This window comes from Microbacterium aureliae, from assembly GCF_054780155.1.
Genome location: NZ_BAAGWW010000003.1, coordinates 1 through 56309, shown reverse-complemented (window position 1 = coordinate 56309; position 56309 = coordinate 1). Strand labels below are relative to the sequence as shown.

General features: G+C 70.9%; 54 protein-coding genes (1 of these 54 running past the window's edge). 34 read left to right on the top strand and 20 right to left on the bottom strand.

From position 1 onward, the window contains the following. Both nrdR and ACYVF4_RS12485 read left to right on the top strand, forming a co-directional pair. Nucleotides 1-49 carry the 3' end of a transcriptional regulator NrdR gene (nrdR, locus tag ACYVF4_RS12490; protein ID WP_460723265.1) on the top strand. The gene continues 434 nt to the left of window position 1, outside the view, so only the last 49 of its 483 coding nucleotides appear in the window; its start codon lies off the left edge, out of view; it ends in the stop codon at nt 47-49. A gap of 10 nt (nt 50-59) precedes the next feature. Next, nucleotides 60-1109, top strand: coding sequence for a quinone-dependent dihydroorotate dehydrogenase (locus ACYVF4_RS12485; RefSeq protein WP_460723263.1), 1050 nt, complete (start codon nt 60-62; stop codon nt 1107-1109). Here ACYVF4_RS12485 and ACYVF4_RS12480 read toward each other — a convergent pair. After that, nucleotides 1087-1659, bottom strand: coding sequence for a DUF3043 domain-containing protein (locus tag ACYVF4_RS12480; protein WP_460723261.1), 573 nt, complete (start codon nt 1657-1659; stop codon nt 1087-1089). The two genes, ACYVF4_RS12485 and ACYVF4_RS12480, sit on opposite strands and share 23 nt — an antisense overlap. Before the next feature lie 47 nt (nt 1660-1706). Here ACYVF4_RS12480 and ACYVF4_RS12475 point away from each other — a divergent pair, with 47 nt between their 5' ends. From ACYVF4_RS12475 to ACYVF4_RS12455, 5 genes are all read left to right on the top strand, one after another. After that, nucleotides 1707-3101: a M20/M25/M40 family metallo-hydrolase gene (locus ACYVF4_RS12475; RefSeq protein ID WP_460723259.1), complete on the top strand. Its 1395-nt coding sequence runs from the start codon at nt 1707-1709 to the stop codon at nt 3099-3101. Nucleotides 3102-3386: 285 nt separating this feature from the next. Beyond that, nucleotides 3387-3752: an iron-sulfur cluster insertion protein ErpA gene (erpA, locus tag ACYVF4_RS12470; protein WP_460723257.1), complete on the top strand. Its 366-nt coding sequence runs from the start codon at nt 3387-3389 to the stop codon at nt 3750-3752. Between the two features lie 157 nt (nt 3753-3909). Beyond that, entirely contained in the window at nt 3910-4794 is an 885-nt protein-coding gene (gene ctaC / locus ACYVF4_RS12465) for an aa3-type cytochrome oxidase subunit II (RefSeq protein WP_460723255.1), read from the top strand. Nucleotides 4795-4796: 2 nt separating this feature from the next. Then, nucleotides 4797-6560, top strand: a complete 1764-nt coding sequence (gene ctaD / locus ACYVF4_RS12460; protein ID WP_460723254.1) for an aa3-type cytochrome oxidase subunit I — start codon at nt 4797-4799, stop codon at nt 6558-6560. Further along, complete coding sequence (locus ACYVF4_RS12455; RefSeq protein ID WP_460723252.1) at nt 6561-6992, top strand: cytochrome c oxidase subunit 4; 432 nt, start codon at nt 6561-6563, stop codon at nt 6990-6992. Between the two features lie 87 nt (nt 6993-7079). Here the strand turns inward: ACYVF4_RS12455 and ACYVF4_RS12450 are convergent, their stop codons facing one another. The 5 genes from ACYVF4_RS12450 to ctaE form a co-directional block, all read right to left on the bottom strand. Then, nucleotides 7080-7499, bottom strand: coding sequence for a rhodanese-like domain-containing protein (locus ACYVF4_RS12450; protein WP_460723250.1), 420 nt, complete (start codon nt 7497-7499; stop codon nt 7080-7082). An 86-nt stretch (nt 7500-7585) separates the two neighbouring features. Beyond that, nucleotides 7586-9424: a cytochrome bc1 complex cytochrome b subunit gene (gene qcrB / locus ACYVF4_RS12445; RefSeq protein ID WP_460723248.1), complete on the bottom strand. Its 1839-nt coding sequence runs from the start codon at nt 9422-9424 to the stop codon at nt 7586-7588. Further along, a complete protein-coding gene (gene qcrA, locus ACYVF4_RS12440; protein WP_460723246.1) occupies nt 9421-10500 on the bottom strand; it encodes a cytochrome bc1 complex Rieske iron-sulfur subunit in 1080 nt (359 codons plus the stop codon). The genes qcrB and qcrA overlap by 4 nt, the downstream gene beginning before the upstream one ends. A 36-nt stretch (nt 10501-10536) precedes the next feature. After that, entirely contained in the window at nt 10537-11340 is an 804-nt protein-coding gene (gene qcrC, locus ACYVF4_RS12435) for a cytochrome bc1 complex diheme cytochrome c subunit (protein WP_460723244.1), read from the bottom strand. Between the two features lie 20 nt (nt 11341-11360). Further along, complete coding sequence (gene ctaE, locus ACYVF4_RS12430; RefSeq protein ID WP_460723242.1) at nt 11361-12002, bottom strand: aa3-type cytochrome oxidase subunit III; 642 nt, start codon at nt 12000-12002, stop codon at nt 11361-11363. Between the two features lie 123 nt (nt 12003-12125). Here ctaE and trpD point away from each other — a divergent pair, with 123 nt between their 5' ends. The 3 genes from trpD to ACYVF4_RS12415 are packed head-to-tail and all read left to right on the top strand — an operon-like array spanning nt 12126 to nt 15454. Further along, a complete protein-coding gene (gene trpD, locus ACYVF4_RS12425; protein WP_460723240.1) occupies nt 12126-13184 on the top strand; it encodes an anthranilate phosphoribosyltransferase in 1059 nt (352 codons plus the stop codon). A 3-nt stretch (nt 13185-13187) separates the two neighbouring features. Beyond that, nucleotides 13188-14183: a PHP domain-containing protein gene (locus ACYVF4_RS12420; protein ID WP_460723238.1), complete on the top strand. Its 996-nt coding sequence runs from the start codon at nt 13188-13190 to the stop codon at nt 14181-14183. After that, nucleotides 14138-15454, top strand: a complete 1317-nt coding sequence (locus ACYVF4_RS12415; protein ID WP_460723236.1) for an MFS transporter — start codon at nt 14138-14140, stop codon at nt 15452-15454. The genes ACYVF4_RS12420 and ACYVF4_RS12415 overlap by 46 nt, the downstream gene beginning before the upstream one ends. A gap of 7 nt (nt 15455-15461) precedes the next feature. Here ACYVF4_RS12415 and ACYVF4_RS12410 read toward each other — a convergent pair whose 3' ends face one another. Further along, a complete protein-coding gene (locus tag ACYVF4_RS12410; protein ID WP_460723234.1) occupies nt 15462-16385 on the bottom strand; it encodes a 5'-3' exonuclease in 924 nt (307 codons plus the stop codon). 82 nt (nt 16386-16467) lie between these two features. Here ACYVF4_RS12410 and ACYVF4_RS12405 point away from each other — a divergent pair, with 82 nt between their 5' ends. The 5 genes from ACYVF4_RS12405 (at nt 16468) to ACYVF4_RS12385 (ending at nt 21753) form a co-directional block, all read left to right on the top strand. Beyond that, entirely contained in the window at nt 16468-17247 is a 780-nt protein-coding gene (locus ACYVF4_RS12405; protein ID WP_460723232.1) for an isocitrate lyase/PEP mutase family protein, read from the top strand. 141 nt (nt 17248-17388) lie between these two features. Further along, the gene (locus ACYVF4_RS12400; RefSeq protein WP_460723230.1) at nt 17389-18312 is read left to right on the top strand and encodes a hypothetical protein; all 924 of its coding nucleotides are present in this window, start codon (nt 17389-17391) and stop codon (nt 18310-18312) included. Continuing rightward, entirely contained in the window at nt 18309-19505 is a 1197-nt protein-coding gene (locus ACYVF4_RS12395; protein ID WP_460723228.1) for a cytidylyltransferase domain-containing protein, read from the top strand. The genes ACYVF4_RS12400 and ACYVF4_RS12395 overlap by 4 nt, the downstream gene beginning before the upstream one ends. After that, complete coding sequence (locus ACYVF4_RS12390) at nt 19502-20374, top strand: N-acetylneuraminate synthase family protein (RefSeq protein ID WP_460723226.1); 873 nt, start codon at nt 19502-19504, stop codon at nt 20372-20374. Before ACYVF4_RS12395 ends, ACYVF4_RS12390 begins: the two co-directional genes overlap by 4 nt. Next, nucleotides 20371-21753: a DUF6716 putative glycosyltransferase gene (locus tag ACYVF4_RS12385; RefSeq protein WP_460723224.1), complete on the top strand. Its 1383-nt coding sequence runs from the start codon at nt 20371-20373 to the stop codon at nt 21751-21753. The genes ACYVF4_RS12390 and ACYVF4_RS12385 overlap by 4 nt, the downstream gene beginning before the upstream one ends. Here ACYVF4_RS12385 and ACYVF4_RS12380 read toward each other — a convergent pair. Together ACYVF4_RS12380 and ACYVF4_RS12375 are read right to left on the bottom strand one after the other, a co-directional pair. Beyond that, complete coding sequence (locus ACYVF4_RS12380; RefSeq protein ID WP_460723222.1) at nt 21672-22448, bottom strand: hypothetical protein; 777 nt, start codon at nt 22446-22448, stop codon at nt 21672-21674. The genes ACYVF4_RS12385 and ACYVF4_RS12380 overlap by 82 nt on opposite strands. Next, nucleotides 22439-22969, bottom strand: coding sequence for a hypothetical protein (locus ACYVF4_RS12375; RefSeq protein WP_460723220.1), 531 nt, complete (start codon nt 22967-22969; stop codon nt 22439-22441). The genes ACYVF4_RS12380 and ACYVF4_RS12375 overlap by 10 nt, the downstream gene beginning before the upstream one ends. Nucleotides 22970-23469: 500 nt before the next feature. Between ACYVF4_RS12375 and ACYVF4_RS12370 the strand changes: the two genes are divergently transcribed. Further along, entirely contained in the window at nt 23470-23874 is a 405-nt protein-coding gene (locus ACYVF4_RS12370; protein ID WP_460723218.1) for a YchJ family protein, read from the top strand. A gap of 18 nt (nt 23875-23892) precedes the next feature. On the opposite strand, the gene ACYVF4_RS12365 is transcribed toward ACYVF4_RS12370, so the two are convergent. The 3 genes from ACYVF4_RS12365 to ACYVF4_RS12355 are packed head-to-tail and all read right to left on the bottom strand — an operon-like array spanning nt 23893 to nt 26450. Beyond that, nucleotides 23893-24060 (bottom strand): methionine/alanine import family NSS transporter small subunit, encoded by a 168-nt coding sequence (locus ACYVF4_RS12365; protein ID WP_460723216.1) that lies wholly within the window; start codon nt 24058-24060, stop codon nt 23893-23895. Further along, nucleotides 24057-25649: a sodium-dependent transporter gene (locus tag ACYVF4_RS12360; RefSeq protein WP_460723214.1), complete on the bottom strand. Its 1593-nt coding sequence runs from the start codon at nt 25647-25649 to the stop codon at nt 24057-24059. Before ACYVF4_RS12360 ends, ACYVF4_RS12365 begins: the two co-directional genes overlap by 4 nt. 57 nt (nt 25650-25706) lie before the next feature. Further along, on the bottom strand, nt 25707-26450 hold the full coding sequence (locus ACYVF4_RS12355) for an LON peptidase substrate-binding domain-containing protein (RefSeq protein WP_460723212.1): 744 nt from the start codon (nt 26448-26450) through the stop codon (nt 25707-25709). An 86-nt stretch (nt 26451-26536) separates the two neighbouring features. Here ACYVF4_RS12355 and ACYVF4_RS12350 point away from each other — a divergent pair, with 86 nt between their 5' ends. The 4 genes from ACYVF4_RS12350 (at nt 26537) to ACYVF4_RS12335 (ending at nt 30053) form a co-directional block, all read left to right on the top strand. Next, nucleotides 26537-27034 carry a DUF427 domain-containing protein gene (locus ACYVF4_RS12350; RefSeq protein ID WP_460723210.1) on the top strand — a complete coding sequence of 166 codons (498 nt, stop codon included), beginning with the start codon at nt 26537-26539 and terminating at the stop codon, nt 27032-27034. 37 nt (nt 27035-27071) lie between these two features. After that, on the top strand, nt 27072-27722 hold the full coding sequence (locus ACYVF4_RS12345; RefSeq protein ID WP_460723208.1) for an SDR family oxidoreductase: 651 nt from the start codon (nt 27072-27074) through the stop codon (nt 27720-27722). Nucleotides 27723-27961: 239 nt separating this feature from the next. After that, the gene (gene rpsA, locus ACYVF4_RS12340; RefSeq protein WP_460723206.1) at nt 27962-29407 is read left to right on the top strand and encodes a 30S ribosomal protein S1; all 1446 of its coding nucleotides are present in this window, start codon (nt 27962-27964) and stop codon (nt 29405-29407) included. A gap of 85 nt (nt 29408-29492) precedes the next feature. Beyond that, nucleotides 29493-30053, top strand: a complete 561-nt coding sequence (locus ACYVF4_RS12335; protein ID WP_460723204.1) for a GIY-YIG nuclease family protein — start codon at nt 29493-29495, stop codon at nt 30051-30053. On the opposite strand, the gene ACYVF4_RS12330 is transcribed toward ACYVF4_RS12335, so the two are convergent. Continuing rightward, the gene (locus tag ACYVF4_RS12330) at nt 30025-30627 is read right to left on the bottom strand and encodes a DUF4126 domain-containing protein (protein WP_460723202.1); all 603 of its coding nucleotides are present in this window, start codon (nt 30625-30627) and stop codon (nt 30025-30027) included. The genes ACYVF4_RS12335 and ACYVF4_RS12330 overlap by 29 nt on opposite strands. 49 nt (nt 30628-30676) lie before the next feature. Here ACYVF4_RS12330 and ACYVF4_RS12325 point away from each other — a divergent pair, with 49 nt between their 5' ends. Together ACYVF4_RS12325 and ACYVF4_RS12320 are read left to right on the top strand one after the other, a co-directional pair. Beyond that, nucleotides 30677-32395, top strand: a complete 1719-nt coding sequence (locus ACYVF4_RS12325) for a sensor histidine kinase (protein ID WP_460723200.1) — start codon at nt 30677-30679, stop codon at nt 32393-32395. Then, the gene (locus ACYVF4_RS12320) at nt 32392-33588 is read left to right on the top strand and encodes a hypothetical protein (protein ID WP_460723198.1); all 1197 of its coding nucleotides are present in this window, start codon (nt 32392-32394) and stop codon (nt 33586-33588) included. The genes ACYVF4_RS12325 and ACYVF4_RS12320 overlap by 4 nt, the downstream gene beginning before the upstream one ends. On the opposite strand, the gene ACYVF4_RS12315 is transcribed toward ACYVF4_RS12320, so the two are convergent. Then, complete coding sequence (locus ACYVF4_RS12315) at nt 33567-34316, bottom strand: response regulator transcription factor (RefSeq protein WP_460723196.1); 750 nt, start codon at nt 34314-34316, stop codon at nt 33567-33569. The genes ACYVF4_RS12320 and ACYVF4_RS12315 overlap by 22 nt on opposite strands. Before the next feature lie 516 nt (nt 34317-34832). Here ACYVF4_RS12315 and coaE point away from each other — a divergent pair. The 12 genes from coaE (at nt 34833) to ACYVF4_RS12255 (ending at nt 48968) form a co-directional block, all read left to right on the top strand. After that, nucleotides 34833-35432, top strand: a complete 600-nt coding sequence (gene coaE / locus ACYVF4_RS12310) for a dephospho-CoA kinase (RefSeq protein WP_460723194.1) — start codon at nt 34833-34835, stop codon at nt 35430-35432. Nucleotides 35433-35474: 42 nt separating this feature from the next. Continuing rightward, nucleotides 35475-37556: an excinuclease ABC subunit UvrB gene (gene uvrB / locus ACYVF4_RS12305; RefSeq protein ID WP_460723192.1), complete on the top strand. Its 2082-nt coding sequence runs from the start codon at nt 35475-35477 to the stop codon at nt 37554-37556. A 62-nt stretch (nt 37557-37618) separates the two neighbouring features. After that, the gene (uvrA, locus tag ACYVF4_RS12300; RefSeq protein WP_460723190.1) at nt 37619-40519 is read left to right on the top strand and encodes an excinuclease ABC subunit UvrA; all 2901 of its coding nucleotides are present in this window, start codon (nt 37619-37621) and stop codon (nt 40517-40519) included. Nucleotides 40520-40530: 11 nt separating this feature from the next. Next, entirely contained in the window at nt 40531-42450 is a 1920-nt protein-coding gene (uvrC, locus tag ACYVF4_RS12295; RefSeq protein WP_460723188.1) for an excinuclease ABC subunit UvrC, read from the top strand. A 25-nt stretch (nt 42451-42475) separates the two neighbouring features. After that, nucleotides 42476-43357: an RNase adapter RapZ gene (gene rapZ / locus ACYVF4_RS12290; RefSeq protein ID WP_460723186.1), complete on the top strand. Its 882-nt coding sequence runs from the start codon at nt 42476-42478 to the stop codon at nt 43355-43357. 62 nt (nt 43358-43419) lie between these two features. Then, the gene (gene whiA, locus ACYVF4_RS12285; protein WP_460723184.1) at nt 43420-44397 is read left to right on the top strand and encodes a DNA-binding protein WhiA; all 978 of its coding nucleotides are present in this window, start codon (nt 43420-43422) and stop codon (nt 44395-44397) included. A 132-nt stretch (nt 44398-44529) separates the two neighbouring features. After that, nucleotides 44530-45156 (top strand): superoxide dismutase, encoded by a 627-nt coding sequence (locus tag ACYVF4_RS12280; RefSeq protein ID WP_460723182.1) that lies wholly within the window; start codon nt 44530-44532, stop codon nt 45154-45156. Nucleotides 45157-45259: 103 nt separating this feature from the next. Beyond that, nucleotides 45260-46264, top strand: coding sequence for a type I glyceraldehyde-3-phosphate dehydrogenase (gap, locus tag ACYVF4_RS12275; protein ID WP_460723180.1), 1005 nt, complete (start codon nt 45260-45262; stop codon nt 46262-46264). A gap of 7 nt (nt 46265-46271) precedes the next feature. Next, a complete protein-coding gene (locus tag ACYVF4_RS12270; RefSeq protein ID WP_460723178.1) occupies nt 46272-47486 on the top strand; it encodes a phosphoglycerate kinase in 1215 nt (404 codons plus the stop codon). Beyond that, the gene (gene tpiA / locus ACYVF4_RS12265) at nt 47483-48265 is read left to right on the top strand and encodes a triose-phosphate isomerase (protein ID WP_460723176.1); all 783 of its coding nucleotides are present in this window, start codon (nt 47483-47485) and stop codon (nt 48263-48265) included. The genes ACYVF4_RS12270 and tpiA overlap by 4 nt, the downstream gene beginning before the upstream one ends. A gap of 89 nt (nt 48266-48354) precedes the next feature. Beyond that, on the top strand, nt 48355-48603 hold the full coding sequence (gene secG, locus ACYVF4_RS12260) for a preprotein translocase subunit SecG (RefSeq protein ID WP_460723174.1): 249 nt from the start codon (nt 48355-48357) through the stop codon (nt 48601-48603). Beyond that, complete coding sequence (locus ACYVF4_RS12255; protein WP_460723172.1) at nt 48603-48968, top strand: RNA polymerase-binding protein RbpA; 366 nt, start codon at nt 48603-48605, stop codon at nt 48966-48968. The genes secG and ACYVF4_RS12255 overlap by 1 nt, the downstream gene beginning before the upstream one ends. A gap of 65 nt (nt 48969-49033) precedes the next feature. Here the strand turns inward: ACYVF4_RS12255 and pgl are convergent, their stop codons facing one another. The 6 genes from pgl to ACYVF4_RS12225 all read right to left on the bottom strand — a co-directional run. Continuing rightward, nucleotides 49034-49813: a 6-phosphogluconolactonase gene (gene pgl / locus ACYVF4_RS12250; RefSeq protein WP_460723170.1), complete on the bottom strand. Its 780-nt coding sequence runs from the start codon at nt 49811-49813 to the stop codon at nt 49034-49036. 3 nt (nt 49814-49816) lie between these two features. Then, nucleotides 49817-50770 (bottom strand): glucose-6-phosphate dehydrogenase assembly protein OpcA, encoded by a 954-nt coding sequence (locus tag ACYVF4_RS12245; protein ID WP_460723168.1) that lies wholly within the window; start codon nt 50768-50770, stop codon nt 49817-49819. Next, the gene (zwf, locus tag ACYVF4_RS12240) at nt 50767-52359 is read right to left on the bottom strand and encodes a glucose-6-phosphate dehydrogenase (RefSeq protein ID WP_460723166.1); all 1593 of its coding nucleotides are present in this window, start codon (nt 52357-52359) and stop codon (nt 50767-50769) included. The genes ACYVF4_RS12245 and zwf overlap by 4 nt, the downstream gene beginning before the upstream one ends. Before the next feature lie 14 nt (nt 52360-52373). Further along, on the bottom strand, nt 52374-53993 hold the full coding sequence (locus tag ACYVF4_RS12235) for a glucose-6-phosphate isomerase (protein ID WP_460723164.1): 1620 nt from the start codon (nt 53991-53993) through the stop codon (nt 52374-52376). Next, nucleotides 53990-55102, bottom strand: a complete 1113-nt coding sequence (gene tal, locus ACYVF4_RS12230; protein WP_460723162.1) for a transaldolase — start codon at nt 55100-55102, stop codon at nt 53990-53992. The genes ACYVF4_RS12235 and tal overlap by 4 nt, the downstream gene beginning before the upstream one ends. Further along, nucleotides 55099-56309 (bottom strand): transketolase-like TK C-terminal-containing protein (locus ACYVF4_RS12225; RefSeq protein ID WP_460723160.1); only part of this gene is annotated, 1211 nt, incomplete at its 5' end. The genes ACYVF4_RS12225 and tal, both read right to left, overlap by 4 nt.

Genomic DNA, 56309 nt, shown 5'->3' with positions numbered 1-56309 from the left:
CGCCGACCATGCCGGTCGCCCGTCCGCCGGCGAGGACGGCGCCCGGTAATCTGGCAGGGATGTATCCCCTCCTCTTCCGGACCGTGCTCTCGCGCATGGATCCCGAGACCGCGCACCACGCGGGAATGACCGTCATCCGGATGCTGGGAAGGGCGCCGCTGTCGTGGATCGCCCGCGCCGCGACCCGGCCCGACCCGTCCCTGCGCACGACGGCGCTCGGGCTGGCCTTCGACTCCCCGTTCGGCGTGGCCGCGGGGTTCGACAAGGACGTCCACGGGGCGCGAGGCCTCCACGCGCTCGGCTTCGGCCACGTCGAGGTCGGCACCCTCACCGCCGTCCCTCAGCCGGGCAACCCGCGGCCGCGGCTGTTCCGCCTGATCCCCGACCGCGCCGTGGTCAACCGCATGGGGTTCAACAACGGCGGTGCCGAGGCCGCCGCGCCGCGGCTTCGCGCGCTGCGGTCGGCGAAGCGCCGCGCGGTGATCGGCGTGAACATCGGCAAGAGCCGCGTCGTGGACGTCGCCGCCGCCGCCGCCGACTACGTCCGCAGTGCGACGCTGCTCGCGCCGCTCGCCGATTACCTCGTTGTCAACGTGTCATCGCCGAACACGCCGGGGCTCCGCGGACTGCAGGCCGTCGAGACGCTGCGCCCGCTGCTGTCGGCCGTCCACGCCGCCGCCGGCGCGACGCCCCTGCTGGTGAAGATCGCCCCGGACCTGCCGGACGACGAGATCGAGGCGATCGCCGCACTCGCGGTGGACCTGGGCCTTGCGGGACTCATCGCGACGAACACGACGATCTCGCGCGAGGGGCTCACCACCGACCCGGCCGTCGTCGCCGCGGCGGGGGAGGGCGGGCTCTCGGGCGCGCCGCTCAAGGCGCGATCGCTCGAAGTGCTGCGTCTGGTGCGCGCCGTCGTCCCCGCGGACTTCTGCGTCATCTCGGTGGGCGGCGTCGAGACGGCCGCCGACGTGCGCGAACGGCAGCTGGCCGGCGCGGACCTCGTCCAGGGCTACACCGGCTTCCTCTACCGCGGGCCGCTGTGGGCCCGGCAGATCAACCGCGGGCTCGCCGCCCTGCCGCCCCTCAGGGCTTCTGACCGCGCTTGACCTGAGGCTTCGGCAGGCGCAGGAAGCGCATCTGGATCGAGCGCATGGCGGCGTACCACCCGAGGCCGCGCTCCATCCGCTCGGCGCCGAAGCGCTCCTTCACCGCGCGCTTGACGTTGATCGCGGTGAGGATCATGTCGCCGATGACGAAGAAGATGAAGACCCACAGCACCACGAACGAGTAGAACTGCACCTCGGCCACGGGGATGAAGGTGGCGATGATGACGACGATCATCGCGGGCATGACCAGCTCGCCCAGGTGGAAGCCGGAGTCGACGTAGTCGCGCACGAACTTGCGCTGCGGCCCCTGGTCGCGCGCGGGCAGGTAGCGGGGGTCGCCGGCCGCGAGACCCACGCGCGCCTTCTCGCGCTGCGCGGTCAGCTCCGCCCGGGCCCGCGCCTTGGCCTCCTTGGTGTCCGCGACCAGCGGACGCTTGCGGGCGGCCTCGCGCTCGGCGCGCGTCGGGGTGGGGCGCCCCTTGCCTCCGGCGCCGCCGGCGACAGCGCCGGATGCGTCCTCGGGGGTGGGGGAGGCAGGTGTCTTGGCCACGGATGATCCTCGGGGGTGCGGGACGGGGTGTGCTTAAGATTACCCGCATGACATCCGAGCTCTCCCGCCCCGACGCCGTCCGCGAAGCCGCGGCCGGCGGCATCCCCACCGCGCTGGCCGATCTGGGGTCGCTCGTGCGCATCCCCTCGATCGCGTTCCCCGGCTTCGACCCGGCCGCCGTCGCGCAGAGCGCCGAGGCGGTCGCCGAGCTCGTGCGCGGCACCGGGCTGTTCGAGACCGTCGAGCTGCGCCGGGCCGCCGTCGACGACACCGACGAGATCGGCATGCCCGCCGTCATCGCCCGCCGGCCCGCGCGCAACGGCCGGCCGACGATCCTGCTCTACGCCCACCACGACGTCCAGCCCGTCGGCGACGAGTCGCTGTGGGAGTCGCCGCCGTTCGAGCCGACGGTCCGCGACGGCCGGCTGTACGGCCGGGGGGCGGCCGACGACAAGGCCGGGATCATGGTGCACATCGGCGCCCTGCGCGCGCTTCGCGAGGCGCTCGGCGACGACTTCGACCTCGGCGTGGCGCTGTTCTTCGAGGGCGAAGAGGAGGCGGGCTCGCGATCCTTCGCGCGGTTCCTCAGCGACAACGCCGACGTCCTCCGCGCCGACGTCATCGTGGTGGCCGACTCCGGCAACTGGGATGCCCGGACGCCCGCGCTCACGGTGTCGCTCCGCGGCAACACGCGGTTCACGATGCGCGTGCGCACCCTCGAGCACGCGTCACACTCCGGGATGTTCGGCGGTGCAGTGCCCGACGCGATGATGGCCACCGTCACGCTGCTGTCGACCCTGTGGGACGCCGACGGGGCGGTGGCCGTCGAGGGCCTGACCGAGCGGGATGCCGAGACCCCCGACTACTCCGAGGAGACCCTGCGCGACGAGGCGGGCCTGCCGGATGCCGTGCGCCCCATCGGCCGCGGGAGCATCCTCAGCCGCATCTGGAACAAGCCGTCGATCACCGTGACCGGGATCGACGCGCCCAGCGTGCGCGAGGCGTCCAACACGCTGTCGCCCGAGATCACCGTCGTCATCAGCGCGCGCGTGGCGCCCGGCCAGCAGGCGCGCGACGCGTACGCGGCGATCGAGGCGCATCTGCGCGCCCACGCGCCGTTCGGCGCGGAACTGGAGTTCTTCGACCAGGACTTCGGCAACCCCTTCCTCGTCGACACCGGCGGGTGGGCGATCGAAGAGGCACGCGCCGCCCTCGAGCAGGCCTACGGGCCCGCGCCGGTGGACATGGGCGTCGGCGGGTCGATCCCCTTCATCGCGGACCTCGTGCGGGAGTTCCCCGGCGCGCAGATCCTCGTGACGGGGGTGGAGGACCCGCACGCACGGGCCCACAGCCCGAACGAGTCGCTGCACCTCGAGACCTTCCGCAACGCCCTGGTCGCCGAGGCGCTGCTGCTGGAGCGCCTGGACGCGCGCGAGGCCTAGCCGCACGCCGCCCCCCCCTGCCGCCCGGGCAGGCGGTCGGTCCGGCCCGCCCCCGATCCCGTGCAGAACTCCACGGGACCGGGTGCGGGAGTGACGCGGGTGCGGGTGGGCGCGCCCCAGTGCACCGGATCGGTGGAGTTCTGCACGCGGGGCCGTGGCCCCGGCCCATCCGGCCGGCGCTCGGGGCGGAATCGGGCCGGCGGCCGCGGCGCCGCGCCGGATCCCGGCACGGCGCGTAGAATCGTCGCATCGCCGCGTTCCCACGCGGCCCGGAAGAGGAGTGCCATGACCGACACCGCACTGACGACCGACCCGTCCGTCCGCGAGCACGGCGTCGCCCTGACCGATGCCGCCGCCCAGAAGGTCAAGAGCCTGCTCGAGCAGGAGGGGCGCGACGACCTTCGTCTGCGCGTGGCCGTCCAGCCCGGCGGATGCAGCGGACTGATCTACCAGCTCTACTTCGACGAGCGCTTCCTCGACGGCGACAAGGCCGTCGACTTCGGCGGCGTCGAGGTGATCGTGGACGACATGAGCGTGCCGTACCTCGACGGCGCCACGATCGACTTCAAGGACACCATCTCGGAACAGGGTTTCACCATCGACAACCCGAATGCCGCCGGCAGCTGCGCCTGCGGAGACAGCTTCCACTGAGTTGCATCCATGCGGCCCGGATCCCGCTCATTCGCAGGGATCCGGGCCGTCTTTCTGCCCTCTCAACGCGCGGCGAACCTGGGTGGTTGGCCAGAGATGCGTGAGAGGTTGCCCTAGACTGGCGACAGTCACATTTCGAAACTGGAAAGGTGCGCCCGTGCCCTCGAAACGCCGTCTCCGCTGGGCCCTGATTCCCGTCGGGATCGCCACGGCCGTAGCCCTCGCCGGCTGCACGCCGACCGAGCTGAACGGGTACCTGCCCGGATTCGTCGAGGACGGTGAGCCCACGACCAACCGCACCGAGATGGTGTCGGGTCTGTGGACGAACTCCTGGATCGTGCTGCTGGTGGTCGGCCTCATCACCTGGGGTCTAATGGCCTGGGCCGCGATCGCCTACCGTCGCCGCCGCGGCCAGAGCGGCCTGCCGGTGCAGCTGCGGTACAACATGCCGATCGAGATCTTCTACACGGTCGTGCCGCTGATCCTCGTCGTCGGCTTCTTCGCGTTCACCGCCCGCGACCAGACGATTCTCGAGACGCAGTACGAGGACCCGGACGTGTCGATCACCGCGATCGGCAAGCAGTGGGCGTGGGACTTCCAGTACAACGGCGAGTCCGAGTCCGACACCGTGTGGTCGATGGGCGTCCAGGCCCAGACCAACGAGCGCGGCGACGTCGTCTCGGAGCTGCCCACCCTGTACCTGCCGGTCGACAAGACCGTGCAGATCAAGCTGCAGTCGCGTGACGTCATCCACTCCTTCTGGATCATCGACTTCCTGTACAAGAAGGACATGTACATCGGCAAGGACAACTACTGGTCCTTCACGCCGACCCGCGAGGGCTCGTACGCCGGCAAATGCGCCGAGCTCTGCGGCGAGTACCACTCGATGATGCTGTTCAACGTCGAGGTGGTCAGCGAAGCCGAGTACGAGGACTACCTCGCCTCGCTCGAGGCCGCCGGCCAGACCGGCGACATCGACGACGCGTACGACCGTCTGCAGAATCTGCCCGGAACGGGCGCCGCGTCCGAAGGGAACGAGTGATCATGGCGACGACGCTTCCTCTGCAAGAGAAGGCCTCGGGTCGGCCCACGACCCTTCCGCCTCGCCAGGCGGCGCTGCTGAGCGCTTCGCGGGTCGAGAACAAGGGCAACATCATCGTCAAGTGGATCACCTCCACCGACCACAAGACGATCGGCTACCTGTACCTGATCTCGTCCGTCGTGTTCTTCATGCTCGGCGGCGTGATGGCCCTCATCATCCGCGCTGAGCTGTTCGAGCCGGGGATGCAGATCATCCCGACCAAGGATCAGTACAACCAGCTGTTCACGATGCACGGCACGATCATGCTGCTGATGTTCGCGACGCCGCTGTTCGCCGGGTTCGCCAACGCGATCCTGCCGCTGCAGATCGGCGCCCCCGACGTCGCGTTCCCGCGTCTGAACGCGTTCGCCTTCTGGCTGTTCCTGTTCGGCTCGACCATCGCCGTCGCCGGCTTCCTCACCCCGCAGGGCGCCGCGGCGTTCGGCTGGTTCGCGTACCAGCCGCTGGCCAACGCCTCGTTCTCGCCCGGAGCGGGCGGGAACCTCTGGATGCTTGGCCTCGGCATGAGCGGTTTCGGCACGATCCTCGGCGCCGTGAACTTCATCACGACGATCATCACGATGCGCGCTCCCGGCATGACCATGTGGCGGATGCCGATCTTCTCGTGGAACACGCTGGTCACCAGCATCCTGATCCTGATGGCGTTCCCCGTGCTGGCGGCCGCGATCCTCGCCGCCGCGTCGGACCGCGTCCTCGGCTCGCACATCTACGACCCCGCGAACGGCGGCGTGCTGCTGTGGCAGCACCTGTTCTGGTTCTTCGGCCACCCCGAGGTATACATCATCGCGTTGCCGTTCTTCGGCATCGTCTCGGAGATCTTCCCGGTCTTCAGCCGCAAGCCGATCTTCGGCTACAAGACGCTGGTGTACGCCACGATCGCCATCGCGGCGCTGTCGGTGGCGGTGTGGGCCCACCACATGTACGTCACGGGCGCGGTGCTGCTGCCCTTCTTCGCCCTGATGACGATGCTCATCGCGGTGCCGACGGGCGTGAAGATCTTCAACTGGATCGGCACGATGTGGCGAGGGTCGGTCACCTTCGAGACCCCCATGGTCTTCGCCCTCGGGTTCCTGGTGTCCTTCGTCTTCGGCGGACTCACCGGCGTCATCCTGGCCTCGCCGCCGCTGACCTTCCACACCTCGGACTCGTACTTCGTCGTGGCGCACTTCCACTACGTGGTGTTCGGCACCGTCGTGTTCGCGATGTTCGCCGGCTTCTACTTCTGGTGGCCCAAGTGGACCGGTCGCATGCTCAACGAGCGCATCGGCATGGTGCACTTCTGGCTGCTGTTCATCGGCTTCCACATGACCTTCCTCATCCAGCACTGGCTGGGCGTGGACGGCATGGTCCGCCGCTACGCCGACTACTCCGAGGCGGACGGCTGGACGTGGCAGAACCAGGTCTCGACCGTGGGCGCCATCATCCTCGGCGCCTCGATGATCCCGTTCCTGTTCAACGTCTGGATCACCTCGCGCAAGGCGCCCAAGGTGACCGTGAACGACCCGTGGGGCTACGGCGCGTCGCTCGAGTGGGCGACCTCGTGCCCGCCGCCGCGCCACAACTTCACGTCGATCCCGCGGATCCGCAGCGAGCGCCCGGCGTTCGATCTCAACCACCCCGAGGCCGGCATCCCGGTGGGCGTCGGCCCGGCGAAGGACGCCCCCGAGGCTCCGGTCGTCGACGCCGCTGATGGAAAGGTGAAGTAAGTGCGCACCAACACCGGTCTGTGGTGGCTGCTGGCGGGATTCTTCGGACTCGTCTTCGCCATCTACACAGTGTGGAACCTGATCTCGCACAGCGGTGACTTCGTCACCCGGATCGAGTGGGTCGGCACGGTCGCGCTGCTGTTCACCGCGTTCATGTCGGCGCTGATCGCCTTCTATGTGGGCAAGGTGCACAAGGCGCAGGGCGGCGAGCTGCCCGAGGACACCCTGACGGCGGACATCGACGACGGCGACCCCGAGCTCGGCGAGTTCAGCCCGTGGTCGTGGTGGCCGATCGTGCTGGCCTTCTCGGCCGCGCTCGGCATGATCGGCCTCGCGGTCGGCGCCTGGATGATGCCGATCGGCATCGCGGTCTTCGTGGTCGCGATCGTCGGCTGGGTCTACGAGTACTACCGCGGGTACTTCGCGCGCTGAGCGCCCTCAGAACGCCCGAACCGCCTCTGTCCTTTCCCGGGACAGGGGCGGTTCGTCTTCGGCGCCTCAGGCGCGGCGTGACCGGCCTCAGGAGGTCGCGGGCGCCCTCACGACCATCACCTGCGGGTCGAACGTGCGGGCAAGCGGTCCCTCGTCGTTCTCGACGGGCTGCCCCTCCCGCATCCAGTACTCGTAGCCGCCGATCATCTCGCGGACGGCGTATCCCAGCCGGGCGAACTCCACCGCGCCCTTGGCGCCGGCGTTGCACCCCGGGCTCCAGCAGTAGACGACCACGGGGATGCCGGGATCCAGCTCCTGAGGCGCCCGGCGCGCGATGTCGCGGTAAGGCATGTGCACGGCCCCGGAGATCCGACCCTGGTGCCACGCCTCGTCGCTGCGCACGTCGACGAGCACGAAGGCGTCTCCGGCCTTCTGCGCGGCATAGACGTCCGAGGCGTCGGTCTCGTGGGTGAGCTTGGCGGTGAAGTAGGTGAGCGCGTCGGTCATGCCCCCACGGTACGACGAAGCGCCTGGCGTCCTCGCGGGGGAGGAGCGCCAGGCGCCGTCGTCTTTCTGCCGGATCGCGTCAGCGGTTACTGATCGCGTTCCTTCTCGCGGTTGCGCGGGGCCTTCTTGCCGGCCTCGGGCTCGGGGACGATCACGTTCGAGGGGCGGTTGGCCGTCTCGGAGTTGTGGCCGTCGTCGATCGGCACGTGCGGGGCGTCGGGGACACCGGCGCGCTCGTGGGCACCCTGCAGCTCCACGTCCTCTTCGGCCGCGATGTGCTCCAGCGTGTGGTGCTGGTGGGCACGGGCCTCGACGAGCTCGGCCTGCGTGAGCGGGGTCAGCCGGTCCTCGAAGAACCAGCGCGAGATCGACGCGCGCAGGTTCTGGTGCCAGGCGATGCGTCCGCGGGCGTTCGGGCGGACGACCAGGGGCTCGTACGTCTCGAAGTCGACGAGCTTGTAGAGCTCGTACTCGTCCACCGGCTGGTGGACCTCGATGTACTCGCCGCCGGGCAGCCGGACGATACGGCCCGACTCGTACCCGTGCAGGGCGATCTCGCGGTCCTTCTTCTGCAGCGCGATGCAGATGCGCTTGGTGACGAAGTAGGCGATGATCGGGCCCAGGATGAGGGCCGCCTGCAGCGTGTGGATGACCCCCTCCATCGTCAGCATGAAGTGCGTGGCGATGATGTCGGACGAGGCCGCGGCCCACAGCACCGCGTAGAACGTCACGCCGGCCGCGCCGATGGCGGTGCGGGTGGCGGCGTTGCGGGGACGCTGGGCGATGTGGTGCTCGCGCTTGTCACCGGTGATCCACGCCTCGATGAAGGGGTAGAGCAGGACGATGACGATGAACACGCCGAGGCCGACGAGCGGGATCAGGATGTTCCAGGACCAGGTGCGGTCGAGGAAGACGAACTCCAGGTGCGGCGGCACCAGTCGAAGCGCGCCGTCGGCGAAGCCGATGTACCAGTCCGGCTGGGTGCCGGCCGAGACGGGGGAGGGGTCGTACGGGCCGTAGTTCCAGATCGGGTTGATCGTGAACAGCGACGCGATCAGGACCAGCACGCCGAAGGTGATGAAGAAGAAGCCGCCCATCTTGGCCATGTAGACCGGCATCATCGGGAAGCCCACCACGTTGCTGTTCGTCCGGCCGGGGCCGGCGAACTGCGTGTGCTTGTTGATGATCATCAGCATGAGATGCACGACCAGCAGGCCGACGAGGATCGCGGGCAGGATCAGGATGTGCAGGGCGTACAGGCGTCCGACGATCGCGGTCCCGGGGAACTCGCCGCCGAACAGCAGGAACGAGGTCCACGTGCCGATGAGCGGGATGCCCTTGATCATGCCGTCGATGATGCGCAGGCCGTTGCCCGAGAGGACGTCGTCCGGCAGCGAATAGCCGGTGAAGCCCTCGCCCATCGCGAGGATGAACATCACGAAGCCGATGACCCAGTTGAGCTCGCGCGGCTTGCGGAACGCGCCGGTGAAGAACACGCGCAGCATGTGGACGCCGATGCCGGCGACGAACACGAGCGCGGCCCAGTGGTGGATCTGGCGCACCAGCAGGCCGCCGCGGATGTCGAACGAGATCTCGAGGGTCGAGGCCATGGCCGCCGACATCTCGATGCCACGCATCGGGATGTAGGCGCCGGTGTAGTGCACCTCGGCCATGGAGGCCTGGAAGAAGAACGTCAGGAACGTGCCCGTGAGGAGCACGACCACGAAGCTCCACATCGCGATCTCGCCGAGCATGAACGACCAGTGGTCGGGGAAGACCTTGCGGCCGAGCTCCTTGACGAAGCCGGACAGGCTCGTGCGCTCGTCGATGTAGTTGGCGGTCGCGCCGACGAAGCGGCCGCCCAGCGGCTTCTCACGCGTCGAGGACGCGCTGTTGGTGTCGTCGGTGACGGTCGAGGTGCTCAATGACGCTCCCAGAAGCTCGGGCCGACAGGCTCGGTGAAGTCGCTGCGAGCGACGAGGTAGCCCTCGTCATCGACGGTGATCGGCAGCTGCGGGAGCGGCCGGGCGGCCGGGCCGAAGATGACCTTCGCCTGGTCGGTGACGTCGAACTGCGACTGATGGCAGGGGCACAGCAGGTGGTGGGTCTGCTGCTCGTACAGCGCGACGGGGCAGCCGACGTGCGTGCAGACCTTGGAGTAGGCCACGATGCCGTTGTACGACCAGTCCTTGCGGTCGTCCGGCTCGATCAGCTGCTCGGGGAGCAGACGGACCAGGAGCACGAGGGCCTTGGCCTTCTCTTCGAGGTAGCCGTCCTCGTGCGAGAGCTCCGCGAGCGGCTCGGGGATGACGTGCACGGCCGAGCCGAGGGTGAGGTCCGCGGCGCGGATCGGCTTGCCCGTCGGGTCGTGGGCCAGGCGCATGCCCTCTTCCCACATCGTGTGCCGAAGCAGGGCGACGGGGTCACCGGCCATGGGGCTGGCGGCGGTGCTGTGCGGGGCGAGACCGCGGAAGAGCACGATTCCGGGTGCGACCGAGGCGACCAGCGCCGCGATCAGGGAGTTGCGGATCATCACGCGGCGTCCGAAGCCGGACTCCTCGTTCGCGTCGGAGAACGCCTGGATGGCCGCGGCGCGGACGGTGTCGCGACCGCGCGTGGCGTGACGCGCCTCGACGTGCTCCTTGTCGGACATGATCGCCTTGGTCCAGTGGATCGCGGCGACGCCGATCGCGAGCAGGGCCAGGCCGATGCCCAGGCCGATGAAGAGGTTGTTCGAGCGGATGTCGACGATCAGGCCGCTCTCGATCGGGAACAGCATGTAGGCGGCGATGGCCCAGATGCTGGCGGCGACCGAGATGTAGAACAGCGTGTAGACGGTGCGCACCGCGCGCTTCATCGCGGCCGGGTCCTTGTCGGTCATCCGCTCGCGGTGCGGCGGCATCCCCGGTGCGAGCACCGGGTCGCTGACGGCGACGGCCAGACCCGGAGAGGGCTTCCACGAATTCCGCTCGTGCACGAGTGCGTCTTCCTCGTGTGCCATGGTGCTCCTAGTTCTTCTGCGTGTGTCGGGGGCTCATCAGTTGGATTTCGCCGTGATCCACACGGTGATGGCGATCAGCGAGCCGATGCCGAAGATCCAGATGAACAGGCCCTCGGAAACCGGGCCCAGGGAGCCGAGGCTGAAGCCGCCGGCCGATTCGTTCTCCTGCAGGAACAGCAGGTACGTGACGATGTCGCGCTTCTCTTCGAGCGTCAGCGTCATGTCGTTGAACACAGGCATGTTCTGCGGGCCGGTGACCATCGCCGCGTACATGTTCAGTGGGGTGGTGGTGTGCAGCGCGGGAGCGTACTTGCCCTCGGTGAGCGCACCGCCGGCGCCGGCCACGTTGTGGCACATGGCGCAGTTGATGCGGAACAGCTCGCCGCCGTGAGCGGCATCGCCCTCGCCGTCGAGCACCTCGTCGGCGGGGTAGCTGGGGCCGGGGGCCACGCTCTGGACGTAGGCGCCGATCGCGGCGGTCTGCTCCTCGGTGAACTGCACCGGCTTCTGCGGGGCCTGCGGGCCCTGCATCTGCAGCGGCATGCGGCCGGTGCTCACCTGGAAGTGCACCGAGAGCTCGCCCACGCCGTACAGCGACGGGCCGTCGTTGGTGCCCTGCAGGTCGAGACCGTGACAGGTGGCGCAGTTGGCCTGGAAGAGCTTCTTGCCGTCGTCGACGGTGAGTGCGGAGGTGACCGCCGTGGGCTCCTCGGTGGCTGCCATCGCGGCCGAGGCGCCCGCGTAGGCGCCTCCCGTGATCAGCAGGCCGACGCCGATGAGTGCTGCGGCGGCCCAGGGGCTCCGGCGCCCGTTCGAGCGGCGCGTCGTTGCTCGTGCCATGTCGGGAATCAGCTCCGCTCTTATTTCAGGAAGTAGATGACGAGGAACAGGGCGATCCAGACGACGTCGACGAAGTGCCAGTAGTACGACACGACGATCGATGAGGTCATCTCTTTGCGCCCGAAGTTCTTGACGGCGTACGCGCGCCCGATCACGAGCAGGAAGGCCACGAGGCCACCGGTGACGTGCAGGGCGTGGAAGCCGGTGGTGAGGTAGAACGCCGACGCGTACGAGTCGGCCGAGATCGGCATGCCCTCGTACACGAGCTGGGCGTACTCCCACACCTGACCCGACACGAAGACCGCGCCGAGGGCGAAGGTGAGCCAGAACCACTCGACCATGCCCCAGCCGAGCCAGCCGCGCTTGCCGGTCGAGTACGGCTGGAACCGCTCGGCGGCGAAGACGCCCATCTGGCAGGTCACCGACGACAGCACGAGGATGATCGTGTTGACGGTGGCGTAGGGAACGTTCAGCAGCTCGGTGCGGTCCGCCCACAGTTCAGGGGAGGTGCTGCGGAGGGTGAAGTAGATCGCGAACAGGCCCGCGAAGAACATCACCTCGCTGCCGAGCCAGACGATGGTGCCGACGGCGACCGGATCGGGCCGCTTGACGGACCGCATCGCCTGAGAGTAGGTCGCAGTGGAGGTCGTCACGCTGACCATTATGGCCGATTCCCGAGGGGGAGATTCGCATCGAAGGTCACCGATTCGCCTCGATTCGGTCTTTGACCCGGCCCTGAGGAGCCTGGAAGGGAGCTTCGAACTCGCCGAGTAGGCTCTGCAGTCATGGCGGAGCTCTACACCTGGCCCAATCTGCTCACCTCGCTGCTCGAGCGGCGCGACCTCAGCGTGTCGGAATCGACGTGGGCGATGCGCAAGGTGATGGCCGGCGAAGCCACCCCCTCGCAGCTCGCGGGATTCCTCGTCGCGCTGCGCGCGAAGGGCGAGACGATCGACGAGGTGGTGGGCTTCCGCGACGCGATCCTCGAGGCCGCGCTGCCGCTCCCGGTGGACGCCGCGGTGCTCGACATCGTCGGCACCGGGGGCGATCGCTGGGGCACGGTCAACGTCTCGACCATGGCGGCTGTCGTGGCCGCGGCATCCGGTGTCCCCGTCGTCAAGCACGGCAACCGCGCCGCCAGCAGCAAGTCGGGATCCTCCGACGTCCTGTCGGCCCTCGGCGTCGACCTGAGCCTCACGCCCGAGGCCGTCGCCGCCACCCTCGCCGAGGTCGGCATCACGTTCGCCTTCGCCGCCGCGTTCCACCCGGGCTTCCGGCACGCGGGGCCGACGCGCGGCGAGCTCGGGGTGCCGACGGTGTTCAACTTCCTCGGGCCGCTGTGCAACCCCGCGCGCGCCGAGGCCAACGCGGTCGGGGTCGCCCAGCTCGAGCGGGTGCCGCTCATCACGGGCGTCTTCCGCACGCGCGGCGCGACGGCGCTGGTCTTCCGCGGCGACGACGGCCTGGACGAGCTGACCACCACCGGTCACAGCCGCATCTGGGAGGTCAGCCGCGGCGACGTCCACGAGCACGATCTGGATCCCCGGGATCTCGGCATCCCGCTGGCCGACATCGGCGACCTGCTCGGCGGTCAGCCGGCCGACAACGCCGCCGTGGTGCACCGCGTCTTCGCTGCCGAGGCGGGGCCCGTCCGCGACATCGTCCTGCTCAATGCCGCCGCGGGAATGGTGGCCTATCGCCTGTTCCGGGATGCCGGGCAGGCGCAGCGTCCGATCCTGGAGCGTCTCGCCGAGGCCATGGCCGAGGCGGCGCAGGCCATCGACAGCGGCGCGGCCGCGGCGAAGCTCGAGGCCTGGGCGTCCGCCACGCGCCGGCTGGCGTAGGCCGTGGATCCGCACGACGCGCTCCTCGAGATCGCCACCCTGCTGGAGCGGGAGCGCGCGTCGCGGTACAAGTCGCAGGCGTTCCGCACCGCCGCGGGCGCCATCGCCGGGCTGAGCGACGAACAGCTTCGGGATGCCGCGGCCCTGCGCCGCCGCAAGGGCGTCGGGGAGTCCTCGCTCGCGGTCATCCAGGAAGCGCTGTCGGGGCGCGTGCCCGCCTATCTCGCCGACCTGCGGGAGCGCGCGGGCGTGCCGGAGGCCTCGACCCTGCGGCCCCTGCTGCGCGGCGACCTGCACTCGCACAGCGACTGGTCCGACGGGCTGACGCCGATCGGGTCCATGGTCGACGCGGCGAAGGCCCTCGGCCACGAGTACCTCGCCCTCACCGACCACTCGCCCCGCCTGACCGTCGCGCGCGGGCTGTCGCCGGAGCGCCTGCGCGAGCAGCTCGAGGTGGTCGCCGGATTCCGCGACGACTCCTTCACGCTGCTTTCGGGCATCGAGGTCGACATCCTCGACGAGGGCGGCCTCGACCAGGAGGACGCGCTGCTGGCGGAGCTGGACATCGTCGTCGCCTCGGCGCACTCGAAGCTGCGCATGGAGCGCGCGCCGATGACGCGGCGGCTCGTGGCGGCGGCATCCCACCCGCGCGTCGACGTCCTGGGTCACGTGACGGGGCGCCTGGTCGAGGGCTCGCGTGGCACGCGGCCGCCGTCGACGTTCGACGCCGAGGCGGTCTTCGCCGCGTGCGCCGCGCACGGCGTGGCCGTCGAGATCAACTCCCGCCCGGAGCGGCAGGATCCGCCCGACGACCTGCTGGCGCTCGCCCTCGAGGCCGGCTGCCTGTTCTCGATCGACTCCGACGCGCACGCTCCCGGACAGCTCTCGCTGCTGGACCACGGGGCGGCAAGAGCCGAGCGGGCGGGTGTGCCCGCGGAGCGCATCGTGACGACATGGCCGCTCGAGCGGCTGCGCGAGTGGACGGAGCGGCGACGCTGAGCGGGCCCGGGGGCCTCGCCGGGGCACGCGTCCCGCTGCTGGTGGTCGCTGGTGTGCTGGTCGCCTCGCTCAGCCTGCGAGGACCGATCCTCGCGGTGACCCCGGTGCTGCGCGACATCGAGCGGGACCTCGGCATCGGGTCGGCCACGGCGGGGCTGCTCACCACCGCGCCGGTGCTGATGTTCGCCGTGCTCACGCCGCTCGCCGCTCTCTTCATCCGGCGTGCGGGCGCCGAGACCGCGCTGATGGCGTCGCTCGCCGGGGTGCTCGCCGGCACCTTCGTGCGGGCGCTGCCGGGCTTCGGCGCGATGCTCGCCGGGATGCTGGTGATCGGCGCCGCGATCACGATCGGCAACGTCGTGATCCCCGTGATCATCCGCCGCGAGGTCCCGCCCGCGCGCGTCGCGCTGGTGACGGCGGCATACACCGCCACCCTCAACGTCGGATCGCTGGTCACCTCGCTGCTGACCGCGCCGCTGGCCGAGCTCGTGGGGTGGCCGGCGGCGATCGCCGCGTGGTCGGTGCTGAGCATCGCCGGGGTCGTGCTGTGGGGCCTGCACGTGCGGCGAGCGAGGGGCCGTGACCGGTTCTCGGGGGCGCCCGCACCGGTGCGGCGGCCCGCCGTCGCGGCATCCGACGGCGAATTCGGCCCCGACGCGCTGACCGGGCCGCTGCCGGTGGTCGAGCGCACCAGCGGGTCGATGCTGCGGCGGCCGGTCACCTGGCTGCTCGTGTGCGCCTTCGCGGCGCAGACGACGATGTACTACGCCCTGTCGACGTGGCTGCCCGCCTTCGCCGCCGACGAGCTGGGGCTGTCGCGCTCGGCGGCCGGGGGTGTCGCATCGCTTTACCAGGGCGCGGGCATCCTCGGCGCCTTCGTCGTCCCGCTGCTCGCGCGCGTGGGTCCGCGGCTGCTGGCGCCGCTGGTCATCTGCGCGTCGTGGCTCGTCCTCACCGTCGGGCTGCTGGCGGCGCCCGGCCTGCTGTGGCTGTGGCTCACGCTCGGTGCGATCGGGCACGCGGGCGGCTTCGTGGTCATCTTCGCCGCGCTCGTCCAGGTCTCGCGGTCCGACGGCGAGGCCGCGGGGATGTCGGCCCTCGTCCAGGGCGGCGGCTACCTCGTGGGGGCCTCGGGCGGCCCGGTCATGGGCGCCCTCTTCCAGGCCGCGGGAGCGTGGACCCTGCCGCTCGCCGGGCTGCTCGGGCTCTCGGGCGTCTACTGCGTGCTGCTGCTGGCGGCCGTGCGGGCCTCTCGGCGCGCGACGGGCTGACCGCCGGTCACACCCCGTCGAGGGCGGCGAGCACGCGATCCATCGCGCCGCCGAGGCCCTCGCGCTCGGCGAGCGCGGCCGCCGCCCGGCGGACGTCGTCGCCGGGCGGGATGAGCCGCGACTCCACCGGCTCGAGGTCGAGGTCGCGGACGACGCCGACGACCCTCGGTGCGACGGCGAGGTAGCTGCCGGCTGCCGCGATCTTCGCCTGCACGCCCGCCGACATGCCGTGGCCCGCCGACGCGGCCGACAGGATGCCGGGCAGATCGCCGTGGGCGGCCAGCAGGCTCGCCGCGGTCTTGTCGCCGACGCCCGCGACGCCCGGCAGCCCGTCCGAGGAGTCGCCGCGGAGGGTGGCGAAGTCGGCGTACTGCGACGGCAGCACGCCGTACTTCTTCACCACGACGGCGTCGGTGACGACCTCGAGGTTGCTCATGCCGCGTGCGGTGTAGACCACCCGCACGTCGCGCCCGTCGTCGACGAGCTGGAAGAGGTCGCGATCGCCCGTGACGACGTCGACCGGCATCGTCGCGTGCGTGGCGAGGGTGCCGATGACGTCGTCGGCCTCGTGCTCGGCCGCGCCGACGATCGGGATGCCGAGCGTGCCCAGCGCCTCGCGGATGAGCGGCACCTGAGCCTCGAGCGGGTCGGGCACGACCTCCACGTCGGGACCGCCGTCGACGACGTCGGCCACGCGGTGCGTCTTGTACGACGGGATGAGGTCCACGCGCCACTGCGGGCGCCAGTCGTCGTCCCAGCAGGCCACCAGGTGCGTCGGACGGTAGGTGGTGACGAGCTTGGCGATGATGTCGAGGAACCCTCGCACCGCGTTGACCGGCATCCCCGAGGGGGACCTCACCGAGTCGGGCACGCCGTAGAACGCGCGGAAGTACAGCGACGCGGAATCCAGGAGCATGAGGCGGTCGGGCACGGGGCTCATCCTGTCACGCCGGGCACGGACATTCGCCGACATCGACGGACGGGGGCGAGGGAGGCTGTCGTATCGTGTGCCCGTGAGCACCCTGGTCGAGCGAGCGAAGGAGCTCGCCGCACTCCACTCCGCCCCTGAGATCCTGCGCGTCGTGAACGTCTGGGACGTCATCTCGGCCCGCGCCGTCGCCGATCTCGAGCAGACCCGCGCCATCGCCACCGCCGGGCACTCCATCGCAGCGACGTTCGGCTACGGCGACGGCGACCGCATCCCCGTCGAGCTGATGCTCGACATGGTCGGCCGCATCGTCGACGCCGTGGGGGATCTGCCGGTGACCGCCGACCTGGACTCCGGGTTCGGCGACCCCGGCGAGACCACGCGCCTGGCGATCGCGAAAGGCATCGTCGGCGGCAACGTCGAGGACGGCATGCGCCCGTTCGGCGAGTCCGTCGCCGCGGTCGAGGCGGTCATCAGAGCCGCCGACGCCGAAGGCGTGCCCTTCGTCCTGAACGCGCGGACCGACGCCCTGTGGCGACGCGGCGACCGGCCGCTGGACGACGCCGTGGCCGAGGCCGTCGAGCGCGGGCGCGCGTATCTCGACGCCGGAGCGGACCTGGTCTTCGTGCCCGCGGTGCTCGACGCCGAGACCACGCGCCGGCTGGTCGACGGGCTCGGCGAGCGCAAGCTGAGCGTCGTCGGCGTGCCGGGTGCCCTCACCGCGGCGGAGTACGAAGCCCTCGGCGTCGCGCGCATCTCGTACGGCCCGACGACGCAGCGTGTCGCCCTCACCGCCCTGCAGGACCTCGCCATCGACCTGTACGGCGACGGCGTGATCCCCGGCTGGATGCGTCCGCTGAACTGAGGCGCCGCCGGCATCCTTCGATCTCGGGATGCCGGCGCCCACCGTTCACCGGGTGGTCGCCCCCCGGTCGCCTTTCGTGACGCGGCGCGTTCACCCGCACCGGCCATCGTGTAGCCACACACGACAGGCCGGGAGGCGCCGATGCAGCGTGACGACGTCATCGCGTGGGTGGAGTCGCCCCTGCAGCTGCTGGGCGCCGCCGAATGGGCGCACGCCCACGGACGCACGGTGCCCGTCGCGGGCCGTCTCACGCCGCAGATGGGCGCGACGGCTGACGAGCTGATCGCCCGCGGCGCCCGCTTCGGCGCCTGCGAGCCGTTCGTCGGCATCCCGTGGACGCTGCTCGCGCAGCACCGGCACTGGCTGGTCGGCGACGGGTACTCGGGTCAGTTCCGCCTCGCTGCCGCCGTCCTGCGTCCCTCGCGCGTGACGTTCCTCGACGACGGCGCCAACGCCGTCGCCTTCGCCGACACCCTGCTCGGCCGGCGCCCCTACCGGCGGCCGGGCATCGCCGAGGGCCCGCTGTCGACCCTGGTGTCGCCCTTCGCCCTGGACCACGTGCTGCGCCTCGCCGCATGCGAGCGGGCGGACGTGTTCACCGCCTTCCCCCTCGGGCCCGATCGCGTCGCCGGACTCACCGCCCGCGGCGCCCGGATCGCGGAGCACCGGTTCGAGTGGACGCGAGCGACCGCGGGCGGCGGCAGGCTCGCCGCGGACCGGGTGATCCTGGGCTCGGCGCGGCCAATCGACGGACGCATGCCGCACGAGGAATACCTCGACTGGGTGGCGCGCATCGTCGAGACCGGTGACGCCGTGTACCTGCCCCACCGCCGCGAGCCCCGCGCGCAGCTCGATCTGGTCGCGCGCATCGACGGCGTCGATGTGATCGACGCGGGCCTGCCGGCCGAGCTGGTGCTGGCCGGCCACGCCCGCGCCCTCGAGCTGTACACCCAGCCCTCCAGCACGACGACGACCCTCGCCCACGTGCTCGCCGGAACCGGTTCGGTCATCCGCACCGCACCCCGCGTCGGCACGCGGCCCTCCCGCTCGGGGGCTCGCGCATGAGCGAGACGGTCGCCATCATCCCGGCACGCGGCGGATCCAAGGGGGTGCACCGCAAGAACCTGCGACGGGTGGGCGGCGTCCCGCTGGTCGCGCGCGCCATCCTCGCCGCCGGCCGCGCCGCCCACGTCGACCGCATCGTCGTCTCGACCGACGACCCGGCGATCGCCGCCGTCGCGGTGGAATGGGGCGCCGAAGTGGTCGAGCGTCCGGCCCCCCTCGCCGGCGACACCGCCGGGTCCGAGAGTGCCCTCCTGCACGCCCTCGGCGTCCTCGAGGCGCGCGGCGTCGACGTCGGAGTGATCGCCTTCCTGCAGGCGACCTCGCCCTTCATCGACAGCGACGCCCTCGACGAGGCCATCCGCACGGTCCGCTCGCGGCGGCGCGACAGCGTGTTCTCGGCGGTTCCGACGTGGGGGTTCCTGTGGCGGAAGTCGCAGGGCGGTGCCGCGGCGGCCATCAACCACGACGCCGACCACCGGCCCCGCCGCCAGGACCGCGAGGCGCACTACCTCGAGACCGGCGCCTTCTACGTGCTGCGCGCGGCCGGGTTCCGCGCCGGCGGCCACCGCTTCTTCGGCAGCGTCGGCGTCGCCGAGGTGCCCGAGCGCACCGCCATCGAGATCGACACCGAGGCCGAGCTCGAGGTCGCCCGCGCCCTCGCCCCGCTCATCGACATCCCACCGCCCCTCGACGTCGACGCCGTCGTCACCGACTTCGACGGCGTCCACACCGACGACACCGCCGCCGTCACCCAGGACGGCGCCGAGTCCGTCGTCGTCAGCCGCTCGGACGGCTGGGGGATCGCCGCCCTCCGGCGTGCCGGCATCCGGGTCGCCATCTTCTCGACCGAGCACAACCCGGTCGTCTCGGCCCGTGCGGCCAAGCTCCGCATCGAAGCGCATCAGGGGCTCGCCGACAAGGGGGCCGCGCTTCGGGAATGGGCGGCGCAGCACGACCTGCCGCTCTCGCGCGTGGCCTACCTCGGCAACGACGTCAACGACCTCGGGTGCCTCGAGGCGGTCGGCTACCCCGTCGCCGTGCCCGACGCCCACCCCCACGTGCTCGCCGCGGCCCGCGTCGTGCTCACCCGGCCCGGCGGCCGGGGCGCCGTGCGCGAGCTCGCCGATCGCGTGCTGGCCGCCCGGCCGCCGGCATCCGTCCCGTCCATCCCTGCAGCATCGGAGAAGCCATGACCGTCACCATCGGAAACCGCGTCGTCGGCGGGGGGCGTCCCGCCTACGTCATCGCCGAGATCGGCCTCAACCACAACGGCGACGTCGAGCTGGCCAAGCGTCTGATCGACGTCGCCGCCGATGCCGGCGCCGACGCGGTGAAGTTCCAGAAGCGCACGCCCGAGATCTGCACTCCCGAGCACATGCGGGACATCCCGCGCGAGACGCCGTGGGGCACCATGACCTACCTCGAGTACCGCCACCGCGTCGAGTTCGACCGCGACCAGTACATCGAGGTCGGTGACCATGCGCTGCTGCGGGGCCTGGAGTGGTTCGCCTCGCCGTGGGACGTGCCGAGCGTGGCCTTCCTCGAGGACCTGCAGGTCGTCGCGCACAAGGTCGCCTCGGCCTCGCTGACCGACGTCGAGCTGCTCGAGGCGCTGCGCGACACCGGCAAGCCGCTGATCGTGTCGACCGGCATGTCGACGGTCGAGCAGATCGATCGCGCGCTGCAGGTGCTCGGCACCGACCGCGTCGTGCTCTTGCACGCCACCTCCACCTACCCGATGGAGCCCAGCGAGGCGAACCTCAGGGTCATTCCCATGCTCCGCGACCGCTACCCCGGAGTGCCCGTGGGCTACTCCGGGCACGAGCGCGGGCTGCAGATCTCGCTCGCCGCCGTTGCCCTCGGCGCGGTCGCGGTCGAGCGTCACATCACCCTGGACCGCACGATGTGGGGCTCGGACCACGCCGCGTCGCTGGAGCCCACGGGTCTGGCGCACCTCGTGCGCGACATCCGCATCGTCGAGGCGGCGATGGGTGACGGCGTCAAGCGCGTCTTCCCCGGTGAGCTGGCGCCCATGGCCAAGCTCCGCCGGGTTCCGGCGTGACCGATGCCGGGCCGGCGGCCGTAGGGCTCGTCGCGATCGCCGACAGCGACTCGTACGTCAAGTGGGCGGCAGCCCTCGTCGGGTCGGTCCCCGACGCAGATGCGGCTCTCGTGCTCGTCACGACCCCGCTGACCGTCAGCGAGGCGCAGCAGGCCAAGGCCCTCGCCGGCAGCGGCCTGACCGCCGACGTCGTGCACCGGGTCGCGCTGGACGACCTGCGCGCGTGGCTCGAACGGCACCGGCCGGATGCCGTCGTCCTCGGCGCGCGCGGACCCCTCGTGCGTGTGCTGGCGAAGGTCGTCGCGGCGGTGTCGCCGAGGCCCATCATCGTGACGGGCCTGCCCGGGATCTCGCTGCCCGCCCGCCGCGCCGCCGTGATCTACCGAGCCCAGTGCGACCTGTTCATCCTGCACTCGCAGCGCGAGATCGAGGAGTTCGGCGAGCTCACCCGGCGGGTCGGCATCCCGCACCGGTTCGCACTGTCCCGCCTGCCGTTTGCCGCGAAGAGGATCGGCCACCGCTCGCCGGGGGCGACCGACCTGGTGTTCGCGGCGCAGGCGATCGTCCCCCGGGAGCGCGCCGAGCGCGAGACCATCGCCCGGATGCTGATCCGCGCGGCCGAGGCGAACCCGACCCGCCGGGTCGTGCTGAAGCTGCGCGCGCAGACCGGCGAACGCGAGACGCATGAGGAGCTGCATCCGTACCCTGCCCTCATCGATGCGGCCGGAGGAGCCCCGGCGAACCTCGTCATCTCGTACGAGCCGATGGCGCGCGCGCTCGACCGCGCCGAAGGTCTCGTGACCGTGAGCTCGACGAGCGCGATCGAGGCCATCGCGCGCGGCGTGCCCGTGATCGCGCTGGACTCGTTCGGGGTCTCGGACGAGCTCCTCAACCGCGTGTTCGAGGGCAGCGGGCTGTACGGGGGAGAGGGCGACGTCGTCGCCCGATGGTTCCGGCATCCCGACACCGACTGGCTGCGCGAGAACTACTTCCACGAAGAGGTCTTCGACGACTGGGTCGATGTCCTCACCGCGCTCGTCGGCGAGCGCCGCGCGGGCCTGCTGCCGGCGAGGGCGCCCCGACCCGGCGCCGGCGGACGGCTGCGCGACGCGTGGGAGCGCAAGCGCGTGCTGGGCCGCGAGGACCGGTCGATGATCGGCCGGGTGGCGTTGCTCGTCGGCGAGCCGGCCCGGGGTGCGGTGCTCGCGCTGCGGCGGGTACGGGGCCGCTGGGGGTGGGGTGCGGTTGTCGGCGGTGGGGGTGCTGGTGCTGGTGCTGGTGCGGTTGCTGGTGCTGGTCAGCAGCCGGGGCCCGACGGGTCCTCGGAGCACGTCTCGTCGACGAGCGCCGTCCGCACCTCGACCACGCGGACGTCGTAGCCGCCGCCGGTCGCCGTCACGTAGCCCGGCACCGGGCGCCACCGCCCGTCGCCGAAGTCGACGGAGGCGGAGTACTGCACCGTTACGCCGACCGTGTACGCGCCCCGCGCGCGGTAGACGTGCGAGGTCTCGGTCGGGCTGAACTGGCCGGCACCGAGCGCCTGCCACGTCGCTCCGCCCGAGGTGTGCCTCGCCGATGTGCCGTCGCCGTGGTCGAAGACGTAGGCCGCGGGCTCGAACCGGACGACGACGTCCCAGTCCAGCAGCGTGCCCGACATCTGCTGCACGGATGCCGTGGCGATGAGGTTGGTCGGCATCCCCACCACGCCGAAGCCCGCCGGTTCCCCGTCGAGCGTGGGCGCCGCCGGCCGGAAGGACGCGAGATCGGCGACCGTGACGTCGGGGATCATCACCACGGTGTACCCGCCGCAGCGGTTGAGCGGACCGCAGTCCTCCGGCTGGCTCACACCCGCACCCGGAGCGGGGGGAGTCGTGCCCGCGGACGGGGGAGCCTGATTCCGGTGCCGGTCCTGGCCCGGGGTGGGCGTGCCGGGAACCGTGCCTCCGGCGGACAGGTCGACCTGCGTGCCGGTGTTCTCACAGGTCGTCGTCCAGCCACCGAAATCAGTGCAGCCGCTGGACGACGAGCCGAGCGCGAGGACTCCAAATAGGACCAACGTGACACTCAGCCACATGTGGGTTCGCCTTCTCGCGGCCCGATTCCGCTAATCTTCATGCGTGTCTCGCTGTCCGCGGCTGGCTTGAGTCTTACTTCGTAGGACTGCACATCGACTCGGTCGGGGTCAACGAGAGATTCCCCCTGGGCAGAAGTCACCGAGATCTGTGAGACATCGAGGCACGCCCCAAGAGTGACGTCACCGTCCTCGTATTCCAAAGGCTGAATGAGGACGACAACGGACTCTCCTTCGACGCGAACGCCGTCCGCATGATACTTACTGAGGCCGTGGCGATCGTTCGCATTCAGTTCATCCGTCGATAGACGGAACACTGGCTCGAAACTCTCTGGATCAGCGAGGTCGACAGAGTTGACCGCGTCGACATAGGCGCGGTAGGTCGCCTCGGCGGCGGCGAAGGCCTCTTCTTCGGTCGCGAAGGGCGGCGGAGTCTCCGTGGGAGCGGGATCCGCGTCGCACCCGGTGAGAGCAGCCGCCGCGAGGCCCAGGGCCAGGAATGTCGAGGCCAGTCGTACGGTCACCCGACCACCGTAACCGCCGGCCGCGGGAGTCGTTCCGGTTATCCACACCCGCGGCATCCGGCCCATGTTGACGCTGATCGTCGTCATCGGCGGCGGTAGTGACGGATGCCGTCAACTCCTGCGGGCCGCAGCGCGACAGGTTGACGCCATCTGAAGTTATCGGCGGCGGTGGTGACGGATGCCGTCAACTCCGGACGCCGGCGGCGGCACGGCCACCTAAGTCCGCCGCGAGGTTGACCCCGTCTGCGGTTATCGGCGGCGGTGGTGACGGATGCCGTCAACTCCGGCGGGCCACCCCGCGACAGGTTGACGCCATCTGCGGTTACCGGCGCTCGTAGTGACGGATGCCGTCAACCCAGGACGGCCGCCGCACCACAGGGTGCCGTCATCGGCGCGGGAGACCGCGAACAGCGTCACCCCGCGACACTCCGGGCCGAAACGCCGGAGCGGTCGCGGCGGGGCGCGCTCCCGCACCCTACTGTCGGCATCGGAGGTGCCGGATGGCGAGCTTCGTCGAGGTGAGCGGTGAGAGCCGCTGCCCCTGCGGGAGCGGCGAGTCCTTCGGTGCGTGCTGCGGGCCGGTCCTCGCGGGCGAGCCCGCGCAGACGGCGCTGCAGCTGATGCGCTCCCGCTACACGGCGTTCGTCGTCGGGGATGCCGCGCACCTCATGGCGACGTGGCATCCGGGGACGGCGCCCGAGGCGGTCGACCTCGACCGCGCGCTGCGGTGGACGGGGCTCGAGATCCTCGACACCGTCCAGGGAGGCCCGGACGACAAGCGCGGCATCGTCGAGTTCCGTGCCGGCTGGCGCGAGCGCGGTCACAGCGGCAACCTGCACGAGCGCAGCCGGTTCGTCCGGCAGAGCGACCGCTGGTGGTACCTCGACGGCGTCGTGTCGGACTGACCGCCCGCCGGCATCCGCTCAGGTGTCGTGCTCGATGGGGGCGATGTCCTCGCGGTGGTCGTCGACGCCGCCCGGCGGGTAGTCGGCGACCTCGGGACGGCGACGCAGGTACATCGCGCTGGCGATGAGACCGCCCCACACGACGACGATCGCGAGGATCAGGAAGGCGATGGCGACGCCGGTCATGACGAACGCTCCTCTCCGCGGCGGGACGATGTCGCGAGGTGGTCGTACGCGGGCCACTCCGACAGGTCATCGGGCGTGCGCCGCCAGGGGATGAGCCACATCACCACGGCGGCGACGATGAGGAAGGCCACCGTTCCCCAGCCGAAGAGACCCAGGTACCAGCCCGGCATGCCGCCGTAGCCGTCGACGATCAGGGTGATGATGCGCGCGATCAGCATGTAGCCGAGGACGATCGGGGCGAGGAGGCCCACCAGCAGCACCCACACGCGGCCGACCCGGAACGTCGACACCGCGTTCAGGTGGGCGCGCAGCTCGTCGCCGCGGCGGAACACCCACACGACCAGCACGGTCATGACGATGGCCGACAGGACGATGCCGATGTTGTTCGCCCAGTTGTCGGTGACGTCCAGGGCCAGGATGCCGGTGGTCGTCGAGAAGAGCGAGATCGACAGCACCGCCGAGATGATGCCGAGCCACAGTGCCGCGGAGCGAGGCGACAGGCCGAACTTCTCCTGGATGGCGGCCGAGACCACCTGCAGCACCGAGATCAGCGACGTGAAGCCCGCCATCACCAGTGAGCCGAAGAACAGGATGCCGAACAGCGGCCCACCGGGCATCTGGGCCACGATCGCGGGGAAGGTGATGAACGACAGCCCCACGCCGGCGATCCCGCCGAGCTCGCCGACGGCGACGCCCTGCTGGAACGCCAGGAACCCGAGGGTCGCGAACACGCCGATGCCGGCGAGGATCTCGAACGACGAGTTCGCGAAGGCGACCACGAGACCCGGCCCCGTGAGGTTCGAGCGGCGGCGGCGGTACGACGCGTAGGTGATCATGATGCCGAAGGCGATCGACAGCGAGAAGAAGATCTGGCTGTACGCCGCGATCCACACGTTCGGGTCGGCCAGCGCTGCCCAGTCCGGCGTGAACAGGGCGTTGAGGCCGTCGGCGGCGCCGTCGAGGAAGAGGGCGCGGACCACGAGGATCAGGAACGCCACGACAAGCAGCGGCAGGAAGACGACGTTGACGCGCTGCAGGCCCTTCGCGACGCCGAGGGCGAGCACGACGATCGCGGCCAGCCACACCAGGGCCAGCGGGATCAGGACGCCGGGGACGAACTCGAAGCTGATGCCGGGGTCGCCCCTCTGCAGGTACTCGCCGAAGAAGAAGCCCTCGGGATCGTCGCCCCAGCGCAGGTCGAAGGAGAAGACGAAGAAGCTGAGCGCCCAAGCGATGACGGCCGTGTAATAGAGGCCGATGACGAAGGCGATGGCCACTTGGAACCACCCGAGGGACTCCAGCCACCGGCCCCGGCTGCCGCCCAGGCGGCGGAACGCGGTGGGGGCGGCGCCGCGGAAGCGGTGGCCGATCGCATAGTCGAGGAAGAGGATCGGGATGCCGGCGGTGATGAGCGCCACGAGGTAGGGGATGAGGAACGCGCCGCCGCCGTTCTCATAGGCCACCCCGGGGAACCGCCAGATGTTGCCGAGGCCGACGGCCGAGCCGATGGCGGCGAGGATGAAGCCGACCTGACCGGTCCACTGCTCGCGCGGCCTCGCCGTCGCCCCTGCCCTGCTGGTGTCGCTCATCGCGGTGCCTCCTCGCCCGTAGGTGGTCCGAACGCTACCAGCGGCGGGCGGCCGCGACTATGCTCCGCGCGGTGGGTCGCCGTCCACGTCGGGCCCGCCGCCGTCCGCCCCGCCGCCGTCCACCCCGCCGCCGTCGTCCGTGCCGGGGGCGCCGCCGCCCAGCATCCGTTCGAGCTCCGCGTCGATGTCGGCGTCGACCGGTGCGGTCAGCCCCGGCTCGGCGGCCTCGGTCAGCTCGATGAGCTGCGACAGCAGCTCCCACGCGCTGCGCGAGCGCAGCAGCCGCAGCTGATCCATGGGGCCGAGGGGCGCGATCCCCGCCAGCTGCCAGCTGGCCTCCATCGGGTCGTCCGAGAGCTCGATGTCGGGATCCCACACCGTGTCGGCGAACTCCGCCGACCGCGCGAGGACCCGCCGGACCGTCCGCTCGGCGTCGGCCCGCAGCCCCTCCAGGCCCGCGCTCCACGCCAGATCCGGCAGGAAGCGAACCTCGGCGACCGGGTGCGGGTCGTCCTCGAGCCACGCCGTGACCTCGAACCGGCGCCCGCCGACGGCCACTAGCTGCAGATCGTCCGCGCGCGGCACGACGTGGGTGATGCGGGCGAGCGTCCCGAGGGCGAACCGCTCGTCGCCGCCGCCGGCTTCGAAGCCTCGCTCGATGAGGACGACCCCGAACTCCGGCCGGTCCTCCTCGAGCAGGCGGCCCAGCATGATGAGGTAGCGCTGCTCGAAGATCCGCAGGGGTAGCGGCATGTGCGGCAGCAGCACCGCCCCGAGCGGGAACATCGCGATCGCCGTCATGTCCCCAGTCAACCAGCGCCTCCGCGCGCGAGGGCGATCTGCGCCGGATCGGAGCCCGCTGCGCGCAGCGCCCATACATTGGAGGGATGCGGCATCCATCCCCCGATCCCGTCGCCCCCGGTCAGGAGTCGGTGTGGGACTACCCGCGCCCGCCGCGGGCGGAGCAGGTCCCCTCGCGGGTGACCATCGATTTCGGCGGCCGGCGCATCGTCGACACCGACGACGTGGTGCGGGTGCTCGAGACGAGCCACCCGCCGGTCTACTACGTGCCGCGCTCGGCGTTCGCCGAGGGGTCCCTCCGCCCCGCGGCGGGGTCGTCGTTCTGCGAGTTCAAGGGCGCGGCCCGCTACTTCGACGTCGTGTCGGGCGACCACGTCGCCGAGCGCGCCGCGTGGACCTACCCCGACCCGTCGCCCGGTTTCGCATCCCTCGCGGACCGCGTCGCGGTGTATCCGCGGCCGATGGACGCCTGCACCGTCGACGGCGAGACGGTGACCCCGCAGCCCGGCGGGTTCTACGGCGGCTGGATCACCTCGCGGGTCGCCGGCCCGTTCAAGGGCGGCCCCGGATCGATGGGCTGGTGAGAGCGCCCGCACCGCGGGCCGGACGAGAGGACGTGCCATGGCGCGCATCATGATCTTCGGCGGACACGGCAAGGTCGCCCTGCGGGCCGCCCCGCTGCTGGTCGCTCAGGGCCACACCGTCACCTCGGTGATCCGCAACGCCGCCCACGAGGCCGACGTGGCGGCCACGGGCGCCACCCCGGTGGTCGCCGACGTCGAGACGCTGGACCGGGAACAGCTGACGAACCTCGTCGCCGGCAACGACGCGGTCGTGTGGTCGGCCGGCGCCGGCGGGGGAGACCCGCGCCGCACCTACGCGGTGGACCGCGATGCGGCGATCAAGACGATGGATGCCGCGTCCGCCGCCGGCGTCCGGCGCTACGTCATGGTGTCGTGGCTCGGCTCGCGCGCCGATCACGGCGTCCCCGAGGGCGATGCGTTCTTCCCGTACGCCGACGCGAAGTGGGCGGCGGACGAGCACCTGCGGGCCGGCGACCTGGAGTGGACGGTGCTGGCGCCGGGGACGCTGACCCTGGACGAGCCGACGGGGGCGATCGAGGTCGACCCGTCCGGCCGCGGCGAGGTTTCGCGCGCCGACGTCGCCGCCGTGGTCGCGGCCGCCCTGGCCGAACCGGCATCCGTCGGACGTACGCTCAGGTTCGGTGCCGGCACGACCCCCATCGCCGAAGCCGTGCGCTCGGGACGCTGACCCGCGCACACCTCTCGCACACCCCGCGGAGCGTCGCCCAGGCGTGCTACCCTGGACCGTCACCCGTGTGGCCATACCGCCACGCCTGGACGCCGGTTCACGCCGGATCCCCGGGTGGCATCGCACGAACAATCCGCTTCGCTCCGGCTGCATCCGTGCCGTCCATCGCTCCGCGATCGGAATCGGCACGACCGCGTGCCGGGGCCCGAGACACCCAACCAACAAGGACAACCCACTACATGACTACCGCAACGACCGCCCCGGCCACCAAGCAGGTCGCCATCAACGACATCGGATCTGCTGAGGACTTCCTGGCCGCGGTCGAGAAGACCCTGAAGTTCTTCAACGACGGCGACCTCATCGAGGGCACCGTGGTGAAGATCGACCGCGACGAGGTCCTCCTCGACGTCGGGTACAAGACCGAGGGCGTCATCCCCTCGCGCGAGCTTTCGATCAAGCACGACGTCGACCCCAACGAGGTCGTCAAGGTCGGCGACGAGGTCGAGGCCCTGGTCCTCCAGAAGGAGGACAAGGAAGGCCGCCTGATCCTGTCCAAGAAGCGCGCCCAGTACGAGCGCGCCTGGGGCGACGTCGAGAAGATCAAGGAGAACGACGGTGTCGTCACCGGCACCGTCATCGAGGTCGTCAAGGGTGGCCTCATCGTCGACATCGGCCTGCGCGGGTTCCTCCCCGCCTCGCTCATCGAGCTGCGCCGCGTCCGCGACCTCACCCCGTACCTCGGCCAGGAGCTCGAGGCCAAGATCCTCGAGTTGGACAAGAATCGCAACAACGTGGTGCTCTCGCGCCGCGCGCTGCTGGAGCAGACCCAGTCGGAGTCGCGCTCGAACTTCCTCAACAACCTGCACAAGGGCCAGGTCCGCAAGGGCACCGTCTCGTCGATCGTCAACTTCGGTGCGTTCGTCGACCTCGGCGGCGTCGACGGTCTCGTCCACGTGTCGGAGCTGTCGTGGAAGCACATCGAGCACGCGTCCGAGGTCGTCGAGGTCGGCCAGGAGGTCACCGTCGAGATCCTCGAGGTGGACCTGGACCGCGAGCGCGTCTCGCTGTCGCTGAAGGCCACCCAGGAGGACCCGTGGCAGGTCTTCGCCCGCACGCACGCGATCGGCCAGATCGCGCCGGGCAAGGTCACCAAGCTCGTCCCCTTCGGTGCGTTCGTCCGCGTCGCCGACGGCATCGAGGGCCTCGTGCACATCTCGGAGCTGTCGGGCAAGCACGTCGAGCTCGCCGAGCAGGTCGTGTCGGTCGGCGAAGAGGTCTTCGTCAAGATCATCGACATCGACCTCGAGCGTCGCCGCATCTCGCTGTCGCTGAAGCAGGCCAACGAGTCGGTCGACCCCTACGGCGCCGAGTTCGACCCGGCCCTCTACGGCATGGTCACGGAGTACGACGAGAACGGGGAGTACAAGTACCCCGAGGGCTTCGACCCCGAGACCAACCAGTGGAAGGAAGGCTTCGACGAGCAGCGCGAGAAGTGGGAGCAGGAGTACGCTGCCGCCCAGGCTCGCTGGGAGGCCCACAAGGCCGCTGTCCTCAAGGCCATGGAGGCCGAGGCCAACGCGCCCGAAGAGGCCGCCCCGTCCTTCACCTCGGACAGCAGCCCCGTCGGCACCCTCGCCGACGACGAGGCTCTCGCGGCGCTCCGCGAGAAGCTCTCGGGTCGCTGATCCACGCCGGAACGGGCCGTCACCTTCGGGTGGCGGCCCGTTCCGCGTTCCCGGGGATGTCGCAGCCGGCGGGTACCGTGCGAGCGTGACGCTCGAACGCGCGTGCCTCGTGGGCGATGACGGATGCCGGGGCCCGGTGCCCCCGGACGCGCCGGTGCCGCTCTGCGCGGCGCACCTCGGCGCGACCGCCGAGTGGGTCGACCAGGCGCACGGCGTGACCGACGTCCTGCCCGCCCCCTGCCGCCTGTGCGGCAGTCGCTGGGGGGTGCGCTACCGCTCCGGCTGGCTGTGCGGGGTGTGCGAGTGGCGCCACGGCGACACCGTCGACGGAGAGCTGCCGTCGCCGCGCGTCGACGTCGTCTACTACCTGCGCTACGCCGACCGGGTGAAGATCGGCACGAGCGCCCGCCCGGCATCCCGCCTCGCCGTCATCCGCCACGACGAGCTGCTGGCGTTCGAGCGCGGCGACCGCCGGCTCGAGCGCCGCCGGCACGCGCAGTTCGCCGACGACCGCTGGCCGCGCACGGAGTGGTTCCGGCTGTCGGACGCGCTGCGCGCGCACATCGACGTCGTCGCCGCCGGCCAGCCCGATCCGTGGCAGCTGCACGCGCGCTGGGTCAGCGAGGCTCTGGCGCTCCGCGGCTGACCGTGCGCCGGCGGCGCCGCAGCAGGGCGACGGCCGCGACGACGAGGACGGCGAGGACGAGCACGACCAGCAGGGGGAAGAAGATCGCCAGCGCCGCCAGCGAGAAGGACATGACGTCCTCGGCGGTGCTGACCACGGGGGCGGCGACGCCCGCCGTGGCGACGTTCGCGGCGGGCCGCACGACCGCCTTGACCCCGTGGACGGCCAGCGCGATGAGGACCCCGACGACGATCGGGACCCACGCGTTGTCGGCGAAGAAGCTCGCCGGGTCGTTCAGCTGAACGGTCTGGGCGCTCGAGCCGGCCCCGAAGACGACGCCGCCGGCCGCGGGCCGGATCACCGTCTGGATGACGTCGTTGATCGAATCGACGGCGGGCACCTTGTCGGCCACGATCTCGACCAGCAGCAGGATGCCGGTGATCCACAGCGCGATGTCGCTGGAGACCCACGCCCACGCGGCGGGCAGCTCCACGGCCGGCAGCAGGCGGTCGGCCAGTCCCAGGACGAACAGCGGCATCCACGCGTTCAGGCCCGCGGCCGCGGCCAGTCCGGTCCCCGCCAGGAATTCGAGCACGCCCCCACTCTAAGGGGGGCAGGGGGCCGGCATCCGTTAGCGTCACGGTATGAGCTCCACGCCCGCCGACGCGCCCCCGGGCCGCGATCCGGCCGCGGCGGGCGTGCGTGGTCTGTGGATCAGCCGCCAGTTCGCCGACAGCACGCGTGAGCGTGCGGCGACCCTCAACCAGCTGCTGCTGGCGGCGGTGGTGTTCGTGCTGGCGGTGCTCGTGGCCGTCGCCCCCTTCGGCGGGGACCCGGTGCTGTTCTTCTCGGGCGTCGTGCTGATCTTCGTCCTCACCGGCGCGACCCTGGTGGTGCCGTGGAACCGCCTGCCGTTCGGCTGGGTCGCGGTGATCCCCGCGATCGACCTCGTCGCCGTGGCGCTGCTGCAGATGTCGGCGCCGGGGTCGGCGCTCGGGCTGCTGTGGGTGTTCCCGACGACGTGGCTGGCGGGCGGGTTCGGCCTGCTGGGCCTGTTCGCCGTCACCGTGGCGATCGCGTGGATCATCGCGATCCTGCTCCCCGTCGGCGAGAGCGAGGTGACCTTCTCGACGTTCCTGCTGCCCCTCGTGCTGTTCGCCGGAGCCGCCACCAGCTACCTCAACGCCCGCCGCACCGAGGCGCAGCGCATCCTGCTGGCCAAGCAGTCCGTGCTCCTCAGCCGCGTGCTGGAGCGGACCCGGCGGCAGGAGCAGGAGCTGACCGAGGTGCTGGACGCGGTGGACTTCGGTGTCGTGCGGATCGGGCCCGGGGGAGAGGTCGCCGTCACCAACGAGGCCCACGCGAGGCTGCAGATGATCGCCCGGTGGGACGACGAGGACGCCGCCATCCCGATGTTCCGCGACGACGGGGTCACGCCGCTGCCGCCCGACGAGACGCCGCTGGCGAGGGCGCTGGGCGGCGAGGCGTTCGACGACGTCGTGGTGTGGTTCGGCGAGCCGGGCGACGCCCGTCAGGCGCTGTCGCTCACGGCGCGCCGCCTGACCGCCCCCGACGGCACGGATGCCGGCGCCGTGCTGGTCTCGCGCGACGTCACCGCCGAGCTGTCGGCGCTCCGCGCCCGCGACGACCTCGTCGCCTCGGTGTCGCACGAGCTGCGCACGCCCCTCACGTCGATCCTGGGGTACCTCGACCTCGCGATCGAGCACCCCGACGTGCCGGATGCCGTGCGGGCCGACCTCGACGTCGCCGAGCGCAACGCTGAACGGCTGCTCGGGATCGTCGCGGGCATCATGGCGGCATCCAGCTCGTCGTCCACGACGATCGAGGCCTCACTCACCCCGCAGGACCTCGATGCGGCCGACGTCGTCCGCGAAGCCGCCGAGGCGGCGCTGCCGCGCGCGCGATCGCGGTCCGTCACGATCGACGTGACCGGCCTCGAGCCCGCGCCCGTCCGCGCCGACCCGCTGCGGCTGCGCCAGGTCGTGGACAACCTGCTGGCCAACGCCATCTCCTACAACCGTCACGGCGGCACCGTGCACCTGGGCACCACGAGCGACGGGACCTCGACATGGGTGCTCGTGCGCGACACCGGGCCGGGGATCAGCGAGTCCGATCGTGCGAGGCTGTTCCAGCGCTACTACCGGGCCGGTGCGCGCGCCGGCACGGGCACCGGACTGGGGCTCGCCATCACCCGCGACCTCGTGCGGGCGCACGGCGGTGAGATCGCGCTGCACAGCACGGTCGGCGTGGGCTCCACCTTCATCGTCAAGCTGCCGGCCCTGCCGTGGGAGCGGGTCATGACGGGCGACGCCCCGTCCCCTCGAGAGGAGGACGACGCATGATGTTCGACCTGTTCAGCATCATGACCATGGCCGCGGTCGTGGTCAACGTCTCGGGCATCGTGTTCGTGGTGGAGACGCTGCTGCGCCGGGACGAGGGGGCGGGCCGGGTGTGGACGCTCGCGTTCCTCGCCGGCATGCTGACGACGCTGTCCTACCTCGTGTGGATCCAGACGCCGGGCGCCTGGTACGCCATCGCGGTCGGCAACGCCGCCTTCGTGGGGGCGACGGGGTGCATGTGGCTGGGGTGCCGCCGATTCAACGACAGGCGGATGCCGGTGGCCTCGGCCGTCGTCGTCGCGGGCGTCCTGGCGGCAGCGGTCGCCGCGGCGATCGAGGGCCCGAGCGGCGACCCGTGGGCCGGGGCGGAGTGGATGTTCGCGGCCCTCGTCGTCTTCGCCGCCGCCGGCGCGGTCGAGTGCGGGCGCGGGGCGCTGCGGGATTCCCGGTCGGCGTGGGTGCTCGGCGCGGTGCTCGGGCTCCAGTCGCTGTACTACGTGTCGCGGACGACGGCGTTCCTCACTTCCGGACCGGACAGCGCGCTGTTCCGCGAGGCGTTCGGCACGGTCCCGACCGCGTTCCTGACCGTCGTCCTGACCATCGTCGCGGTCGTCGTCGCCTCGGTGCTGCGCGCGGGGCGGGCACCCATGCGCGGGCACCTGCGGCTGACCCCTGCGGGGCGCAGCGTGGACGGGATCGTCGCGGCCGATGTCTTCCGCCGGGGCCTGGCGGGCCTCGTGGAGCGGGCGGCGGCCAAGCGCGAGTCGGTCGCGGTGACGGCGGTGCGCATCGAGGATCTCGACGAGATCTCGACGGCGTTCGGCAGCGAGGTGGCGCGTGCGGTGACCGAGACGTGGCGCGCGGGGGTGCGGCGGCATGCCCCGTCGGATGCCCTCGTCGGGGATGACGGACCTGCCCGGCTGCTCGTCGCCGGGCTCGTCTCTTCGGACGCCCAGGCGGGCATGAAGGGCGCCGAGATCTACCGGGGGCTCTTCGAGGATCTGGGCGCGGTCGCCGGCGGGGTGATCCCCGTCCTCGGCGTCGGCATCGCCCTGACCGCGGTGTCGGGATGGGATCCGGAGCGCCTGATCGCCGACGCTCGCGCGGCGGCGGCGACATCCGCGTCCAACGTCGAGGCGTCCGTGCTGTTCGCGGAGCGCCGCGACGGCGACGATCAGGCCGCGGTCAGGCGATAGCCGACTCCCCGCACCGTCTCGATCCAGCGCGGCGTCGCCGGCGACTCGCCGAGCTTGCGGCGCAGGTTCGCCACGTGCACCTCGATCGCCCGCGCGTCACTGTCGCTGACGTACTCGGCGCCGGTGAAGGTCTCGCCGCGCAGCATGAGCGCGAGCTCCGACTTCGCCCGCACTCGGCGTCCCGACGTGAGCAGGTCGACGAGGATGTCGAACTCGCTTCTGGTCAGCTCCAGGTCCTTGCCCTCCACCGTGGCGATGCGCATCTGCGGATTGACCCGCAGCTCTCGGTGCTCGATCCAGCCTCCCTCGGCCGGCTCGGGCTGCGGCTCAGGAGCCGCGGCCGGAACGGCGGCGTGATGGCGCGGGCGGCGCAGCATCGCGTCGATCCGCGCGCGCAGCTCACGCGGCCGGAAGGGCTTGGCGATGTAGTCGTCCGCCCCCGCCTCCAGGCCCTGCAGTGCGTCGATCTCTTCGGTGCGGGCGCTGAGCATCACGATGTACGTGGAGCTGAGCAGCCGGATCCGCTTGGCCGTCTCGAAGCCGTCCATGCCGGGCATGTTGACGTCGAGCGTCGTCACCAGCGGCTGATGCGTGCGCACGAGCTCCAGCCCGGCCTCGCCATCGGGCGCGCCGTGCACCGTGAAGCCCGCCTGCGAGAGCACAGCGGACAGCAATGACCTGATGTCGGACTCGTCCTCGATGACGACGGCGACACGTGTTTCCTCCACCGATGCACCCCCCGAAGCCGGCGCATCGAGCGCCGGGGCGTGGATGTCGGTCAGGATATCCCAGAACGCCGCCTCGAACGGACGCGAGCGCGCGCTCATGGACGTCGGTCCGAGCCTGCATCGGCGGCACGCGGGAGGGGACGGGCCCGTCGCGCGCGGAGCGCCGACCCGTCCGCCTCACCGGTGCGCGAGGCGTCGCGGGTTCGCGGAGGATTCCCCGGCCTCCGGATCCCGCACGCCGTCGCCGCGCGGGTGTCGGCGGCGATCGCCCCCACGATCGCCACCGCACCGCGACGAGAGCGCCGAACACCGTGACGGGACTCGGATCGTCCTGTCCGGCTGCCACGACCCGGCGACGTCGCGTCGTTCGGGTCGATCACTTCGTCCTCCCCAGGAAAGGCTGTTCGGTTTTCTCGGCGTGCACAGACGCTATCGCCGTATGCTCAGGCCCGACTCAGCCCTCCCTCAGCAACAGCCAAGGCTTCCCGCCGGTCTTCGTCGTGCCATGCTCGAGGGATGCCGCTGGTCGCACTCACCGGGGGGATCGCCTCGGGCAAGTCCACGATCGCCCGCCGCCTCGCCGGGCACGGCGCCGTGGTCGTCGACGCCGACGCGATCGTGCGGGACGTCCAGCGACCTGGGTCCGCCGTGCTGTCGCGGATCGCCGACGAGTTCGGGCAGGACGTGATCCTCGCCGACGGGTCGCTGGACCGCGCCGCTCTGGCGGCGCGGGTGTTCGGCGACGACGGCGCCGTCGCCCGCCTCAACGCCGTCGTCCACCCCGCGGTCAGGCAGGAGTCCGCGGCGCGCTTCGGGGCCGCGTTCGCGCGGGACCCCGGCGCCGTCGTCGTGTACGACGTGCCGCTGCTGGTGGAGGCCCGCGTCGACGACCCCTGGGATCTCATCGTGGTCGCCCACGCCCCGGCATCCGTCCGGCGCGAGCGACTGGTCTCGCTGCGGGGGCTGACTCCGGCGGAGGCCGACGCGCGCATCGCCTCGCAGGTGCCCGACGACCGGCGGCTCGCCGTCGCGGACGTCGTCATCGACACCTCCGGATCGCTCGACGACACGATCCGCCAGACCGACGAGCTCTGGCGGCGGCTCACCGCCGGCTGACGCCGCGGCCCCGGTGTCGGAGGACCCGCCTACCCTTGAGAGGTGCAGTCCACCAGATCCGTCCGGCCGTTCGAGGTCATCAGCGAGTACGAGCCGTCGGGTGACCAGCCGCAGGCGATCGCCGAGCTCGCCGCCCGCATCAACGCGGGCGAGACCGATGTCGTGCTGCTGGGCGCCACCGGCACCGGCAAGTCCGCGACGACCGCGTGGCTCATCGAGGCGGTGCAGCGGCCGACGCTCGTGCTCGCCCACAACAAGACCCTCGCCGCGCAGCTGGCCAACGAGTTCCGCGAGCTCATGCCGCACAACGCCGTCGAGTACTTCGTGTCGTATTACGACTACTACCAGCCCGAGGCCTACGTCCCGCAGACGGACACCTTCATCGAGAAGGACTCCTCGATCAACGCCGAGGTCGAGCGGCTGCGCCACTCGACGACGAACTCCCTGCTCTCGCGCCGGGATGTGGTGGTGGTCTCCACCGTGTCGTGCATCTACGGCCTCGGCTCGCCCGAGGAGTACCTGCGCGCGATGGTCGCGCTGCAGGTGGGGGAGCGCTACGACCGCGACGCCCTCATCCGCAAGTTCATCGCCATGCAGTACAACCGCAACGACGTGGACTTCTCGCGGGGCAACTTCCGCGTGCGCGGCGACACCATCGAGATCATCCCGGTGTACGAGGAGTACGCCATCCGCATCGAGCTGTTCGGCGACGAGATCGAGGCGCTGTACATGCTGCATCCGCTCACCGGCGATGTCGTGCAGCGCATGGATTCCGTCCCGATCTTCCCCGCGACGCACTACGCCGCCGGCACCGAGACGGTCCAGCGCGCGATCGGCACGATCGAGCACGAGCTCGAGGAGCGCCTGAAAGAGCTGGAGTCGCAGAACAAGCTGCTCGAGGCGCAGCGCCTGCGCATGCGCACCACCTTCGACCTCGAGATGCTGCAGCAGCTGGGGTTCTGCTCCGGTATCGAGAACTACTCGCGCCACCTCGACGGCCGGATGCCGGGCGAGCCGCCGCACACCCTGCTGGACTTCTTCCCCGACGACTTCCTCATGGTCATCGACGAGTCGCACGTGACTGTGCCGCAGATCGGCGCGATGTACGAGGGGGACGCCTCGCGCAAGCGCACCCTGGTGGAGCACGGGTTCCGGCTGCCCAGCGCCTTGGACAACCGCCCGCTGCGGTGGGACGAGTTCAAGCAGCGCGTCGGCCAGACGGTCTATCTGTCCGCGACGCCCGGCCGCTACGAGATGGGGGTCGCCGACGGCGTCGTCGAGCAGATCATCCGCCCGACCGGTCTGGTGGACCCCGAGATCATCGTCAAGCCCTCCAAGGGGCAGATCGACGACCTGCTCGAAGAGATCCGGCTGCGGGTCGAGCGCGACGAGCGCGTCCTCGTCACGACGCTGACGAAGAAGATGGCCGAGGAGCTCACCGACTTCCTGGGCGAGCACGGGGTGCGGGTGCGCTACCTGCACTCCGACGTCGACACCCTGCGCCGCGTGGAGCTGCTGACCGAGCTGCGCGCCGGCGTCTACGACGTCCTGGTCGGCATCAACCTGCTGCGCGAGGGCCTCGACCTTCCCGAGGTGTCGCTGGTGTCGATCCTCGACGCCGACAAAGAGGGCTTCCTCCGCTCGGGCACGTCGCTCATCCAGACGATCGGCCGCGCGGCGCGCAACGTCTCGGGCCAGGTGCACATGTACGCCGACCAGATGACCGACTCGATGCGCAACGCGATCGAAGAGACCGATCGCCGCCGCGAGAAGCAGGTCGCCTACAACCTCGCGAACGGCATCGATCCGCAGCCGCTGCGCAAGCGCATCGCCGACATCACCGAGGTCCTCGCCCGCGAGGCGTCGGACACCGCCGCGATGATGTCGAAGAAGGATGCCGCGCGGTCGAAGTCCGGCAAGGGCAGGGCGCCGACGCCGCAGCTGCGCCGCGAGGGCATCGCCGCCGAGGGGGCGCAGCAGCTCGAGGCGACCATCGCCGACCTGAGCGACCAGATGCTGGCCGCCGCGGCGGAGCTGAAGTTCGAGCTCGCCGCGCGCCTGCGCGACGAGGTCCAGGACCTCAAGAAAGAGCTGCGCGCCATGGAGCGCGCGGGGCACGCGTAGCCGGAATTTCGCCGGGGACGAACCCCGGAGCCGATGTCGGAGGCCCCACCTACACTTGACGGGTGCCCATCGTCCCCGTCTCTTCGCACGCCCACACCAGCGGTCAGCTGAGCGTCCGCGGCGCCCGCGTCCACAACCTGAAGAACGTGGACCTCGACATCCCGCGCGACTCGCTCGTCGTCTTCACCGGGCTGTCCGGGTCGGGCAAGTCCAGCCTGGCGTTCGACACGATCTTCGCCGAGGGGCAGCGCCGCTACGTCGAATCGCTCAGCGCGTACGCGCGTCAGTTCCTCGGTCAGGTCGACCGTCCCGACGTCGACTTCATCGAGGGCCTGAGCCCCGCCGTCTCGATCGACCAGAAGTCCACCAACCGCAACCCGCGCTCGACCGTCGGCACGATCACCGAGATCCACGACTACATGCGACTGCTGTGGGCCCGCATCGGCGTGCCGCACTGTCCCGAGTGCGGCGAGGTGATCCAGCGGCAGACGGTGCAGCAGATCGCCGACCAGCTGATGGAGCTGCCCGAGCGCACGCGGTACCAGATCGTGGCGCCGGTGGTGACGCAGAAGAAGGGCGAGTTCGTCGACCTCTTCAAGGAGCTCTCGGCGAAGGGCTACGCGCGCGCCGTGGTCGACGGCGACCTCGTGCAGCTGGCCGAGCCGCCCACGCTCAAGAAGAGCTACAAGCACGACATCGCCGTGGTCGTGGACCGCTTGGTCGCCGGCCCCGAGATCCTCAGCCGCGTGACCGACTCCGTCGAGACGGCGCTGGGCCTGGCCGGCGGCATCATGCAGGTCAACTTCGTCGACGAAGAGGGCGACGACGCCTGGCAGTCCTTCTCCGAGAAGCTGGCCTGCCCCAACGGCCACCCCCTGCAGCTGACCGAGATCGAGCCGCGCACGTTCTCGTTCAACGCGCCCTTCGGCGCATGCCCCGCCTGCTCGGGCCTGGGCACGCGCATGTCGGTGGACGTCGAGCTGATGCTCGGCGACGAGGAGCTCTCGATCCGCGAGGGCGTGCTGATCCCGTGGACGACCCAGGGCAAGGGACTCTTCCAGTACTACGAGCGCCTGCTCGAGGGACTCGCCAACGACCTGGACTTCTCGCTCGACACGCCCTGGAACAAGCTCCACTCGGACGTCCGCGAGGCGGTGCTCCGCGGCGAGAACTACAAGGTGACCGTCAAGTGGCGCAACCGGTACGGCCGCGAGATGCGCTACGCGTCGGGCTTCGAGGGCGTCGTGCCCTACATCGAGCGCCAGTACCTGCAGGCCGAGACCGACACCCAGCGCCAGCGCTGGGCCGAATACCTCCGCGAGGTCCCGTGCCCGGTGTGCGACGGCGCGCGCCTCAAGCCCGAGGTGCTCGCGGTCAAGGTCCACGGCCACTCCATCGCCGACGCCTCGCGGCTGAGCCTCGCCGAGGCGCAGGAGTACTTCGCCCGGCTGCAGCTGACCGAGCGCGAGGCCAAGATCGCCGCCGCGGTGCTCCGCGAGATCCGGGCCCGCCTGGACTTCCTCATCCAGGTCGGCCTGAACTACCTCAGCCTCAGCCGCTCGGCCGGCTCCCTCTCGGGCGGCGAGGCGCAGCGCATCCGCCTGGCCACGCAGATCGGGTCGGGCCTCACCGGCGTGCTGTACGTCCTGGACGAGCCGTCGATCGGCTTGCATCAGCGCGACAACCGGCGACTCATCGAGACGCTCGTGAAGCTGCGCGACCTCGGCAACACCCTCATCGTCGTCGAGCACGACGAAGAGACCATCCACGCGGCCGACTGGATCGTCGACATCGGGCCCCGCGCGGGCGTCGAGGGCGGCTCGGTCGTTCACTCCGGGCCACTGGACCAGCTGCTCGCCGACAGCGGCTCCATCACCGGCGACTACCTCTCGGGCCGGCGCGAGATCGCCATCCCCGCCCGGAGGCGGCGGATCGACCGCAAGCGCCAGATCACCGTCGTCGGCGCGCGCGAGAACAACCTCAAGAACGTCACGGCCGACTTCCCCCTGGGCGTGCTGACCGCGGTGACCGGCGTGAGCGGGTCGGGCAAGTCGACCCTGGTCAACGGCATCCTGTACGAAGTGCTGGCCACGCGCCTCAACGGTGCCCGCCGGGTGGCCGGCAAGCACACCCGCGTGACCGGTCTCGAAGAGCTCGACAAGGTCGTGCACGTGGACCAGGCGCCCATCGGCCGCACCCCGCGCTCCAACCCGGCGACCTACACGGGAGTGTTCGACCGGGTGCGGACGCTGTTCAGCGAGACCCCCGAGGCGAAGGCGCGCGGCTACCTGCCCGGGCGGTTCAGCTTCAACGTCAAGGGCGGGCGCTGCGAGGCGTGCTCGGGCGACGGCACGATCAAGATCGAGATGAACTTCCTGCCCGACGTCTACGTCGACTGCGAGGTGTGCCACGGCAAGCGCTACAACCGCGACACCCTGGCCGTCCACTACAAGGGCAAGAACATCGCCGAGGTGCTCGAGATGCCGATCGCCGAGGCGGCGGAGTTCTTCGAGCCGATCCAGGCCATCCACCGTTACCTCAAGACGCTCGTGGACGTCGGGCTCGGCTACGTGCGGCTCGGCCAGTCGGCCACGACGCTCTCGGGCGGCGAGGCGCAGCGCGTGAAGCTTGCCACCGAGCTGCAGCGCCGCTCCAACGGCCGCAGCGTCTACGTCCTCGACGAACCCACCACGGGCCTGCACTTCGAGGATGTGCAGCGCCTGCTCGAAGTCCTGGGCGGACTGGTCGACAAGGGCAACACGGTGATCGTCATCGAGCACAATCTCGATGTCATCAAGTCCGCCGACTGGATCATCGACCTCGGGCCCGAGGGCGGCTCCGGCGGCGGGCAGATCGTGGCGACCGGCACCCCCGAGCAGGTGGCCGGTGCCGAGGGCAGCCACACCGGCGCCTTCCTGGCCGAGATCCTCGGCGCCGCGCGCGAGCGGCGCAAGGCCGGCTGAGGCCGGCCGCGATGGCACAACAGCTCCCGTACAAGCCGAAGCCGGGGGAGATCCCCACGAACCCGGGCGTGTACCGGTTCCGCGACGCCGACGGGCGCGTCCTCTATGTCGGCAAGGCCAAGAACCTGCGCGCGCGGCTGTCGAACTACTTCGCGCCGCTGCGCACGCTGCACGAGCGCACGCGCCGCATGGTGCTCACCGCGACGTCGGTGGAGTGGACGGTCGTGGCCACCGACGTGGACTCGCTGCAGCTGGAGTACCAGTGGATCAAGGAGTTCGACCCGCCTTTCAACGTCCGCTACCGCGACGACAAGTCCTACCCCTTCATGGCCGTCACCCTCGCCGACGAGGCTCCGCGGGTGATCGTCACGCGCAACCGCCGCATCCGGGGCGCGAAATACTTCGGCCCCTACCCGAAGGTGTGGGCCGTCCACGACACGATCGACCTGATGATCAAGGTCTTCCCGATCCGTACGTGCAGCGATGCGTCGTACAAGAAGGCGATGGCCACCGGCCGGCCGTGCTTCCCCGGGCAGATCGGACGCTGCGGCGGCCCGTGCTCGATGAAGGTCACGATCGAGGAGCACCGGGCGATCGTCGACGATTTCGTGGCGTTCATGTCCGGCGGCGACCAGCGCTTCGCGCGTGAGCTGACCGCGCGCATGCGCGAGGCCTCTGCCGCGATGGACTACGAGTCCGCGGCGCTCTACCGCGACAAGCTGCAGGCGATCGAGGCGGTCCTCGGCAAGAGCGCCCTGGTGCTGTCGCCCGACACCGACGCCGACCTCTTCGGCATCGCCGAGGACGAGCTGGCCGCCGCCGTGCAGCACTTCGTCGTGCGGGGCGGACGCGTCAGGGGAGTGCGGGCGACGACGATCGAGAAGGAGCTCGACATCACCCCCGCCGAGCTGGTCGACCAGGTCCTCCAGCGCACCTACGGCGACGCCGTCGCCGCCGACATCCCCAAGCAGGTGCTCGTGCCCACCCTGCCCGACGACGTCGCGGAGCTGGAGGAGTGGCTCCGGGAGCGCCGCGGCCGCAACGTCGTCATCCAGGTCGCCCAGCGTGGGCGCAAGGCCGACCTCATGAAGACCGCGACCCTCAACGCCCAGCAGGCCCTCATGCTCCACAAGACCCGCCGCACGAGCGACTACGTCGCCCGGTCGCAGGCGCTGACCGACTTGCAAGAGGCGCTCGGCCTGGACGAGGCGCCCCTGCGCATCGAATGCTTCGACGTGTCGCACCTGGGCGGCACCAACGTGGTCGCCTCGATGGTGGTCTTCGAGGACGGCCTGCCGCGCAAGGACCAGTACCGCTCGTTCTCGGTGGCCGAGACCACGGACGACACCGACTCGCTCCACCAGGTCCTCACCCGCCGGCTGGCCTACCTCGACCGCCCCGATCCCGGCGATGAGCCGGGGGATCCGGATGCCGGGCTCGACGCGGCGCTGGACGCCGGCAGCGAGGTCGTCACCGAGCGGCGGCGACCCCGCTTCGCGTACCGGCCGCAGCTGCTCGTCGTCGACGGCGGACGCCCGCAGGTCGAGGCTGCCGCGCGCGCGCTTCGCGAGGCCGGCCATGAAGAGATCGCGCTGTGCGGGATCGCCAAGCGGCTCGAAGAGGTGTGGATGCCGGGGGAGGAGTACCCCGTGATCCTGCCTCGCACCTCTGAGGCGCTGTACCTGCTGCAGCGCCTGCGTGACGAGGCCCACCGCTTCGCGATCACGCATCAGCGCCGGCGGCGCAAGCGCGACATCCAGAGCGTGCTCGCCGAGATCCCCGGCCTCGGCGAGACCCGCATCAAGGCGCTGCTGCGGCACTTCGGGTCCGTCGCGGCGCTCAAGCGCGCCTCGGCGGAGGAGATCGAGGCGCTCCCCGGCGTCGGCCCGAAGCTCGCCGCGACGATCCACGCGCATCTCGCGAGCGGCTAGGCTGGGGCCGACGACGGGGAGGGTCATGACCGAGGAGGAGCGCCGGGAACCGGGCGAGATCCTGATCGTGACGGGGATGTCGGGTGCCGGCAGGTCGACCGCCGCGAACGCCCTCGAAGACCTCGACTGGTACGTCGTCGACAACCTGCCGCCGCAGATGCTGCGGCCTCTGCTGGATCTCACGGGTCTCGCGGCCGAGTCCCTGCCGCGCATCGCCGTCGTCGTCGACGTCCGCGGCCGCGACCTCTTCTCGGAGCTGCCGCAGACCGTCCAGGCGCTGCGCGAGCGCTCGAAACTCCGGGTGGTGTTCCTCGACGCGTCCAACGACGTCCTGGTGCGGCGGTTCGAGGCCGTCCGCCGGCCCCATCCGCTGCAGGGCGACGGCACCCTGCTGGACGGCATCGTGCGCGAGCGCGAAAGACTGCGGGTCGTCCGCGAGGACGCCGACGTCATCATCGACACGTCGCACTTCAACGTCCACCAGCTGGCCTCGCGCATCGTGGACCTGTTCGCGGACGAGGGGGACGCGCGGCACACCCTCACCGTGGTGAGCTTCGGCTTCAAGTACGGGCTTCCCCCGGACGCGGACTTGGTGGCAGACATGCGCTTCCTGCCGAACCCCTTCTGGAACGACAGCCTGCGCTCGCTCACCGGGCAGGACGACGCCGTGCGCGAGTATGTGCTGTCCCAGCCGGGCGCCGTCGAGTTCATCGACGCGTACGCCGCGGCGCTGCGCCCCGTCCTGGACGGCTACCAGCGTGAGAACAAGCGCCACTCGGTGGTCGCCGTCGGCTGCACCGGCGGCAAGCACCGCTCCGTCGTGATGGCGCGCGAGCTGGCCCGGCGGCTGAGCGCGGCCCCGGGCGTCGCCGTGCGGGTCGCCCACCGCGATCTCGGACGCGAGTGATCTGAGCGCCGGCCCGCCCGCGGGTAGGCTGGACGATCGTCCCCGATCCCACAAGGAGTCCCGTGTCGCTGACCGCCGACGTCAAAGCCGAGCTCATCGCCGTGCGCGATCCGCGTCCGACCGCCCGTGTCGCGGAGCTGACCGCCCTGCTGCGCTTCTCGGGCGGGCTGCACTCGATCGCCAACCGCGTCGCCGTGGAGGCGGAGCTCGACTCCGACGTCCTCGCCCGCCGCGTCGCGCGGGAACTCGTGGAGATCTACGGCGTGCGCCCCGAGCTGCACCATGTGCAGGGCTCCGGCGGCCGCTCGGCCGGGCACTTCGCCGTCCGCGTGATCGAGGGCGGCGAGACGCTGGCCCGCCAGACCGGTCTGCTCGACCAGCGCCGTCGCCCGGTGCGCGGCCTGCCGAACAAGCTCACCACCGGCTCCCGCGGCGACCTCGCCGCGGTGTGGCGCGGCGCATTCCTCGCCGCGGGCACCCTGAGCGAGCCCGGCCGCAGTGCCGCGCTGGAGATCACGTGCCCGTCGTCGGAGGCGGCGATGGCCCTCGTCGGCGCCGCTCACCGCGTGGGGATCGCCGCCAAGGCGCGCGAGGTCCGCGGCATCCCCCGTGTGGTCGTCCGCGAGGGCGAAGCGATCCGCGCGGCTCTCGCGGCGATGGGCGCCGAGCGCGCCGCGGCGGAATGGGACCAGATGCGCCAGCGCCGCGAGGTGCGCGCCGGGGTCAACCGCCTGGTGAACTTCGACGACGCGAACCTGCGCCGCTCCGCGCAGGCCGCCGTCGCCGCGTGCGCCCGCGTCGAGCGGGCCCTCGAGATCCTCGGCGACGAGGTGCCCGATCACCTGCGCCAGGCCGGCGACCTGCGCCTGGCGCACCGCGACGCGAGCCTGGACGAGCTGGGCCACCACGCGGACCCGCCGCTGACCAAGGACGCCGTCGCGGGACGCATCCGGCGCCTGCTGGCGATGGCGGACAAGAAGGCCGAGGCGGACGGCATCCCCGGCACCGAGTCGGCCGTCCCGGCCGGCGTCGAGGAGTAGCCGCCGCGGCATTCTTCCCCGTCGTCACGAAGGGAAGCAACCCCCGCTCGGCCGTGTTGGTCGTCAGTAGGATGACAGTCGTCCCCTCGCTGCGCCGAGGCTTCGGCGCAGCGCCGACAGGAAGAAGAGAACATGGCGAAGTACACCTTGCCCGACCTCCCCTACGACTACGCCGCGCTGGAGCCGCACATCAGCGCGAAGATCATGGAGCTCCACCACTCCAAGCACCACCAGGCGTACGTCACGGGCGCGAACACCGCCCTCGAGCAGCTCGCCGAGGCCCGCGACAGCGGCAACCTCGCGAACGTGAACAAGCTCGAGAAGGACCTGGCGTTCAACCTCGGCGGCCACGTCAACCACTCGATCTTCTGGACCAACCTGTCGCCCGAGGGCGGCGGCGAGCCCGAGGGCGAGCTGCGCGCGGCGATCGACGAGTTCTTCGGCGGCTTCGACAAGTTCCAGGCCCACTTCACCGCCGCCGCCACCGGCATCCAGGGCTCGGGCTGGGCCGTGCTGAGCTGGGACCCGATCGGGCAGCAGCTCATCATCCAGCAGCTGTTCGACCAGCAGTCCAACACCGCCCAGGGCACCATCCCGATCTTCCAGCTGGACATGTGGGAGCACGCCTTCTACCTGGACTACCTCAACGTCAAGGCCGACTACGTCAAGGCCGCGTGGAACATCGCGAACTGGTCCAACGTTGCGCAGCGTTTCACCGCCGCCCGTGAGAACGCATCTGGCCTGCTGGTACTGTCATAACCGGCGCGGCGTCCCGGCGGGTACGCCCGCCGGGACGCCGTCGTCCATCGTCTGAATCGCACCAAACCGCGCACTCGCGCACGACACACTCAGGAGAAATTCCGTGGCTGTCAAGATCGGCATCAACGGCTTCGGCCGAATCGGACGCAACTACCTTCGCGCGGCTCTCGCGCAGGGCGCGGACCTCGACATCGTGGCGGTGAACGACCTCACCGACAACAAGACCCTCGCCCACCTGCTGAAGTACGACTCGATCCTCGGTCGCCTGGACGCCGAGGTCACCTACAGCGAGGACTCGATCACCGTCGGCGGCAAGACCATCAAGGTCTTCGAGGAGCGCGACCCCGCCAACCTCCCCTGGGGCGAGCTCGGCGTCGACATCGTCATCGAGTCCACCGGCCGCTTCACCAAGGCCGAGGACGCCGGCAAGCACATCACCGGCGGTGCGAAGAAGGTCCTGATCTCGGCCCCCGCCAGCGGTGAGGACGGCACGTTCGTCATCGGCGCCAACGAGGACACCTACGACCCCGAGAACCACCACATCATCTCGAACGCGTCGTGCACCACGAACTGCCTGGCGCCGCTGGCCAAGGTCCTCAACGACGAGTTCGGCGTCGTGAAGGGTCTCATGACCACGATCCACGCCTACACCGCCGACCAGAACCTGCAGGACGGTCCGCACAGCGACCTGCGTCGCGCCCGCGCCGCCGCCCTGAACATCGTCCCCACCTCGACCGGCGCCGCCAAGGCCATCGGCCTCGTGCTCCCCGAGCTCAAGGGCAAGCTGGACGGCTTCGCGCTGCGCGTCCCGGTCCCCACCGGCTCCGCCACCGACCTGACCGTCGAGCTCGACCGCGAGGTCACCCTCGACGAGGTCAAGGCCGCGTACAAGGCCGCGGCCGAGGGTCCCCTCAAGGGCATCCTGAAGTACACCGAGGACGAGATCGTCTCGAGCGACATCGTCACCGACGACCACTCCTGCATCTTCGACGCCGGCCTGACCCGCGTCATCGGCAACCAGGTCAAGGTCGTCGGCTGGTACGACAATGAGTGGGGCTACTCCAACCGCCTCGTCGACCTGACCGAGCTCGTCGCCGGCAAGCTCTGACACCGACATGACTCTGCGCACCCTGGATTCGCTGGGTTCGCTCGCAGGCAAGCGCGTCGTCGTCCGTTGTGACCTCAACGTCCCTCTCAAGGACGGGGTCATCACGGACGACGGCCGCGTGCGTGCGTCGCTGCCCACCCTCAACGCCCTGATCAACCAGGGCGCGCGACTGGTCATCTGCTCGCACCTCGGCCGCCCGGACGGGGCGCCTGATCCGAAGTACAGCCTCGCCCCCGTGGCTCAGCGGCTGTCGGAGCTGCTGGGAAAGCCGGTCGCGTTCGCGCGTGACACGGTGGGGGAGTCGGCCCGCGAGGCGGTCGCGGCCCTCGAAGACGGGGACGTCGCCGTCATCGAGAACCTCCGGTTCAACCCGGGCGAGACATCGAAGGATGCCGGCGAGCGGGGCGCCTTCGCCGCGCAGCTCGCCGAGCTCGGCGACGCGCTGGTGTCGGACGGCTTCGGCGTCGTGCACCGCAAGCAGGCGTCGGTGTTCGACCTCGCCGAGATCCTGCCGTCCGCGGCGGGCTTCCTCATCGAAAAAGAGGTCGAGGTCCTCGACCGGCTCACCGAGAATCCCGAGCGGCCCTACACGGTCGTCCTCGGCGGGTCGAAGGTGTCGGACAAGCTCGGGGTCATCGCCCACCTGCTCCCGCGCGTGCAGAAGCTGTGCGTCGGCGGCGGCATGATGTTCACCTTCCTCGCCGCTCAGGGCCACCCGGTGGGCAAGAGCCTTCTCGAAGAGGACCAGCTGGACACCGTCCGCGGCTACATGAAGACGGCCGAAGAGAACGGCGTCGAGCTCGTGCTGCCGGTGGACGCCGTCGTGGCGGCGTCGTTCGCCGCCGACGCCGACCACGTGGTGGCCGACGCCGACAAGCTCGAGGACACCCCGTTCGGCGACTCGGGTCTCGGCCTCGACATCGGCCCCCGCACGGCGGAGCTGTTCGCGGACGCCGTCCGCAGCAGCCGCACGGTGTTCTGGAACGGCCCCATGGGCGTTTTCGAGATGCCGGCCTTCGCCGCCGGGACGAAGACCGTCGCGCAGGCGCTGACCGAGGTCGACGGCCTCGGTGTCGTCGGCGGGGGGGACTCGGCGGCCGCGGTGCGGCAGCTGGGCTTCTCGGACGACCGATTCGGCCACATCTCCACGGGCGGCGGCGCCAGCCTGGAGTTCCTCGAAGGCAAGAAGCTCCCCGGACTGGAGGTCCTCGGATGGCAATGACGCGCATCCCGCTGATCGCGGGCAACTGGAAGATGAACCTCGACCACCTGCAGGCGGTCGCGTTCGTCCAGAAGCTGCACTGGACCCTCAAGGACGCCAAGCACGAGGACGGCTCGGTAGAGGTCGCGGTCTTCCCGCCCTTCACCGACCTGCGGACCGTGCAGACGCTCCTCGATGCCGACAAGATCCCGTTCGCCCTCGGCGGGCAGGACCTGTCCACCCACGATTCGGGTGCCTACACCGGTGAGATCTCGGGCGCGTTCCTGTCCAAGCTCGACTGCCGGTACGTCATCATCGGCCACTCCGAGCGTCGCGAGTACCACTCCGAGGGCGACGACCTCGTCGCCGCGAAGGTCTCCGCCGCGCTCAAGCACGGGCTCGTGCCCGTCATCTGCGTGGGCGAGACCGCCGAGGACCTCGAGCGCTTCGGCGCGAGCGCCGTCCCGGTCGGCCAGCTCGAGAAGGCGCTGACGGACGTGCCGGCCGATGCCGACATCGTCGTGGCGTACGAGCCGGTCTGGGCGATCGGCTCCGGCCAGGCGGCCACGCCCGAGCAGGCCCAGGAGGTGTGCCAGAAGCTTCGCGAGGTCCTCGCATCGTCGCTGAGCGAGGACGCCGCCGCCCGCACCCGCATCCTCTACGGCGGATCGGTGAAGTCGGCGAACATCGCGGCCTTCATGCGCGAGCCCGACGTGGACGGCGCGCTGGTCGGCGGTGCGAGCCTCGTCGTGGACGAGTTCGCCGCGATCATCCGGTACCAGAAGCACGTCGGCGTCTGAGTCCGCGCCGAGCCGGGCGGCCGCGAGGCCGCCCGGTATACTCGAACCTTGTGCGATCCGCCGGATCGCCGCGAAAGGCTTTCACCACTGTGCAGATCCTCGAGTTCGTCCTGCAGGTGCTCCTGGGCATCACGAGCCTCCTGCTGACCCTTCTCATCCTGCTCCACAAGGGACGCGGCGGCGGCCTGTCGGACATGTTCGGCGGCGGCATGACCTCGGCCCTCGGCTCGTCCGGTCTCGCCGAGCGAAACCTCAACCGCTTCACGATCGTGCTTGCGCTGGTGTGGTTCGTCGCCATCGTCGCGCTCGGCCTGATCACGAAATTCCAGGGACTGTAATGGCAACCGGAGGCAACGCGATCCGAGGCACCCGTGTGGGCGCCGGACCGATGGGGGAGCAGGACCACGGTTTCCACGCCGACCGCATCGCGATCTCGTACTGGGATGCTCTCGGCAACGAGACGGTGCGCTACTTCGCCGCCGGGATCCCCGACGACGAAATCCCCGAGACGATCGACTCGCCCCATTCCGGGCTGCCGGCCGGCCGCGACAAAGAGAACCCGCCCGCCCTGGCCAAGACCGAGCCGTACAAGACGCACCTCGCCTACGTGAAGGAGCGCCGCTCCGAGGACGAGGCCGAGGCTCTGCTCGGCGACGCGCTCGCCCAGCTGCGCGAGCGCCGGGGACAGACCACCTCGGAGTGAGACTCCCCATAGACATGAGAAGAGTGGATGCCGACGGCATCCACTCTTCTCATGTCTGCACGCCGTCAGTACTCGCGGTCGATGAGCTCTGGTGACACCTTCGAGGCGGCGGACTCGTCGACGAAGAACACCGTCCGACGCGTGCCCTTCGCGCCCGCGGCGGGGACGCTCGCATAGCTCGCCCCGGCCAGTGCCAGGCCGAGCGCGGATGCCTTGTCCTCGCCCGAGAGCACCATCCACACGCGCCGCGAGGAGTTGATGACCGGACGCGTCATCGTCACCCGCTCCGGCGGCGGTTTGGGGGAGTTGCGCACCGGAACGACCGCGCGGTCGACGATGCGGATCTCGGGCCGGTCGGGGAACAGCGAGGCGATGTGGGCGTCGGGGCCGACGCCCAGGAAGCACACCGTGAACGTCGGCCACGCACGGTCCTCGTCGGGGAAGCGGGCGAGCTCACGTGCGTAGGCGGCGGCCGCGGCATCCAGATCCACGCCGTCGTCGCTGGCCGCGACCGGGTGGATGTTGCCGGCGGGGATGTCCAGGCGGTCCAGGAGGGCCGCACGCGCCTGGGTCTCGTTGCGCTCGGCGTCGCCGCGCGGGAGGAACCGCTCGTCGCTCCACCAGAAGTGGACCTGCGACCAGTCGATGTCGTCGATGCGGGGATCTTTCGCCGCGGCCGCCAGCACCGCCGCGCCCATGCTGCCGCCGGTGAGGGAGATGTGCGCGACGTTGCCGCGCCCGACGCGCTTGGCGACCCGGGCGAGGAACCGATCAGCGACCGAGTCGGCCAGCGCGATCGGATCCGAGACGACGACGACCCGCTTTTCCGCCCATTCCTCGACCATGTGCTAGCTCCGCGCCTCCTGGCTCGTCGGCGGGTCCAGCTTCGCCCACCCCTCTGTGATCACTCGACCATACAGGAGGTCCGGGTCGAGGCGACGGAGCTCCTCGGCGAGGCATTCCCGGAGCGAGCGACGGGGGAAGGCGAGGTCGTGACTGGGCTGACCGGGCTGCGTGAGGATCGCCACGCCGGGCGCCGGGCGCTCGAGTCGGACCTCTCCGCTGGCGCGGGTGAGGGTCACCGACTTGATGCCGTGCGGCCACTCCTCGGCAGACAGGTAGCCCCACTCGACCGGGGCATCCAGCGCCAGGCGCAGCCAGGCCGCCAGCAGCGCGGTCGACGGCGAGTCGGCGGCGCCGTGCACGGTCACGGCGGTGATGGGCTCGTAGGGCGGCTGATCGAGGATCGCCGCCAGCTGCTCGCGCCACCGGGTCAGACGCGTCCACGCCAGATCGGTGTCGCCGGGCGCGTAGCTCTCGCCGAGGGCGGCCACGAACGCCGACGGATCTGCCTTCGTGGCGGCATCCGTGATGCGTCGCTGGGCGATCTTGCCGATCGAGGTGCCGGCCGGGTCGGCGGGGGTGTCGTTGGGCCACCACACCACCACCGGCGCGTCCGGCAGCAGCAGGCCCGTGACCAGCGACTCGAGGTTCGAGTTGCCCGCCTCGCCGCGCACGTGCAGGGTGACGACCTCGCTGGCACCGGCGTCGCCGCCCACGCGGATCTGGGCGTCCAGGCAGGACTCCTCGTCGCGGCCGTTGATCATCAGCACGATGACGCGCATCGGGTGCTCGCGGGAGGCGTCGTTGGCCGCCTCGATGACCTCTTCCATCGCGCCCTGGCGGGTGATGATGATGAGGGTCAGCACGCGGCCGAGGGCGACGGCGCCGCCCTCTTCGCGGACGTTGACCAGCGCGCGGGAGATCTTGCTGACGGTGGTGTCGGGCAGGTCGACGATCACGGGCGTCTCCAGGTTCGGCCGTCACGGGCGAGCATCTGCTGCGCGGACGGGGGACCCCATGATCCGGGGTCGTACTGTTCGAGGGGGCCGCCCTGGGCGGCCCAGAACTGCTCGATGGGGTCGAGGATCTTCCACGAGAGCTCGACTTCTTCGTGGCGGGGGAACAGCGGCGGGTCGCCGAGGAGGACGTCGAGGATCAGCCGCTCGTAGGCTTCGGGGCTGGCCTCGGTGAAGGCATGGCCGTAGCCGAAGTCCATGGTCACATCGCGCACCTGCGCGCCGGCGCCGGGCACCTTCGAGCCGAAGCGGATCGTGACGCCCTCGTCGGGCTGGACACGGATGACGAGGGCGTTCTGCCCCTGGCCGAGCGTCTGGCTGCGCGAGAACAGCATCTCGGGCGCCGACTTGAACACCACGGCGATCTCGGTGACGCGCCGCCCGAGCCGCTTGCCGGTGCGCAGGTAGAAGGGGACCCCCGCCCAGCGGCGGGTGTTCACCTCGAGGGTGATCGCGGCGTAGGTCTCGGTGGTCGACTCCGGGTTCATGCCGTCCTCTTCGAGGAAGCCCAGCACCTTCTCGCCGCCCTGCCAGCCGCCGGCGTACTGCCCGCGCGCCGTGGAGCGGGCGAGGTCCTCGGGCAGCGTGACCGCCGCCAGCACCTTCTCCTTCTCGGCGCGGAGGTCCTTCGCGTCGAAGCTGATGGGCTCCTCCATGGCGGTGAGCGCCATCAGCTGCAGCAGGTGGTTCTGGATGACGTCCCGCGCCGCGCCGATGCCGTCGTAGTAGCCCGCGCGGCCGCCGACGCCGATGTCCTCGGCCATCGTGATCTGCACGTGGTCGACGTAGTTGCGGTTCCAGATCGGCTCGTACAGCTCATTGGCGAAGCGCAGCGCCAGGATGTTCTGCACCGTCTCCTTGCCGAGGTAGTGATCGATGCGGAAGATCGAGTCGGTCGGGAAGGCCGACCGCAAGGCGTCGTTGAGGTCGCGCGCCGAGGCGAGGTCGTGACCGAAGGGCTTCTCGATCACGACGCGTCGCCACCGCTCGGGACGGTCGGCGGTGTCGTCGACGAGCCCGGACGCCTTGAGCTGCTCGGCGACGACGGGGAAGTCCCGCGGCGGGATCGACAGGTAGAAGGCGTGGTTGCCCATCGTGCCGCGTTCGGCGTCGAGGGTCTCGACGGTGTCGCGCAGCCGCGCGAACGCGGCCGGGTCCGAGAACTCGCCCGGGACGAAGCGGATGCCCTCGAGCAGCTGCTGCCAGGTCTCGTCGCGGAACTCGGTGCGCGCATACTGGCGCACGGCGTCGTGGACGACCTGGGCGAAGTCCTGGTCCTCCCAGTCGCGCCGGGCGAAGCCGACCAGCGCGAAGCCGGGGGGCAGCAGCCCGCGGTTGGCGAGGTCGTACACGGCGGGCATCAGCTTCTTGCGGGACAGGTCGCCGGTCACGCCGAAGATCACGAGTGCGCTGGGGCCGGCGATCCGGTTGAGACGGCGGTCCTCGGGCACGCGGAGCGGGTTGCGTCCGCGCGCGATCTCGACGGGCGGCCGCTCGCCGGCGCGCGTCGAGACAGGGGTCTGGTCGGTCATGGGGGAGAAAGCTCCTACTGGGCGGCTTCGAAGAGCGAGAGCACTTCGATCGGGGGGTCGGTGAGCGTCAGCGTCACGACGGGTCGGCCGAGTGCGGCGAGCACTGCGGCGTCTCCGGCGGCCTGCGCTCCGATCAGCTGGCCGAAGGTGAACGGCCTGCCGGGGATCTCGAGGTCCACGTCGGTGGCTTCCAGGATCTGCAGGAACACCCCCTGCGCGGGACCGCCCTTGTGATACTGGCCGGTGGAGTGCAGGAAGCGCGGACCCCAGCCGAACGTGGCCGGCCGGCCGGAATCCGCTGCCACCATCTCGCGCAGGCCCTGCAGCTGAGGAAGGGTGAGCCGGTCCACGTACGCCTGCACGGCGACGTAGCCGTCGGCGTCCAGCCGGGACCAGAGCGCGTCGAGGACGCCGGCGATCGTGCCGGATGCTGCGAGAGCAGGGTCGGAGACGCGCACCTCGACGCCGTCCTCGACGAATGCCGGTGCAGGGGGAGCGGGCGGGGTGTCCAGCAGGCCGCGGGCGGCGGACTTGGCCGATTCGACGTCCGGCTGGTCGAACGGGTTGATCCCGAGCAGACGACCGGCGATGGCGGTGGCGAACTCCCACACGACGAACTGCGCGCCGAGCGATCCGCTGACGAGGATCTCGCCGCGGTGGTGCTCGAAGAGGTGGAACTGGGCGGCGTCGTCGACGAGCCGCAGCAGCTGCAGGTCGTCCGGACGGCTCTCGACCTCGGGGGACACCGGGAGCAGCACGACGGGCAGGATGCCGGTGCCGTTCTTGCCGGTGGACTCGGCGACGAGCTGCTCGATCCAGTCGGGGAGCCCGACGACGTGCGTGCCGTCGGTGATGAGACCGAGCTTGTCGCGTCGGGGCGAACCGCCGGCGATGGCCGCGGCGAGCACGAGTGCGGGATTGTCGGGGCTGTCGATCGCGACTTCCAGCAGGCTCGCCTCGGCCTCGTCGAGCAGCTCGCCGATATCCGCACCGGCGAGCCCCGCAGGGACCAGGCCGAACGCGGTGAGCGCGGAGTAGCGGCCGCCGACGGTGGGATCGGCCGTGAAGACCCGGTATCCGTCCGCCGTTGCGGCCTCGTGGAGCGGGGATCCCGGATCGGTGACGACGACGATCCGCTCGCGCGGGTCGATGCCGAGGTCGCGGAACGCCGCCTCGAACGCCCGCTTTGCCGAGTCCGTCTCGAGCGTCGAGCCGGACTTCGACGACACCACGAGGACGGTGCGCTCGAGGCCGCCGGCCTCGGGATCGCCGTCGATGGCGGCCAGCACCTGACCGGGTGCCGTCGAGTCGAGGATGGTCAGCGGCAGGCCGGCCGTCTGCGCGATCACCTCGGGTGCGAGCGAGGATCCGCCCATGCCGGCCAGGACGATGCGCGTCAGTCCGCGCCCGACGAGGTCCGCGCGCAGGGCGCGGATCTCGTCCACGAGGGGCCGGGAGACGCTGACGGCCTGGACCCAGCCGAGGCGTCGCGACGCTTCGTCCTCTGCCTCGGGTCCCCACAGCCCGGCGTCGCCGGCGGTGAGGCCCGAGGCCACGAGGTCGGCGACGAGCCCGGGGAGGGTCTCGTCGACGACCGTCTTGACGTGGCCGGTCAGGTGGATCGCGAAGCTCATCGAGCGGCGCCCTCCAGCGCGGCCTTCACGGTCGCCTGCAGGTCGTGCCACGAGTCGATGAACTTCGCCACGCCCTCGTCCTCGAGCACCTGCGTCACGTCGGCGAAGTCCACGCCGGCGGCTGCGAGGTCAGCGAAGACTTTGTGCGCGGCCTCGTACGTGCCCGTGATGGCGTCACCGGCGATCTCGCCGTGGTCGAAGGTCGCCTCGAGGGTCTTCTCGGGCATGGTGTTGACGGTGCCCGGTGCGACGAGCTCGGTGACGTAGAGCGTGTCGGGCAGCGCCGGGTCCTTCACGCCGGTCGACGCCCACAGCGGACGCTGCACGTTGGCGCCGGCGTCCGTGAGGGCCTTCGCGCGGGGAGTCCCGAAGCGCTCCTCGAACAGCTCGTAGGCCAGGCGGGCGTTGGCGACACCAGCCAGCGACTTCAGTGCGAGCGCCTCGTCCGTGCCGACGGCCGTGAGGCGCTTGTCGACCTCGGTGTCCACCCGCGAGACGAAGAACGACGCCACCGAATGGATCGTCGAGATGTCGTGGCCGTTCGCCTGGGCCTGCTCGATGCCGGCGAGGTACGCGTCGATGACCTCGCCGTATCGCTCGAGGCTGAAGATCAGCGTGACGTTGACCGAGATGCCCTCGGCCAGCACGGCGGTGATGGCCGGCAGCCCGGCCTTGGTCGCGGGGATCTTGATCAGCACGTTCGGCCGGTCGACCTTCGCCCACAGCTGCTTGGCCGAGGCGATGGTGGCGTCGGTGTCGTGAGCGAGGTCGGGCGAGACCTCGATCGAGACGCGCCCGTCGAGACCGCCCGTCGCGTCGAACACGGGCCGGAAGATGTCGGCGGCGTCGCGGACGTCGTCGGTCGTCGCGGCGAAGATGGCATCGTCCACGCCCGCGCCGGCGGACGCGAGCTCCGCGATCTGGCCCTGGTACGAGGCCGCACCGCTGCCGATCGCGCTCTGGAAGATCGTCGGGTTCGTCGTCACGCCGCTCACATTCCGGCTGCGGATCAGCTCGGCGAGGTTCCCCGAGGTGATGCGGTCCCGCGAGAGGTCGTCCAGCCAGATGCTGACGCCGTGGGCGGCGAGCGTTTCGGTGGGGGTGCTCATGCGTTCTCCTTGGTGCTGTTGGCGGCGGCGACGGTGTCGCGGGCGGCGGTGACGACGGCGTCGGTGGTGATGTCGAATTCGGTGAAGAGGGTCTTGTAGTCGGCGGATGCGCCGAAGTGGTCGATCGCGACCGAGCGTCCGGCGTCTCCCACGATGCCCGCCCACGTCAGGGCGGAGCCGGCTTCGACGGACACGCGCGCCTTCACGTGCGGGGGGAGGACGTGGTCGCGGTAGGTCTGGTCCTGCTCGGCGAACCATTCCAGCGACGGCGCGGACACGACGCGGGCGTTGATCCCTTCGGCGTGGAGGACCTCGCGGGCCTCGACGGCGAGCTGGACCTCGCTGCCGGTGGCGATGAGGATCACGTCGGGGGTGCCGCCGGGTGCTTCGGCGAGGACGTACGCGCCCTTGGCGACGCCGTCGGTGGACGCGAAGGTGTCGCCGGTGGCGTCGCCGTCGCCGCGGGGGAACACGGGGATGTTCTGGCGGGTGAGGGCGATGCCGACGGGCCCGCCGGTGGGGCGGCGGAGGATCTCGAGCCATGCGGCGGCGGTCTCGTTGGCGTCGGCGGGGCGCACCATGGTGAAGTTCGGGATCGCGCGGAGCGTGGCGAGCTGTTCGATGGGCTGGTGGGTGGGGCCGTCCTCGCCGAGCGCGACGCTGTCGTGGGTCCACACGAAGATCGAGGGGATGTCCATCAGCGCGGCCAGCCGCACGGCGGGGCGCATGTAGTCGCTGAAGATCAGGAACGTGCCCGCGAACGGGCGGGTGGGGCCGTGGAGGGTGATCCCGTTGATGATCGCGCCCATCGCGTGCTCGCGGATCCCGAAGTGCAGCACCCGCCCGTACGGGTCGCCGGACCATTCGTGGGTGGACCAGTCGGCGGGGATGAACGATTTGGCGTCCTTGATGGTGGTCAGGTTCGACTCGGCGAGGTCCGCCGACCCGCCCCACATCTCCGGCAGCACCCCGGCGAGGGCGTTGATGACCACCCCGGACGCCGCCCGCGTGGACACGTCCTTCCCGGCCTCGAAGGAGGGCAGCGCGTCCGCGACGTCGTCGGGCAGGGTGCCGGCCTGCAGCCGGTCCAGCAGCGCCTTGCGGTCCGGGTTCGCCGCCGCCCACGCATCGAACGAGGACTGCCACACCGCCCGGGTTTCGGCGGCACGTTCGGCGAGGGTGCGGGTGTGGGCGATGACGTCATCGG

Excerpts from the sequence above, each read along its gene's own strand:
- ACYVF4_RS12485 (WP_460723263.1), top strand. The coding sequence starts at position 60 with ATGTATCCCCTCCTCTTCCGGACCGTGCTCTCGCGCATGGATCCCGAG.
- ACYVF4_RS12475 (WP_460723259.1), top strand. The coding sequence starts at position 1,707 with ATGACATCCGAGCTCTCCCGCCCCGACGCCGTCCGCGAAGCCGCGGCC.
- erpA (WP_460723257.1), top strand. The coding sequence starts at position 3,387 with ATGACCGACACCGCACTGACGACCGACCCGTCCGTCCGCGAGCACGGC.
- ctaD (WP_460723254.1), top strand. The coding sequence starts at position 4,797 with ATGGCGACGACGCTTCCTCTGCAAGAGAAGGCCTCGGGTCGGCCCACG.
- ACYVF4_RS12450 (WP_460723250.1), bottom strand. The coding sequence starts at position 7,499 with ATGACCGACGCGCTCACCTACTTCACCGCCAAGCTCACCCACGAGACC.
- qcrA (WP_460723246.1), bottom strand. The coding sequence starts at position 10,500 with ATGGCACACGAGGAAGACGCACTCGTGCACGAGCGGAATTCGTGGAAG.
- qcrC (WP_460723244.1), bottom strand. The coding sequence starts at position 11,340 with ATGGCACGAGCAACGACGCGCCGCTCGAACGGGCGCCGGAGCCCCTGG.
- ctaE (WP_460723242.1), bottom strand. The coding sequence starts at position 12,002 with ATGGTCAGCGTGACGACCTCCACTGCGACCTACTCTCAGGCGATGCGG.
- trpD (WP_460723240.1), top strand. The coding sequence starts at position 12,126 with ATGGCGGAGCTCTACACCTGGCCCAATCTGCTCACCTCGCTGCTCGAG.
- ACYVF4_RS12415 (WP_460723236.1), top strand. The coding sequence starts at position 14,138 with ATGGCCGCTCGAGCGGCTGCGCGAGTGGACGGAGCGGCGACGCTGAGC.
- ACYVF4_RS12400 (WP_460723230.1), top strand. The coding sequence starts at position 17,389 with ATGCAGCGTGACGACGTCATCGCGTGGGTGGAGTCGCCCCTGCAGCTG.
- ACYVF4_RS12395 (WP_460723228.1), top strand. The coding sequence starts at position 18,309 with ATGAGCGAGACGGTCGCCATCATCCCGGCACGCGGCGGATCCAAGGGG.
- ACYVF4_RS12390 (WP_460723226.1), top strand. The coding sequence starts at position 19,502 with ATGACCGTCACCATCGGAAACCGCGTCGTCGGCGGGGGGCGTCCCGCC.
- ACYVF4_RS12380 (WP_460723222.1), bottom strand. The coding sequence starts at position 22,448 with ATGTGGCTGAGTGTCACGTTGGTCCTATTTGGAGTCCTCGCGCTCGGC.
- ACYVF4_RS12370 (WP_460723218.1), top strand. The coding sequence starts at position 23,470 with ATGGCGAGCTTCGTCGAGGTGAGCGGTGAGAGCCGCTGCCCCTGCGGG.
- ACYVF4_RS12365 (WP_460723216.1), bottom strand. The coding sequence starts at position 24,060 with ATGACCGGCGTCGCCATCGCCTTCCTGATCCTCGCGATCGTCGTCGTG.
- ACYVF4_RS12360 (WP_460723214.1), bottom strand. The coding sequence starts at position 25,649 with ATGAGCGACACCAGCAGGGCAGGGGCGACGGCGAGGCCGCGCGAGCAG.
- ACYVF4_RS12355 (WP_460723212.1), bottom strand. The coding sequence starts at position 26,450 with ATGACGGCGATCGCGATGTTCCCGCTCGGGGCGGTGCTGCTGCCGCAC.
- ACYVF4_RS12350 (WP_460723210.1), top strand. The coding sequence starts at position 26,537 with ATGCGGCATCCATCCCCCGATCCCGTCGCCCCCGGTCAGGAGTCGGTG.
- ACYVF4_RS12345 (WP_460723208.1), top strand. The coding sequence starts at position 27,072 with ATGGCGCGCATCATGATCTTCGGCGGACACGGCAAGGTCGCCCTGCGG.
- rpsA (WP_460723206.1), top strand. The coding sequence starts at position 27,962 with ATGACTACCGCAACGACCGCCCCGGCCACCAAGCAGGTCGCCATCAAC.
- ACYVF4_RS12325 (WP_460723200.1), top strand. The coding sequence starts at position 30,677 with ATGAGCTCCACGCCCGCCGACGCGCCCCCGGGCCGCGATCCGGCCGCG.
- ACYVF4_RS12320 (WP_460723198.1), top strand. The coding sequence starts at position 32,392 with ATGATGTTCGACCTGTTCAGCATCATGACCATGGCCGCGGTCGTGGTC.
- coaE (WP_460723194.1), top strand. The coding sequence starts at position 34,833 with ATGCCGCTGGTCGCACTCACCGGGGGGATCGCCTCGGGCAAGTCCACG.
- uvrC (WP_460723188.1), top strand. The coding sequence starts at position 40,531 with ATGGCACAACAGCTCCCGTACAAGCCGAAGCCGGGGGAGATCCCCACG.
- rapZ (WP_460723186.1), top strand. The coding sequence starts at position 42,476 with ATGACCGAGGAGGAGCGCCGGGAACCGGGCGAGATCCTGATCGTGACG.
- ACYVF4_RS12280 (WP_460723182.1), top strand. The coding sequence starts at position 44,530 with ATGGCGAAGTACACCTTGCCCGACCTCCCCTACGACTACGCCGCGCTG.
- ACYVF4_RS12270 (WP_460723178.1), top strand. The coding sequence starts at position 46,272 with ATGACTCTGCGCACCCTGGATTCGCTGGGTTCGCTCGCAGGCAAGCGC.
- tpiA (WP_460723176.1), top strand. The coding sequence starts at position 47,483 with ATGACGCGCATCCCGCTGATCGCGGGCAACTGGAAGATGAACCTCGAC.
- ACYVF4_RS12255 (WP_460723172.1), top strand. The coding sequence starts at position 48,603 with ATGGCAACCGGAGGCAACGCGATCCGAGGCACCCGTGTGGGCGCCGGA.
- pgl (WP_460723170.1), bottom strand. The coding sequence starts at position 49,813 with ATGGTCGAGGAATGGGCGGAAAAGCGGGTCGTCGTCGTCTCGGATCCG.
- zwf (WP_460723166.1), bottom strand. The coding sequence starts at position 52,359 with ATGACCGACCAGACCCCTGTCTCGACGCGCGCCGGCGAGCGGCCGCCC.
- ACYVF4_RS12235 (WP_460723164.1), bottom strand. The coding sequence starts at position 53,993 with ATGAGCTTCGCGATCCACCTGACCGGCCACGTCAAGACGGTCGTCGAC.
- tal (WP_460723162.1), bottom strand. The coding sequence starts at position 55,102 with ATGAGCACCCCCACCGAAACGCTCGCCGCCCACGGCGTCAGCATCTGG.